General features: G+C 63.6%; 54 protein-coding genes (2 of these 54 running past the window's edge). 26 read left to right on the top strand and 28 right to left on the bottom strand.

The window, feature by feature from the left end; all coding sequences use genetic code 11:
* From purT to IFT80_RS14120, 4 genes are all read right to left on the bottom strand, one after another.
* On the bottom strand, positions 1-906 hold the 5' portion of the coding sequence (purT, locus tag IFT80_RS14135; protein ID WP_122475100.1) for a formate-dependent phosphoribosylglycinamide formyltransferase. The gene continues 276 nt to the left of window position 1, outside the view; the window shows 906 of its 1,182 coding nt (coding positions 1-906); its start codon is at positions 904-906; its stop codon lies off the left edge, out of view.
* A 124-nt stretch (positions 907-1,030) separates the two neighbouring features.
* On the bottom strand, positions 1,031-1,231 hold the full coding sequence (locus IFT80_RS14130; RefSeq protein ID WP_192058661.1) for a DUF1289 domain-containing protein: 201 nt from the start codon (positions 1,229-1,231) through the stop codon (positions 1,031-1,033).
* Complete coding sequence (locus IFT80_RS14125; RefSeq protein WP_122475104.1) at positions 1,228-1,752, bottom strand: gamma carbonic anhydrase family protein; 525 nt, start codon at positions 1,750-1,752, stop codon at positions 1,228-1,230. The genes IFT80_RS14130 and IFT80_RS14125 overlap by 4 nt, the downstream gene beginning before the upstream one ends.
* Positions 1,753-1,814: 62 nt before the next feature.
* Positions 1,815-2,414, bottom strand: a complete 600-nt coding sequence (locus IFT80_RS14120; RefSeq protein WP_122475105.1) for a CoA pyrophosphatase — start codon at positions 2,412-2,414, stop codon at positions 1,815-1,817.
* Positions 2,415-2,549: 135 nt separating this feature from the next.
* On the opposite strand from IFT80_RS14120, the gene IFT80_RS14115 reads away from it, so the two are divergent.
* The 5 genes from IFT80_RS14115 to IFT80_RS14095 all read left to right on the top strand — a co-directional run bounded on the left by IFT80_RS14115 (position 2,550) and on the right by IFT80_RS14095 (position 12,828).
* Positions 2,550-3,104 (top strand): NUDIX hydrolase, encoded by a 555-nt coding sequence (locus tag IFT80_RS14115; RefSeq protein WP_122475107.1) that lies wholly within the window; start codon positions 2,550-2,552, stop codon positions 3,102-3,104.
* 51 nt (positions 3,105-3,155) lie between these two features.
* Entirely contained in the window at positions 3,156-3,713 is a 558-nt protein-coding gene (locus IFT80_RS14110; protein WP_122475109.1) for a L,D-transpeptidase family protein, read from the top strand.
* Positions 3,714-3,923: 210 nt separating this feature from the next.
* A complete protein-coding gene (locus tag IFT80_RS14105) occupies positions 3,924-5,600 on the top strand; it encodes a ShlB/FhaC/HecB family hemolysin secretion/activation protein (RefSeq protein ID WP_192137760.1) in 1,677 nt (558 codons plus the stop codon).
* 19 nt (positions 5,601-5,619) lie between these two features.
* Complete coding sequence (locus tag IFT80_RS14100) at positions 5,620-10,206, top strand: hemagglutinin repeat-containing protein (RefSeq protein ID WP_192137759.1); 4,587 nt, start codon at positions 5,620-5,622, stop codon at positions 10,204-10,206.
* 159 nt (positions 10,207-10,365) lie between these two features.
* The gene (locus tag IFT80_RS14095) at positions 10,366-12,828 is read left to right on the top strand and encodes a two-partner secretion domain-containing protein (protein ID WP_192137758.1); all 2,463 of its coding nucleotides are present in this window, start codon (positions 10,366-10,368) and stop codon (positions 12,826-12,828) included.
* 15 nt (positions 12,829-12,843) lie between these two features.
* Here IFT80_RS14095 and IFT80_RS14090 read toward each other — a convergent pair whose 3' ends face one another.
* On the bottom strand, positions 12,844-13,155 hold the full coding sequence (locus IFT80_RS14090; protein ID WP_122475694.1) for a Nif3-like dinuclear metal center hexameric protein: 312 nt from the start codon (positions 13,153-13,155) through the stop codon (positions 12,844-12,846).
* Positions 13,156-13,174: 19 nt separating this feature from the next.
* Positions 13,175-17,074 (bottom strand): phosphoribosylformylglycinamidine synthase, encoded by a 3,900-nt coding sequence (gene purL / locus IFT80_RS14085; RefSeq protein WP_192137757.1) that lies wholly within the window; start codon positions 17,072-17,074, stop codon positions 13,175-13,177.
* 208 nt (positions 17,075-17,282) lie between these two features.
* On the opposite strand from purL, the gene mltF reads away from it, so the two are divergent.
* Positions 17,283-18,743, top strand: a complete 1,461-nt coding sequence (mltF, locus tag IFT80_RS14080; RefSeq protein ID WP_192058649.1) for a membrane-bound lytic murein transglycosylase MltF — start codon at positions 17,283-17,285, stop codon at positions 18,741-18,743.
* 73 nt (positions 18,744-18,816) lie between these two features.
* Here mltF and tadA read toward each other — a convergent pair whose 3' ends face one another.
* The 3 genes from tadA to IFT80_RS14065 form a co-directional block, all read right to left on the bottom strand.
* On the bottom strand, positions 18,817-19,299 hold the full coding sequence (gene tadA, locus IFT80_RS14075; RefSeq protein ID WP_206757920.1) for a tRNA adenosine(34) deaminase TadA: 483 nt from the start codon (positions 19,297-19,299) through the stop codon (positions 18,817-18,819).
* A gap of 3 nt (positions 19,300-19,302) precedes the next feature.
* Positions 19,303-20,676, bottom strand: a complete 1,374-nt coding sequence (locus IFT80_RS14070) for a multicopper oxidase family protein (RefSeq protein WP_192058648.1) — start codon at positions 20,674-20,676, stop codon at positions 19,303-19,305.
* Positions 20,677-20,843: 167 nt separating this feature from the next.
* Complete coding sequence (locus tag IFT80_RS14065; RefSeq protein WP_342214341.1) at positions 20,844-23,438, bottom strand: membrane-targeted effector domain-containing toxin; 2,595 nt, start codon at positions 23,436-23,438, stop codon at positions 20,844-20,846.
* 168 nt (positions 23,439-23,606) lie between these two features.
* Between IFT80_RS14065 and IFT80_RS14060 the strand changes: the two genes are divergently transcribed.
* Entirely contained in the window at positions 23,607-23,978 is a 372-nt protein-coding gene (locus IFT80_RS14060) for a PH domain-containing protein (RefSeq protein ID WP_122475122.1), read from the top strand.
* Between the two features lie 70 nt (positions 23,979-24,048).
* Here the strand turns inward: IFT80_RS14060 and IFT80_RS14055 are convergent, their stop codons facing one another.
* The 6 genes from IFT80_RS14055 to IFT80_RS14030 all read right to left on the bottom strand — a co-directional run bounded on the left by IFT80_RS14055 (position 24,049) and on the right by IFT80_RS14030 (position 29,574).
* Positions 24,049-24,468 carry a type II toxin-antitoxin system VapC family toxin gene (locus tag IFT80_RS14055; RefSeq protein WP_192137755.1) on the bottom strand — a complete coding sequence of 140 codons (420 nt, stop codon included), beginning with the start codon at positions 24,466-24,468 and terminating at the stop codon, positions 24,049-24,051.
* A complete protein-coding gene (locus IFT80_RS21725; RefSeq protein ID WP_185795045.1) occupies positions 24,465-24,719 on the bottom strand; it encodes a FitA-like ribbon-helix-helix domain-containing protein in 255 nt (84 codons plus the stop codon). The genes IFT80_RS14055 and IFT80_RS21725 overlap by 4 nt, the downstream gene beginning before the upstream one ends.
* A 253-nt stretch (positions 24,720-24,972) precedes the next feature.
* Positions 24,973-26,550: a glutamine-hydrolyzing GMP synthase gene (guaA, locus tag IFT80_RS14045; protein ID WP_185795040.1), complete on the bottom strand. Its 1,578-nt coding sequence runs from the start codon at positions 26,548-26,550 to the stop codon at positions 24,973-24,975.
* A gap of 116 nt (positions 26,551-26,666) precedes the next feature.
* On the bottom strand, positions 26,667-28,136 hold the full coding sequence (gene guaB / locus IFT80_RS14040) for an IMP dehydrogenase (protein WP_122475125.1): 1,470 nt from the start codon (positions 28,134-28,136) through the stop codon (positions 26,667-26,669).
* Positions 28,137-28,219: 83 nt separating this feature from the next.
* Positions 28,220-28,777 carry a sugar ABC transporter ATPase gene (locus tag IFT80_RS14035; RefSeq protein WP_122475127.1) on the bottom strand — a complete coding sequence of 186 codons (558 nt, stop codon included), beginning with the start codon at positions 28,775-28,777 and terminating at the stop codon, positions 28,220-28,222.
* Positions 28,778-28,830: 53 nt separating this feature from the next.
* Positions 28,831-29,574 carry a sulfite exporter TauE/SafE family protein gene (locus IFT80_RS14030; protein WP_192137754.1) on the bottom strand — a complete coding sequence of 248 codons (744 nt, stop codon included), beginning with the start codon at positions 29,572-29,574 and terminating at the stop codon, positions 28,831-28,833.
* Between the two features lie 280 nt (positions 29,575-29,854).
* Between IFT80_RS14030 and yaaA the strand changes: the two genes are divergently transcribed.
* Both yaaA and IFT80_RS14020 read left to right on the top strand, forming a co-directional pair.
* The gene (gene yaaA / locus IFT80_RS14025; protein WP_192102606.1) at positions 29,855-30,634 is read left to right on the top strand and encodes a peroxide stress protein YaaA; all 780 of its coding nucleotides are present in this window, start codon (positions 29,855-29,857) and stop codon (positions 30,632-30,634) included.
* Between the two features lie 78 nt (positions 30,635-30,712).
* Entirely contained in the window at positions 30,713-31,177 is a 465-nt protein-coding gene (locus tag IFT80_RS14020) for a multidrug transporter (RefSeq protein ID WP_122475130.1), read from the top strand.
* Positions 31,178-31,208: 31 nt separating this feature from the next.
* On the opposite strand, the gene IFT80_RS14015 is transcribed toward IFT80_RS14020, so the two are convergent.
* Genes IFT80_RS14015 through IFT80_RS14000 form a run of 4 tightly spaced genes read right to left on the bottom strand, consistent with a single transcriptional unit; the run spans position 31,209 to position 35,935 of the window.
* Positions 31,209-32,069, bottom strand: coding sequence for an efflux RND transporter periplasmic adaptor subunit (locus IFT80_RS14015; RefSeq protein ID WP_192137753.1), 861 nt, complete (start codon positions 32,067-32,069; stop codon positions 31,209-31,211).
* An 11-nt stretch (positions 32,070-32,080) separates the two neighbouring features.
* On the bottom strand, positions 32,081-32,281 hold the full coding sequence (locus IFT80_RS14010; RefSeq protein ID WP_122475134.1) for a DUF1656 domain-containing protein: 201 nt from the start codon (positions 32,279-32,281) through the stop codon (positions 32,081-32,083).
* A complete protein-coding gene (locus tag IFT80_RS14005; RefSeq protein ID WP_192137752.1) occupies positions 32,271-34,436 on the bottom strand; it encodes an FUSC family protein in 2,166 nt (721 codons plus the stop codon). Before IFT80_RS14005 ends, IFT80_RS14010 begins: the two co-directional genes overlap by 11 nt.
* Positions 34,433-35,935, bottom strand: a complete 1,503-nt coding sequence (locus IFT80_RS14000; protein ID WP_192137751.1) for an efflux transporter outer membrane subunit — start codon at positions 35,933-35,935, stop codon at positions 34,433-34,435. The genes IFT80_RS14005 and IFT80_RS14000 overlap by 4 nt, the downstream gene beginning before the upstream one ends.
* Positions 35,936-36,114: 179 nt before the next feature.
* Here IFT80_RS14000 and IFT80_RS13995 point away from each other — a divergent pair, with 179 nt between their 5' ends.
* Together IFT80_RS13995 and IFT80_RS13990 are read left to right on the top strand one after the other, a co-directional pair.
* Complete coding sequence (locus IFT80_RS13995) at positions 36,115-37,062, top strand: LysR family transcriptional regulator (protein WP_122475138.1); 948 nt, start codon at positions 36,115-36,117, stop codon at positions 37,060-37,062.
* Between the two features lie 69 nt (positions 37,063-37,131).
* Positions 37,132-38,106, top strand: coding sequence for a 2-hydroxyacid dehydrogenase (locus tag IFT80_RS13990; protein WP_122475140.1), 975 nt, complete (start codon positions 37,132-37,134; stop codon positions 38,104-38,106).
* On the opposite strand, the gene IFT80_RS13985 is transcribed toward IFT80_RS13990, so the two are convergent.
* Positions 38,096-39,046 carry a DMT family transporter gene (locus IFT80_RS13985; protein WP_192054661.1) on the bottom strand — a complete coding sequence of 317 codons (951 nt, stop codon included), beginning with the start codon at positions 39,044-39,046 and terminating at the stop codon, positions 38,096-38,098. The two genes, IFT80_RS13990 and IFT80_RS13985, sit on opposite strands and share 11 nt — an antisense overlap.
* A gap of 134 nt (positions 39,047-39,180) precedes the next feature.
* Here IFT80_RS13985 and IFT80_RS13980 point away from each other — a divergent pair, with 134 nt between their 5' ends.
* Complete coding sequence (locus IFT80_RS13980; protein WP_192137750.1) at positions 39,181-40,053, top strand: helix-turn-helix domain-containing protein; 873 nt, start codon at positions 39,181-39,183, stop codon at positions 40,051-40,053.
* A 24-nt stretch (positions 40,054-40,077) separates the two neighbouring features.
* Here IFT80_RS13980 and IFT80_RS13975 read toward each other — a convergent pair whose 3' ends face one another.
* Genes IFT80_RS13975 through IFT80_RS13965 form a run of 3 tightly spaced genes read right to left on the bottom strand, consistent with a single transcriptional unit; the run spans position 40,078 to position 42,286 of the window.
* Entirely contained in the window at positions 40,078-40,404 is a 327-nt protein-coding gene (locus tag IFT80_RS13975) for a DUF3325 domain-containing protein (protein WP_192137749.1), read from the bottom strand.
* Positions 40,404-41,984 (bottom strand): PepSY domain-containing protein, encoded by a 1,581-nt coding sequence (locus IFT80_RS13970; protein ID WP_192137748.1) that lies wholly within the window; start codon positions 41,982-41,984, stop codon positions 40,404-40,406. Before IFT80_RS13970 ends, IFT80_RS13975 begins: the two co-directional genes overlap by 1 nt.
* On the bottom strand, positions 41,981-42,286 hold the full coding sequence (locus tag IFT80_RS13965; RefSeq protein WP_122475147.1) for a DUF3649 domain-containing protein: 306 nt from the start codon (positions 42,284-42,286) through the stop codon (positions 41,981-41,983). Before IFT80_RS13965 ends, IFT80_RS13970 begins: the two co-directional genes overlap by 4 nt.
* A gap of 212 nt (positions 42,287-42,498) precedes the next feature.
* Between IFT80_RS13965 and IFT80_RS13960 the strand changes: the two genes are divergently transcribed.
* The 5 genes from IFT80_RS13960 to IFT80_RS13940 all read left to right on the top strand — a co-directional run bounded on the left by IFT80_RS13960 (position 42,499) and on the right by IFT80_RS13940 (position 47,630).
* A complete protein-coding gene (locus tag IFT80_RS13960) occupies positions 42,499-43,002 on the top strand; it encodes a sigma-70 family RNA polymerase sigma factor (protein WP_446730994.1) in 504 nt (167 codons plus the stop codon).
* The gene (locus IFT80_RS13955) at positions 42,999-43,952 is read left to right on the top strand and encodes a FecR domain-containing protein (protein ID WP_192137746.1); all 954 of its coding nucleotides are present in this window, start codon (positions 42,999-43,001) and stop codon (positions 43,950-43,952) included. Before IFT80_RS13960 ends, IFT80_RS13955 begins: the two co-directional genes overlap by 4 nt.
* Positions 43,953-44,061: 109 nt before the next feature.
* The gene (gene fecA / locus IFT80_RS13950; RefSeq protein WP_192137745.1) at positions 44,062-46,422 is read left to right on the top strand and encodes a TonB-dependent Fe(3+) dicitrate receptor FecA; all 2,361 of its coding nucleotides are present in this window, start codon (positions 44,062-44,064) and stop codon (positions 46,420-46,422) included.
* Positions 46,423-46,662: 240 nt separating this feature from the next.
* A complete protein-coding gene (locus tag IFT80_RS13945) occupies positions 46,663-47,073 on the top strand; it encodes an HPF/RaiA family ribosome-associated protein (protein ID WP_122475152.1) in 411 nt (136 codons plus the stop codon).
* A gap of 218 nt (positions 47,074-47,291) precedes the next feature.
* Positions 47,292-47,630 (top strand): DUF3509 domain-containing protein, encoded by a 339-nt coding sequence (locus tag IFT80_RS13940; RefSeq protein WP_122475154.1) that lies wholly within the window; start codon positions 47,292-47,294, stop codon positions 47,628-47,630.
* 13 nt (positions 47,631-47,643) lie between these two features.
* Here the strand turns inward: IFT80_RS13940 and IFT80_RS13935 are convergent, their stop codons facing one another.
* On the bottom strand, positions 47,644-48,084 hold the full coding sequence (locus tag IFT80_RS13935) for a phosphate-starvation-inducible protein PsiE (protein WP_043192974.1): 441 nt from the start codon (positions 48,082-48,084) through the stop codon (positions 47,644-47,646).
* 225 nt (positions 48,085-48,309) lie between these two features.
* On the opposite strand from IFT80_RS13935, the gene IFT80_RS13930 reads away from it, so the two are divergent.
* Complete coding sequence (locus tag IFT80_RS13930; RefSeq protein ID WP_192137744.1) at positions 48,310-48,585, top strand: YebG family protein; 276 nt, start codon at positions 48,310-48,312, stop codon at positions 48,583-48,585.
* 3 nt (positions 48,586-48,588) lie between these two features.
* On the opposite strand, the gene IFT80_RS13925 is transcribed toward IFT80_RS13930, so the two are convergent.
* Positions 48,589-49,041: a flavodoxin gene (locus tag IFT80_RS13925; RefSeq protein WP_185795029.1), complete on the bottom strand. Its 453-nt coding sequence runs from the start codon at positions 49,039-49,041 to the stop codon at positions 48,589-48,591.
* A 134-nt stretch (positions 49,042-49,175) separates the two neighbouring features.
* On the opposite strand from IFT80_RS13925, the gene IFT80_RS13920 reads away from it, so the two are divergent.
* Entirely contained in the window at positions 49,176-49,643 is a 468-nt protein-coding gene (locus IFT80_RS13920) for a PAS domain-containing protein (protein ID WP_122475159.1), read from the top strand.
* A gap of 57 nt (positions 49,644-49,700) precedes the next feature.
* A complete protein-coding gene (locus IFT80_RS13915; protein WP_185795028.1) occupies positions 49,701-50,306 on the top strand; it encodes a hypothetical protein in 606 nt (201 codons plus the stop codon).
* Positions 50,307-50,316: 10 nt separating this feature from the next.
* Here IFT80_RS13915 and IFT80_RS13910 read toward each other — a convergent pair whose 3' ends face one another.
* Complete coding sequence (locus IFT80_RS13910; RefSeq protein WP_185795027.1) at positions 50,317-51,264, bottom strand: MerR family transcriptional regulator; 948 nt, start codon at positions 51,262-51,264, stop codon at positions 50,317-50,319.
* Between the two features lie 206 nt (positions 51,265-51,470).
* Between IFT80_RS13910 and IFT80_RS13905 the strand changes: the two genes are divergently transcribed.
* The 5 genes from IFT80_RS13905 to IFT80_RS13885 all read left to right on the top strand — a co-directional run bounded on the left by IFT80_RS13905 (position 51,471) and on the right by IFT80_RS13885 (position 53,895).
* Complete coding sequence (locus tag IFT80_RS13905) at positions 51,471-52,037, top strand: antibiotic biosynthesis monooxygenase (RefSeq protein WP_122475163.1); 567 nt, start codon at positions 51,471-51,473, stop codon at positions 52,035-52,037.
* A gap of 67 nt (positions 52,038-52,104) precedes the next feature.
* Positions 52,105-52,806, top strand: coding sequence for a dihydromonapterin reductase (gene folM, locus IFT80_RS13900; protein ID WP_122475165.1), 702 nt, complete (start codon positions 52,105-52,107; stop codon positions 52,804-52,806).
* Between the two features lie 59 nt (positions 52,807-52,865).
* Positions 52,866-53,237 (top strand): dihydroneopterin triphosphate 2'-epimerase, encoded by a 372-nt coding sequence (gene folX, locus IFT80_RS13895; protein WP_049861227.1) that lies wholly within the window; start codon positions 52,866-52,868, stop codon positions 53,235-53,237.
* Between the two features lie 27 nt (positions 53,238-53,264).
* Positions 53,265-53,561, top strand: coding sequence for a DUF1244 domain-containing protein (locus IFT80_RS13890; RefSeq protein ID WP_049861226.1), 297 nt, complete (start codon positions 53,265-53,267; stop codon positions 53,559-53,561).
* The gene (locus tag IFT80_RS13885) at positions 53,554-53,895 is read left to right on the top strand and encodes a HopJ type III effector protein (protein ID WP_192137743.1); all 342 of its coding nucleotides are present in this window, start codon (positions 53,554-53,556) and stop codon (positions 53,893-53,895) included. Before IFT80_RS13890 ends, IFT80_RS13885 begins: the two co-directional genes overlap by 8 nt.
* Before the next feature lie 247 nt (positions 53,896-54,142).
* On the opposite strand, the gene trxB is transcribed toward IFT80_RS13885, so the two are convergent.
* Both trxB and IFT80_RS13875 read right to left on the bottom strand, forming a co-directional pair.
* Positions 54,143-55,105 (bottom strand): thioredoxin-disulfide reductase, encoded by a 963-nt coding sequence (gene trxB / locus IFT80_RS13880; RefSeq protein ID WP_192137742.1) that lies wholly within the window; start codon positions 55,103-55,105, stop codon positions 54,143-54,145.
* A 134-nt stretch (positions 55,106-55,239) separates the two neighbouring features.
* Positions 55,240-55,839, bottom strand: a complete 600-nt coding sequence (locus tag IFT80_RS13875; RefSeq protein WP_122475170.1) for a peroxiredoxin — start codon at positions 55,837-55,839, stop codon at positions 55,240-55,242.
* Positions 55,840-56,072: 233 nt separating this feature from the next.
* Here IFT80_RS13875 and cysZ point away from each other — a divergent pair, with 233 nt between their 5' ends.
* Positions 56,073-56,500 carry the 5' portion of a sulfate transporter CysZ gene (cysZ, locus tag IFT80_RS13870; protein WP_122795313.1) on the top strand. The gene runs 301 nt beyond the window's last position, so the window shows 428 of its 729 coding nt (coding positions 1-428); it begins with the start codon at positions 56,073-56,075; its stop codon lies beyond the right edge, outside the window.

The raw sequence follows: 56,500 nt of genomic DNA, 5'->3' as shown, positions 1-56,500 counted from the left end.
CAAGGCGAACTGGGACAGATCCTGGGAAATCAGGGTGACCAGGCCGGTATCGTGCGGACGCGGCGAGACCTCGCTGAACCACACCTGATCACCCTTGATGAACAGTTCGACGCCGAACAGGCCGCGCCCACCCAGGGCTTCAGTCACTGCACGCGCCACCCGCTCCGACTCGGCCAGGGCCACCGGGCTCATCGCCTGGGGCTGCCAGGACTCTTGATAGTCGCCCTTCTCCTGCCGGTGGCCAACCGGTGCGCAGAACGTCGTCCCGCCAACGTGGCGGACGGTCAGCAAGGTGATCTCGTAGTCGAAGTCGATGAAACCTTCGATGATGACACGGCCCTTGCCGGCGCGCCCGCCCTCCTGGGCATAGTCCCACGCTTCCTGCACATCGGCCGCCGAGCGCAGCAGGCTCTGGCCCTTGCCCGAAGAGCTCATGACCGGCTTGACCACGCACGGGAAACCCAGATCCTGCACGGCCCGTGCGTAGTCTTCGAAGGTGTCGGCAAAATGGTACGGCGAGGTCGGCAGGTCCAGCTCTTCGGCGGCCAGGCGGCGAATGCCCTCGCGGTTCATGGTCAGCTGGGCTGCGCGCGCAGTCGGCACCACGGTGAAGCCTTCGGACTCCAGCTCCACCAGCGTGGCGGTGGCGATGGCCTCGATCTCGGGCACGATGTAGTGCGGTTTTTCCGCTTCGATGACCGACCGCAAGGCAGCGCCATCGAGCATGTTGATGACGTGGCTGCGATGGGCCACTTGCATGGCCGGCGCATCGGCGTAACGGTCTACGGCGATGACTTCGACGCCCAGGCGTTGCAGCTCGATCACCACTTCCTTGCCCAGCTCGCCGCAGCCGCACAGCAGTACGCGGGTCGCGGTCGGCGACAGGGGGGTTCCGATACGGGTCATTTCAGGTCCTCAGGGAATCGTCTGGATCGAGGGGCAGCACGCAGGCCGACCCGACAGGGGCGGGCATTTTAACTCAACGCGGCTTTGCGTGCGCCAGTCTCGCCGCCCACAGGCAAGGGCTGGATCAGCCGCCCGCAAATACCAGGCCCTGGGCCACGGCTCGCTCATGGGCGAGGCGCAGCACGGCGCGGCGCTGGTCGTCGCTCATGCGCCCCCACTGGGTAATTTCCGCGGCGGTGCGCTGGCAGCCCGTGCACACATCCTGCTCATCCAGGGCGCAGACACTGATGCACGGAGACTTGACCGGCTTGGGCAGAGAATTCACGAGTCCTGCTCGATCAGTTCGCGAGCATAGCGCTGGGCATTGTGCACATAGTGCGCGGCGCTGGCTTCGAGCATGCGCTTCTGGGCTTCGCTCAGCTCGCGCACGACCTTGCCCGGCGAGCCCATGACCAGCGATCCATCGGGAATTTCCTTACCCTCGGCAATCAGCGAGTTGGCGCCGATGATGCAGTGCTTGCCGATCCTGGCGCCGTTGAGAATGACGGCGTTGATCCCGATCAGGCTGAAGTCGTCCACAGTGCAGCCATGCAGCATGGCATTGTGGCCAATGGTCACGCCGCGACCGATGGTCAGCGGCACGCCGGCATCGGTATGCATCACGGTGCCGTCCTGCACGTTGCTGTGCTCGCCGATGTCGATCAGCTCGTTGTCGCCGCGCAGCACGGCGCCGAACCACACGCTGGCCCCGGCCTGCAGGCGCACCTTGCCGATGAGGGTGGCATTGGGTGCGACCCAGCTGTCGGGATGGGTTTCGACGCGCGAGTCGCCCAGACGGTATTTCATGTGATCTCCTCGACGCGGCAATGGTCGGCACGGCACCCGGCCGCACTACGTTCAGATGGCGGTCAGATGGCGGTGTAATGCTCGGGAGGCCGATGCAGGCTGATCCGGGCGTCATACATCAGGTTGACGAGTTCGACGATCATGATCGCCGACAATCCCCATATCTTGTACTCGCCGAAGCGATAGCTGGGCACGTACCAGCTGCGGCCCTGGTAATCGATGCGGTGGGTGTGCTCGCGCGGGTCCTGCCGAAAGAACTCCAGCGGCACGGAAAACACCGCGGCGATTTCGGCATCGTTGGGTCGGTATTCGACATAGTCGGGAATGATGCCCACGAATGGCGTGACCTTGAGCCCGTGCTTGGACACCAGCGGGCTGAGCGGACCGATGATTTCCACCAGCCCGGGCGGCAGGCCGATTTCCTCTTCGGCTTCGCGCAGAGCGGTGAATATCAGGTCAGGGTCTTGCGGGTCGCGGCGTCCGCCGGGGAAAGCCACTTCGCCACCATGGGTCGAGAGCCCCGAGGCGCGCAGTGTCAGTACCAGCTCGGGCTCGTCGCTGCGGGTGATAGGCAGCAACACGGCCGCTTCGGGAAAACGGCTGTCGGTTTCCAGTGTGCGTGGCGTATGGTTGCTCACTCGGCGAAGTAGCTCGTCCAGCATGGCGTTTCTCGATCCGTGGCCTGCTGGCATGATGCACCAAAAGCCGCTGGCAGCCCAAGCTCGATTTGCCGTGCCGCAGGCTTGCGGCACCTCGGTACTACGGCCAAGATAGCGGCAGCCATCAAGGATCTGAGCATGAATTTCTGCAGCCATTGCGGCAACCCGGTAACCCTGCGCATCCCCACCGGCGATACTCGCCCCCGATTCGTCTGCGGGCATTGCCACCTCGTCCATTACCAGAACCCCAAAGTGGTCGCGGGCTGCATCGCCGTGTGGCAGGACCAGGTCTTGCTGTGCCGCCGGGCCATCGAGCCGCGCCGTGGTTTCTGGACCCTGCCGGCAGGCTTCATGGAAAACGGCGAAACGCTGCAACAGGCTGCCAGCCGGGAAACCGTCGAAGAAGCCTGCGCACAGGTGACCAACCTTGCGTTGTACACCGTGTTCGATCTGCCGCACATCAGCCAGGTGCAGGTGTTCTACCGAGCCGAAATGTCCGAGCCTTCGTTTGCCGTGGGCGAGGAAAGCCTGGAAGTGGGCTTGTTCGCGCAAAATCAGATCCCTTGGGCGGAGCTGGCTTTCCCCACCGTCGGCCGTACCTTAGAATACTTTTTCGCCGACCGGCTGGAGCACAGCTACCCGGTTCGCAACGAGTGCCTGGGGCCGCTGCTCGCGCGCTGGCCACAGACCTGACCCATCGCACCGGCGCCAGCGGCGCGTTTCCACTGCAGGAATATTCCATAGATGCGTTGCCTGACCGCCCTGTTCTGCCTGTGCTTCGCCGTGAGCGCCCAGGCTGCCTTCACCGTTACAGTTGAACGCAAGCCGGTCGACCAGATCGCCCCTGCGGTGCAATCGAGCAAGCGCCTGGGCGTGGACCCGATCGACAAGGTGCTGGTGCTCAAGACCAGTCGTCAATTGCAGTTGATCAGCGGCGGCGAGCCGCTCAAGAGTTACCGCATCTCGCTGGGCAAGCAACCCCAGGGCGCGAAGGCGCGCGAGGGCGACAAGCGCACGCCCGAGGGCTTCTACTGGCTCGACTGGCGCAAGGTCAGCGATCGCTTCAACCTGGCGATGCACGTTTCCTATCCCAACATCAGCGACTCGGCCCGCGCCCGCCGCGAGGGCGTTCCACCGGGCAGCATGATCATGATCCACGGCACGCCGATCGACGAGGAGTACCCGGAATGGTACTTCGCCACCCTGGACTGGACCGATGGCTGTATCGCCATGAAGAACGACGACATGCGGGAGGTGTGGAGCCTGGTCAAGGACGGCACGATGATCGAGATCCGGCCGTGAGCACGGCGTTCTCTTTACCGACCCAGCCTTGACCTTCCTTCAGCTGTCATAGGAACCATCCTACAACTGGTTCCTTTTTCGAATCCGCCCTTTCCTACTGTCTGTCAGATTCTTCCTACCAACAACCCCTCTCCCCTGCCCGTTCCCTGGGAAGTCCCCCCTCTTAAAGTGGCCGCCTATTGATTGGTCGACGATTGGGGCTGGGCTGCAATGACGATTTTCCGCAAGGACCGCCTGTTATCCGCACTGCTTTTCGCACCCGCCATGGCGCTGGGCGAAACCGGCGCGCAACCGCTGAATGACCAGATCCTGCGTCAGTTCGATACCCAGCGCCACGAGCGCGCCGCTGCCGAACAGGCGCAACGGCTGGAAACCCTTCGTGAAGACGCGGCGGAGCCAGCCAGCCGCGCACCGCAGCGGGTCGAGCAAGGTGATGGCGAGTGCTGGCCGGTGTCCGCGGTGCGCGTGCAGGACAACCAGCTGCTGGACACCGCTGCGCTGCAAGGTGTCCTGCAGCCATGGGTGGCGCCGTGCAGCGGCGTCGATGACATCAACCAGATGCTGCTGGCCTTGACCGGTGCCTACGTGAAGGCCGGCTATATCGCGGCCAGGCCCTATATCGCTCGCATGCCCGAAGCAGATGGCGAGCTGGTCATCGCCATGCTCGAAGGCTTCATCGAATCCATCGAAATCGCCGACGGCAGTGACGACCTGGCACTGGGCAGCGCTTTCCCTGGAATGATCGGTCGCCCGCTCAAGCTCACCGATGTGGAAAGTGGCCTGGACCAGCTCAACCGGTTGCGCTCCGTCGACCTGATCCTGGACATCGCTCCCGGCGAGCAGGTGGGAGGTACGCGAATCGTTCTGCGCCCACAGGGCACGCACAAATCCTGGACTCTGGGCACCGGCCTGAACAACCGTGGCAGCGATGCATCGGGGCGCCACCAGGCACAGCTGAGCCTGAGCCTGGACAACCCATTTCGTCTCAATGATTCGCTGGCTGCCAGCTATGCCCACAGCCTGGACGGTGGATCGGGCCGCAGCCGCCAAGGCGGGATGTTCTACGAAATACCCTACGGGCGCTGGACCCTGAACGCTTCGGCGAGTCGTTTCGAATCCCGCGCCCCGCTGCCCAACCGCCATGAGGTGGCGCAGAGCCTGGACAGCTATGGCCTGAAGCTGGATCGCAGCCTGTGGCGCAACCAGACGACCCTGCTCAATGGTCACCTGCGCCTGGACCAGACCCGTACCGACCTGCTGTTCGACGGCACTACCGTACGCAACGGTCGCACCACGCTGAGCGTCGCCAGCGTCGGGCTCAACCTGACTCACCTGGGTGATTCGGTGTGGAGTGGCGCCCTCGGCTACTCCCGCGGGCAGGGTTGGCTGGGGGGCGATCGCACACCCCTGCGGCATGACGCGCCGCAACCGCACTTCGAAAAATACCGAGGTACCGTCACTCGCCGATCGCTGTTCGATCTGCTCGATCGACGTTGGGCGTGGAGCAGCGAACTGGACATGCAGTACAGCCCAGACCCGCTACCGAGCCTGGAGCAGATGCGCCTGGCCGGCAGCGCCAGCGTGCGCGGCTATCGCCTGGACAGCCAGCCGGTCTCCAAGGGGGCCACGTTGCGCAACACCCTGAGCACTTCGCAGCTACTCGCCCAAGGCCTGTACCTGACCCCCCAAGCGGGGCTGGACTCTGGCTGGGGCCGGCACACGTACAACCAGGTCGAGACCCAGCACGCCATCGGCTTGAGCGCCGGGGCCACCCTGAGCTGGGCAGACGGCCAGATCACTCTGGATTATCAGCGCGGCCTGCATCGGCGTGCCAGCGCTTCGCCGGAACCAGGTTTCTGGACCTTCGGGCTTTCGCAAGTCTTCTGAAAAACAGGTAGATATCCCCATGACCAAACCATCACGTTGTGTTCAGCGCGACGCCTTGCGCCTGGCAATCGCCGGTGTCGTACTGGCGCCTTACATGGCCAGCGCCGACGTCATCCAGCCGGCCTTCGAGCCGGGTGCCAAACCGATCGTCATGACCAATGCCGGTGCCGCCTCGATCGTCGACATCGTGGCGCCCAATGCCGCCGGTCTTTCGCACAACCGCTACGAGCAATACAACGTCGGTGTCCCCGGCGTGGTACTGAACAACAGCCTGCAGGCCGGCCGTGCGCACGTCGCCGGCGAATTCTTGAATGTGCGGGCCAACGGCCAGTTCAAGGGCCAGGCGGCAAGCACCATTCTCAACGAAGTGATCGGCCGACGCCGCTCCGACATCAACGGTGAACAAGTGATCTTCGGCCAAGCGGCCGACTATGTACTGAGCAACCCCAACGGGATTTCGCTCAATGGCGCACGGATCAACCTGCAAATGGACAAACAGGCGACCTTTCTGGTCGGCCGGCCGCAGATCGAGAACGGCAGGATCACCGGGCTCAATACCGACGGTGGTATCGACCCACGCACCGCGCTGAAGGTAGACACCCGCGGGGTGACCGTGAACGGCGGTTCGCTGGCTTTGATCTCCCCCACGATCGACCAGCGCGGGCCGATCAGCGCAGCGCAGAAGCTCGACATTCTGTTGGGCACACACAAGGTCGATGCCAGCGATCTGAAGGTCAGCCACGTCCAGCAGAACGCGTTCAGTACCGACGCGCGCCTGATGGGCGCCATGCACGCCAATCGCATCAATATTCTGAGCACCCGCGAAGGTGCCGGCATCAACATGGGCATCAGTCGGACCGCAGCGCGTGAAGGCATCGAGATCGCTTCGCAGGGCGCACTGAACATGATCAGCACCGCCAAGCGCGATGGCTTGGCCACGCAGGGTGTACTCGACGCCGGCGCTGGCGATGTGCGGCTGAGCTCGGCAGCGAACCTGAACATCAAGTCGGTGGCGATCAGTGGCGCGTCGATCAGCGCCGACGCCGGTGCCGATCTGAACCTGGATACGTTGACCCGCACCGTCGAATCCAGCCGCAGGAGCGGTGTGGAGAACGACTGGTACATCCTGCCGGCAGGGGCGACCACTACCACCGTCGAGATGACGCATACCGAGCATCTGGCGAATGCCCTGAACGCCACGCAGTCCGTGACCCTGACTGCGGGCAACGATGCCAGGCTCGCCACCACCCACGTCAACAGCTTCGGCGACGTAGACATTGGCGCGGGCAATACGCTGGAGCTGACCGCCAATGTCGACCGCAGGCTTGACCGCGTCACCGTCAGCAACCAACGCCAGGGCCCTCAACGCTTGGACAGCACGGCCACCCAGACCACTCAGAGCGCAGCCTCGACGTTGATCGACGGCCAATCGATCAGCCTCACGGGACGGGCAATAACAGTCATGGGCAGCGACTTGAACAGTCGCAGCGACCTCAACCTCGCAGCAACCGAAGCGGTGGAGATCGGTACCGTCGTTCTGCATGGCTCGGTTGCGCAGGACAGTCGCGAGGGCCACGTGATCGTCCGCCGTTCGGCGACCGAACTGCACGACCGCGAGCAGACCCTGGACCACCGCGGCAGCCGGCTTGCCGCAGGCAATGGCAAGCTCGCCGCCCAGGCCGATCGCGTGGACCTGATAGCCGCGCAGCTGGAGGCCCGGGACATTGACCTGCGAAGCCTTGCGCAAGACCTCAGGGTACAAGGTGCCCAAGCCCACCAGCGTATCGAGAATGCGCGCCAGGACACCGCGCTGTTCAGCGCGTCCGACCGCCGTTACGACCGCAGGCAAAGTACCTATCAAGGCAGCTCCCTCAGCGCCAGTGGCGCCCTGCTTCTGGACGGCAAGCGCGACACCCTGATCGTGGGCTCGAGCCTTGCCACCGCTGGCGATCTGACGGTCAAGGCCGAGCGCAACCTGATGGTCGCTGCCGGCCAGCAGAGCAGCGAATCCACCCTCAAGGGCAAGGACTGGAAACTGACCGTTTTCGGCGAACAGACCACGCCAGGCTCCGGCCAGCCAGGCGACGCACAGGGATCTGCCGGGCAGTGGGACGCCGGTGCCGGGATGCGCCAACAGTGGACGCTGGACACCGCCCGGCTGAACACGCATCAAGCCAGCCAGCTCAAGGGCGGTAACGTCGCACTCGAGGCCGGGCAGGGCCTGGCCATCGTCGGCTCGTCGGTACAAGCCGAACAGAACGTGCTGCTCGATGCCGATGACATGCGCATTCTGGCCACCGAGGCGCAACGCAGTTTCCGCAACCAGGAAACCGGAAGAACGGTGGGTTACGAGATCACTGCGGGCGTTGACCGTTTCGGTACCGGCGCCGCTTTCGCCTTGCAGACCGACACCGACGGCCGCAGCGAGAACGTACACACGCGCAGCTCGATCAAGGCCGGCAACGACGTACGCCTGACCGCGAAGGCACTGACCACCCAGGCAGCGCAGGTGGAAGCAGGCCAGTTGTTGAAGGTGCGCGCCGACCGTGTCCACAATCAGGCCGTTACCGACAGCACCAAGACCGCCCTGGACTACAACAAGATCAAGCTCAGTGCGGGCAGCTCGCTGGACTACGGCGCCATTACCCGTCAGGTACAGAAGCTGTGGAGCGGGGTCGACCAGACCAGCCTGTATGCCAGTGGCCTGGAGGATGGCCTGCTGCCGTGGAGCGTGGGCATCAATCTCAAGGGTGACTACCTGGACCGCAATACCCAGTCGCTGACGCACATTGCCCGGGTGTCGCAGTTCAAGGGGGGTGAGCTCGATATCGCTGTGACCGGCAAGCTGCACGACATCGGTACCCAGTACGAAAGCACGATCGGCGCCATCGCGCTGAGCGCGGACAGGCATGTCATGGACGCTGCCAGAAACAGCGTGCGTAGCGCAATCGACGCGTTGGGGGTGGATGCCATTGCCAGGCTGGAAACCTCGACCGGCGCCGACTGGGCCATGGGCGCCGCAGCCCGCGGTCACAGCAGCGCACAGTACAAGACGGTGGATACGGCGGTAGTCGGCAGTCTGCTCGGCAACAACGGCATCCGTATCCAGCTGGGCACCGATGGCCTTTACGAAGGCACCCTCATGCGCAGCGCCGAGGGGCCACTCCATATTCAAAGCGGCGGTAACCTGCAGTTCCTCCAAGCCGGCAATAGTATCGTCAAGCATGACGATGGCACGCGCGGGCGGGGCGCAGCGCAGCTCAATGGGGTGGTCGCACCAGCCCCTGTGGTTCAGGGTGGCGCCATCGGCGGCAGCGGGCAATACACCGTACTCGACAGTACCCAGACCTTCGCCGTCGGCGCCAGGCTGGACACCCCCGGCGCCGTTACATTGAGCGCGCAAGGCAACGTGATGCTGCAGGGCACTGCCATCGGCTCGCAACAGACGCCGGTGGGCAGCCTGTCGATCGACGCTGGCCAGAGTGTCGTGGCACTGGCCGGCATCGACACTGCCAGGGCCCAAGGCAATGTCTATGGCGGCAGCGGTTCGCTCAAGGTCAGCGCCAGGCCATCGACAGGCGGCTTGCCGGTGGCAGGCAGCGCAGGCTTCGAATTCGGTCAGACTGCGGAGGATTCGGCACTGCGTCGCGGCGCACAGTGGCATGTGCTCAACGACATGGCGGTCACGGCAGGCAGTGACCATGCGGCAGCGATACTGCTCGAAGGCCTGCACGCCACGGCCGACCGGATCAAGCTGGACGCACGCAAGGGGGGTATCGCCGTGATCGCCGCGCGGTCGACCAGCGAGCGCGACAACAAGCTGATTTCCGCCACCTTCAGCCTCGGTGGCCATTCAGGCGGCGCGAGGCCGTCCTACGCACTCGATGAGTTCAACGTTCAGTTCAAGCTCGACTACGACAAGCTCAAGAGCGACACCTATGCCAACGCCAGGCTCACCGCGGGCACAGTGGAATACAACAGCCCGGGCGAGCTGTTGCTGGGCGGCGCGCAAGTGCATGCCGGCACAATAAGCGGTTCGGTGGGCAGCCTGCGGGCAGTCAGCGTCAGGGACAACGTTGACGCGACCAAGGTCAATGCCGAGGCCGAAGTCGGCAAGGGTGGCGATCCGTGGGGCGCGATCGGCAGCCTGGCAAAGCTGGCAGGCGAGTGGGGAAGCAAGGGCAAGCAGCGCCTGGACCAGTTGAATGCCGCCTACTCAACCGATGTCTCGGCCAAGCTGGGCTTCGAAATGCGTCGCGAACTGCGCGATACCGTGGCCCAGAGTACCGTACTCAATGGCCGCGACACACTGGGCCTGGAGGTCCTTGGGACAACCCAGTTGGTCGGCGCACAATTGCAGACCAGCGGCACTGCGCTGCACCCGCACCCGAACTCGATGCAGACCACTGACCTGACTGCTCGCGACCGGCTGGTAACGGTCTCCCTGCTGGCGCTGACGCCGTCACTGGGTGCGATCAAGGACCTGTACAGCCATCTGCAGAAGGACAAGCCCGAAGAGGTGATGATCGATACCGGGCTGTTCCGCGCCGGCGGGCACAACCGCACTCAGTATCTGACAGGGGGCGTGGAAAAACTCGCGCTCTGAGCATGACTCTCCGCCGGCCCGACATCCGTTTGGGCCGCATCCTACGATGGGCCGCGCGCGCTGCCGCTATCGCGTCCGCCCCACCCTTCCTAAGGTAGCTCTCGTGCATCGGCCCCCAGGTCGATGCACAGCCAATCCTGGACCTAAGGAAAGACCTCGATGCCTCATACCATGGAACAATTGCGCCACCTGACCCTGCGCTCGCTGCCGCTGGCCATCGCCAGCGCGCTGCTGGTGCCCTGCTCCCCTGCCTGGGCCGATGGCCTGACCGCGTTCGCGGGTGGCGAAACGGCGCCAATCATCAACGGCCAGTACAAAGTACCGGTCATCGACATCGTTGCGCCCAATGCCAACGGCCTTTCGCACAACGTCTACAGCGAATACAACGTCGGCACCCAGGGCCTGGTGCTCAACAACAGCCTGGTGGCAGGAAAGAGTGAAATGGCCGGCGAGCTGAAGGCCAATCCACAACTGGGCGGCACGGCCGCCAGCACCATCCTCAACGAGGTGGTCGGCCACAACCGTTCCAACATCAACGGCCCGCAAGTGGTTTTCGGCGCGGCGGCAGACTATGTCCTGGCCAACCCGAATGGCATCACGCTCAACGGCGCAAGCCTGGTCAACGCGCCACGAGCCACCTTCGTGGTCGGTGCGGCCACCGTCCAGGACGGTCGACTGACAACGTTCGATACGCAGGCCACCGACGAGTTGCTGCGTGTCGACAGCGGCGGTGTCAGCAACCCGGCCGGCAGCCTGGCGCTGATAGCACCCAGTATCGTCAGCAGCGGGCCAATGGCCGCGGGCGCCGATATCGACCTGGTGCTGGACAGCAATGTCGTCGACTACGCCAGCAATGGTGTGATCGGCAGCACGCGCACGACCAAACTCATCGATGCCAACCTGCTCGGCGCGATGGCCACGGACAAGCGCATCCGCATCGTCAGCAGTGAGGAAGGCGCGGGTATCAAGATGCCAGGCGCTCGACTCACGGCCGGTCAAGGCATCCGTATCGAATCGGCCGGCGACCTCACGCTGCATGCACCTGCGCGCGCCGGCAAGCCACAGACCCCCACCGAACTGCACGGCGGAGCGGGCGAGATCCACCTGGCAGCCGGCCGTCAGCTCAATCTGGGCGCGGCACGCCTGGCCAGCGAAGCCGATGTGCGCCTGCTCGCCGACGGTGTGCGCAGCCAGGGTGCGGAGATCAACAGCGGCGGCCTGTTGAAGGTCAACGCGGCATCCATGGTCAACACCGGCTCAAGTCGCCTGCAGGGTGGCACGGTATCGCTGGATGTCAGCGGCAAACTGGCTGATACCGGTACCGAGTACGCCAGCACCCTGGGCAAGATCGCCATCCATGCCGACAGCCATGAGATGAAGGCGGCCATGCACAAGGTCCAGGCGGGCGCGGCAACCACCAGCACAGCCAAGGCCGGCAGCCTGAGCGCGGCCGAAGGCATCGACATCCGCCTGACCGGCAGTGGTCGCTACGAAGGCACCCGCATCGGCACCTCGCAAGGCGCGGTGCAGATCGACGCCGGTGCCAACCTGGCGTTCAACCCCGCCCACGCCACCCTCGACCGCATGGGCAAGGACGGCGCTTACCAGCAACGCACGGCGAGCAAGGCGCGGATCGATGCGCCAGGCGACGTGATCCTGCGCGCCAGCGGCGATGTGCAGCTCAACGGTGTGGACATAGGCACGCCGGACAAGCCCGCTGGCAGTCTGAAGGTGACGGCGGGAGGCACCCTCACCAGCCTCGCGGCCGTGGACAAGACAACCCTCAAGGGTGGTGGTGAATCCAGGAGTGCCGAAGGTCTGCATACCTTCGGTCAACGAGACGAAAGCACGCAACATCAGCACGGCAATCAGTGGCAGGTAAAGGGCGACATGGCGCTGCAGGCCGGCGCTCGCAAGGCACGCGCCCTGCACCTGCAGGGTGTCCAGGCCGACGCAGCCAGCATGAAGCTGGCGGCCACCGCAGGCGGTGTCTATCTGGAAAGCGCCAGCGACCAGCGTCAATCGGACCGCAAGCAACTGAGCGCCGATGCCAGTGATCCGCTCAAACCGGCTCTTGGCCTCAGCTACCGCAACGAGCAGCAGCAGACACAGCACAATGCGCAACTGCGAGCTGCGACGCTCAGGCTCGATAGCCAGATGGATGCACGTCTGGATGGCGCACGTCTGCAGGCCGACAACCTGAGCGGCAACGTCAAGGGCAAGCTGGCGATCACTCATCGCGCCGACAGCACGCAAATCCTCGGTGTCGAGGGGCGTGTCGTGCTGGCCGAAGGCACGGCTCCAGGCACAATGCTCAATGAAGTGGCAGCGCTGGGCGGCAAGTGGAATTCGCCGGTCAAGGAAGCTCTGGCGCAGCAGCCAAACGCTGGCAAAGGCGAAGTCGAACAGGCCAATTTCGAGTTCACCCGCACCGACAAAACGGGCGTGAGCGAACAATCCGGAATGTTCAGCAGCGAGCCCATGAGCCTCAAAGTTGCCCGAGGCACGACTCACGCAATGGCAGCAGGCGCCCATGAACTGCAGACCAGCCACAAGCTAGCCACGGGCAACACAGGCCTGGAGGCGGTCAAGCGGTTGTATGAGCAGGTACGCATCCGCTGAGGGGAACGTGGCGACTCACAGATCGTGCAGTCGCCACACTTCGAAGGCAGGGGTTTCATACGGGTGGGCCAGGCGCAATGCCTGGACCACCGGTTCGATGAGTGAATCGGCCACTACCAGCTCGACCTTCCACTCTTCGACCTTTTCCAGTGTATCGGCCTGACCCAGAAATGGCTGGCTGCCATCACAGGGCCGAAACTGACCGTGCCCCAACACCTGCCATGCGCAGTTGTCGTAAGCACCGATGCGACCGCCACCGGCGGCGAATACGGCGCTCTTGACGGCTTCGACATGGCTGTCGGGAACGAAGAAGGCCAGTTTGAACATCTGCTGGTTCACCGACCTGTCAGTTCACCCACACGCGGGCATTGCGGAACATGCGCATCCAGGCGCCGTCCTCGTTCCACTCCTCAGGCTTCCAGGAGTTCTGCACAGCACGGAATACCCGCTCCGGGTGCGGCATCATGATGGTCACGCGGCCGTCGCGGCTGGTCAATCCGGTGATCCCGCGCGGCGAGCCGTTCGGGTTGGCCGGGTACTGCTCGGTGACCTTGCCGTGGTTGTCGACGAAGCGCAGCGCCACGCAGCCCGACACATCGGCTTGCACCAAGGCGTCCGCGGTGGCGAATTCGGCATGACCCTCACCGTGGGCGATGGCGATCGGCATGCGCGAACCGGCCATGCCCTGCAGGAAGATCGAGTTGGACTCCTGCACCTGGACCATGGCAACCCGCGCCTCGAACTGCTCGGACCGGTTGCGCACGAAGTGCGGCCAGAACTCGCTGCCTGGAATCAACTCGTGCAGATTGGACATCATCTGGCAGCCGTTGCACACGCCGAGGGTGAAGCTGTCGCTGCGCTCGAAGTACTGCTGGAAGGCATCACGGGCACGGGCGTTGAACAGTGCCGACTTGGCCCACCCTTCACCGGCACCCAGGACGTCGCCGTAGGAGAAACCGCCACAGGCGACCAGTCCCTTGAACTCGTTCAGGTCGACACGTCCGGCGAGGATGTCGCTCATGTGCACGTCGATGGCATTGAAGCCGGCGCGGTCGAAGGCCGCAGCCATTTCGACCTGGCCGTTGACGCCCTGCTCGCGCAGCACGGCCACCTGTGGGCGTACGTTTTTCTTGATGTACGGGGCGGCGATGTCTTCGTTGACGTCGAAGCTGAGGTTGAAGCTCAGCCCTGGATTGTCTTCTTCGAGCAGCGCGTCGAACTCCTGATCGGCACCGGCAGCGTTGTCACGCAGACGCTGGATCTGGTAGCTGGTCTCGGCCCACTGGCGTTGCAGCAGGCGGCGTTCGCCGCTGAACAACACGTCGTCGTGGTAGCGAATGTTCACCGCGCCGTTGTTGATCGGCTGGCCGACCACCGCCACGCAGTCGTTGCCCAGGCCAGCGGCGCTGAACTGCGCGAGGATCATCGGCGTAGCGTCCTGACGCACCTGGATGAGCGCGCCCAGTTCCTCGTTGAACAGCACAGCCGCGATTTCCTCGCGGCTGTGCGCCACGGTGGCCAGTTGCAGGTTGAGACCGCAGTGACCGGCGAAGGCCATTTCCACCGTGCTGGCCAGCAGGCCACCGTCGGAACGGTCATGGTAGGCCAGCAAGTGGCCGTCGGCGTTGAGGCCCTGGATCACGGCGAAGAACGCCTTGAGGTCCTCGGCATCGTCGACGTCCGGCGCGCGGCTGGCCAACTTGCCGTGTGCCTGGGCCAGGATCGAGGCGCCCATGCGGTTCTGGCCACGCCCCAGGTCGATGAGGATCAGGTCGGTTTCACCCTTGTCCATGCGCAGTTGCGGAGTCAGGGTCTTGCGAATGTCGACCACGGGCGCGAAGCCGGTGATGATCAGCGACATCGGCGAGGTCACGCTCTTGTCGGTGCCCTCTTCGCTCCACTGGGTCTTCATGGACATGGAGTCCTTGCCGACCGGAATGGTGATGCCCAGCTCGGGGCACAGCTGCATGCCAACCGCTTGCACGGCATCGTACAGACGCGCGTCTTCGCCCGGATGGCCAGCAGCGGACATCCAGTTGGCGGACAGCTTGATGTCGGAGATTTTCGCGATGCTGGACGCGGCGATGTTGGTCAGGGTTTCACCGACCGCCATGCGTGCCGAAGCCGGGGCGTCGAGCAGCGCCAGCGGCGTGCGTTCGCCCATGGCCATGGCCTCGCCGCTGTAGACGTCGAAGCTGGTGGCGGTGACGGCGACATCGGCCACCGGTACCTGCCACGGGCCGACCATCTGGTCGCGTGCCACCAGGCCGGTGATGGTGCGGTCGCCAATGGTGATCAGAAAGCTCTTGCTGGCCACCGCAGGGTGATGCAGGACGCGTTCGATGCAGTCGGCCAGGTCCAGCTGGGCCGGATCGAAGTCATCGCCCAGCTCCTGCTCGCGCACGGCACTGCGGTGCATGCGCGGCGCCTTGCCCAGCAGCACTTCGAGCGGCATGTCGACCGGGTTGTTGCCGAAGTGGCTGTCGGTGACGGTCAATTGCGGCTCGGCAGTGGCCTCGCCGACGACGGCGAACGGGCAGCGCTCGCGCTCGCAGATGGCCTGGAAACGCTCGAAGTCGGCGGCGTCCACGGCCAGCACGTAGCGTTCCTGGGATTCGTTGCTCCAGATTTCCAGCGGGGCCATGCCCGGCTCGTCGTTGGGCACGTTGCGCAGCTCGAAGCGGCCGCCACGGCCACCGTCGTTGACCAGTTCGGGGAATGCGTTGGACAGGCCGCCCGCACCTACGTCGTGGATGAAGCTGATGGGATTCCTGTCGCCCAGCTGCCAGCAACGGTCGATGACTTCCTGGCAGCGACGCTCCATCTCCGGGTTTTCGCGCTGTACCGAAGCGAAGTCCAGGTCCGCCGAGCTGGTGCCGGTGGCCATGGAGGAAGCAGCGCCGCCGCCCAGGCCGATGAGCATGGCAGGACCACCGAGCACGATCAGTTTGGAACCGACGGTGATCTCGCCTTTCTGCACGTGTTCGGCGCGGATGTTGCCCATCCCGCCGGCGAGCATGATCGGCTTGTGGTAGCCGCGCACTTCTTCACCGTGGGGGGTGTCGATGCGCTGCTCGAACGTGCGGAAATAGCCAGTCAGGGCCGGGCGACCGAATTCGTTGTTGAACGCCGCGCCGCCCAGCGGGCCGTCGATCATGATGTCCAGCGCGGTGACGATGCGCTCGGGCTTGCCGTAGGGTTTTTCCCACGGCTGTTCGAAACCGGGAATGTTCAGGTTGGACACGGTGAAACCGGTCAGGCCAGCCTTGGGCTTGGCGCCGCGGCCGGTCGCGCCTTCATCGCGGATCTCGCCGCCGGAGCCGGTGGAGGCGCCCGGAAAGGGCGCGATCGCCGTCGGGTGGTTATGGGTTTCCACCTTCATCAGGATGTGCACCGGCTCCTGCACCGCGCCGTACTGGCGGGTTTCAGGGTTCGGGAAGAAACGCCCGGCGACGCTGCCGACGATGACCGAAGCGTTGTCCTTGTAGGCTGACAGCACGCCTTCGCTGTGCATCTGATAGGTGTTCTTGATCATGCCGAACAGGCTTTTTTCCTGGCTCTGACCGTCGATGTCCCAACTGGCGTTGAATATCTTGTGGCGGCAGTGCTCGGAGTTGGCCTGGGCGAACATCATCAGCTCGATGTCGTGCGGATTGCGCGCCAGCCCCTGGAAGCTGCTGACCAGGTAGTCGATTTCGTCTTCGGCCAGGGCCAGGCCCAGCTCGACGTTGGCCCGTTCCAGCGCGGCACGACCGCCACCCAGGATATCCACGGCGGTGAGTGGCTTGGGTTCGGCGTGACGGAACAAGCCGGCGGCGTCTTCCAGACGGGCCAGCACCACCTGGGTCATGCGATCGTGCAGGACGGCACCGATCAGCTCGGCTTCGGCTTCGCTGAAATCACCAGACACATAAAAGGCAATGCCGCGCTCCAGACGCTGAATCTGGGTCAGGCCGCAGTTGTGCGCGATATCGCTGGCCTTGCTCGACCACGGCGAAATCGTACCGAAGCGCGGCAGCACCAGGAACAGCCGCCCGGTGGGCTCCTGAACGGGAACGCTGGGACCGTACTTGAGCAGACGGGCAAGGACTTGCCGGTCGTCGCTGGCCAGCTCGCCTTCGACTTCGGCGAAGTGGGCGAATTCAGCATACAGGCCAGTAACAGCGGGGACCTTCTGGCTCAGTTGCTCGAGTAATTTACCGTGGCGAAAGGCAGAAAGGGCAGGAGCGCCGCGCAGGATCAACATCGTCGGGACAGCCTCGAAAGGGGGTGTGCTTGGAGGCCGTGCATTCTAGCCTAAACCATTCACCTAGGCACCCGACGGATGGAAAAACAGCGCGATCGTTCGTCAGATCCCTTGCCGGGGGCCGGCAAGAGGTTGCGCTGCGCTCTACCAGACTCCTTCGCCTGCTGTCGAGATATGGCTCGAGCGACCGTTTGCGTATACTGCACCCATGCTCACCCAGACCGTCTTACGCTCGCGCTGCGCCAAATGGCTCTTCGCAACCGGACTTCTCCTGCTGCTCAGTGGCTGCGTTGATAAACCCAGCACACTCGAACGGATCAAGGAGGACGGCGTGCTGCGCGTCATAACCCGCAACAGCCCGGCCACCTACTTCCAGGATCGCAACGGCGAAACCGGCTTCGAGTACGAGCTGGTCAAGCGTTTCGCCGATGACCTGGGCGTGAAACTCCAGATCGAAACCGCCGACAACCTCGACGACATCTTCGCCGGCCTGAGCCAGCCCCAGGGCCCGGTGCTGGCGGCTGCGGGGCTGGTCACCAGCGAGGCGCGGGAACAACAGGCGCGCTTCTCGCACCCCTATCTGGAGGTCACGCCGCAGGTCATCTATCGCAACGGCCAGAACCGCCCCACCGATGCCGCCGAGCTGGTGGGCAAGAAGATCATGGTGCTCAAGGGCAGCAGCCACGCCGAGCAACTGGCCAAATTGAAGCTGCAGTACCCGGCGCTCGAGTACGAAGAGTCCGACGCGGTGGAGGTGGTGGATCTGCTGCGCATGGTCGACGAGGGGCAGATCGACCTGACTCTGGTCGATTCCAACGAAGTGGCCATGAACCAGGTGTACTTCCCCAACGTGCGGGTCGCCTTCGACCTGGGCGATGGCCGCGACCAGCGCTGGGCCGTTGCCGGGGGCGAAGACAACAGCCTGCTGAACGAGGTCAACGGCTTCATCGACAAGGTCAAGGGCAACGGCACCCTGCAGCGCCTCAAAGACCGCTACTACGGCCATGTCGATGTGCTCGGCTACGTCGGCGCCTACACCTTCGCCCAGCACCTGCAACAGCGCCTGCCCAAGTTCGAGAAAACCTTCCAGGCCTCGGCCAAGCAGGAGAAGGTCGACTGGCGGCTGCTGGCCGCCATCGGTTATCAAGAGTCCATGTGGCAGGCCAGCGTGACCTCCAAGACCGGGGTGCGGGGCCTGATGATGCTGACCCAGAACACTGCCCAGGCCATGGGCGTGAGCAACCGCCTGGACCCCAAGCAGAGCATCAATGGCGGCGCCAAGTACTTCGCCTATGTCAAGGATCAGCTCGACGCCGGCATTCAGGAACCCGACCGGACCTGGTTCGCCCTGGCGGCCTACAACGTGGGCAGTGGCCACCTCGACGACGCGCGCAAGCTGGCAGAAGGTGAAGGGCTGAACCCGAACAAGTGGCTGGATGTGAAGAAGATGCTGCCGCGCCTGGCGCAGAAGAAGTGGTACAGCAAGACCCGCTACGGCTATGCCCGCGGCGGCGAGCCAGTGCACTTCGTGGCCAACATCCGCCGCTACTACGACATCCTCACCTGGGTGACCCAGCCACAGCTCGAAGGCAGCCAGGTCGCCGATGGCAATCTGCACGTGCCTGGTGTGGACCAAACTAAGCCCTCACAGCAGACGCCGCCGCTCTAAGAGCACCCGAGTGATCCTGTGGGAGCGGGCTCTGCCCGCGAAAAGGCCCTCGGCAGCACTCCCTCCTTCAATCTCAGCCCTTCGCCCGACGCGCCCTGAAAAATTCGCTCAATATCGCCCCGCACTCTTCAGCCAACACGCCACCCTCCACCACCAACCGATGGTTCAGGAAGCCTTGGCTGAAAAACTGCCCCTGACTCTGCACCACGCCCGCCTTGGGTTCGAGCGCGCCGAACACCACCCGGGCGATGCGCGCATGGACGATCAGCCCGGCGCACATGCTGCAAGGCTCCAGGGTGACGTACAGGGTGCTGCCCGGCAGGCGATAGTTGTGCACGGACTGCGCGGCGTTGCGGATGGCCACCATCTCGGCATGGGCACTGGGGTCGCTGCCACTGATGGGGCAGTTGAAGCCGCGGCCGACGATTTCGCCGTCCTGCACCACGACTGCGCCCACAGGCACTTCGCCCAGCGCCGCACCCTGAGCGGCCAGCTCTAGCGCCTGGGCCATGAAAAACCGATCGCGGCTGCGATCAATGATCTTGGGTTGTTTCAACGTTCAGGAAACCTCTATTGCCGCCATGAGTCCGGTTTCCATGTGATCGATCACATGGCAATGGAACATCCAGATACCAGGATTATCCGCCACCAGCGCCACCTGGGCACGCTCGTTCTTTCCCAGCAAGAACGTATCGGTGAAATAAGGAATGATCTTGCGCCTGTTGGAGGCAATCACCTTGAAACTCATGCCGTGCAGGTGGATAGGATGCTGGTACTGAGTCATGTTCTTCAACTCCAGCACGTAGCTCTTGCCCAACTGCAGCTTGGCAATGGGGCGGTCGGCGCAGGTCTTGTCGGTGATGTCCCAGGCGATGCCGTTGATCTGCCACAGGCTGGGCGGCTTGCCCTCGGTCGTATCCGACACCTCGCCGACCCATTCGAAGTTGAAATTGAGCTTCTCGGCATTGGCCAGGTCCGGCTCGGCGATCGGATTGGGCGGTAACGCCGGCGGCCAATCGGTCGGCGCCGCCTCGGTTGGCACCGAGCGCAGCGTGCCCAGGCGAACCGAACCGTCACGTACGGCGATCTCTTCACCGGCAGGTGGCATCTTGACTGCAAGGCAAACCCGCATGCCGGGGCCCATCCAGTAATCCTTGCCGAACGCGCGCGGTTCGATGGGGTTGCCGTCCAGTGCATACAGGCGCATATCGGCATTGCCACGGAAGTTCAGGCGATAGGTGGCTGTGTTGTCCAGGTTGAGAATGCGCACCCTGACGACTTGACCCGCCGGCAGATCGACCGTCGCCCGATGTACCCCGTTGATCGTCGACAGCCGGCCCAGGGTGCCGTTGCGCGCCGCTTCGCGGGGGATGCTGAACGGCAGGAACGCGCCCTCCTCGTCCACGTGCCAGTTCTTCAGGTTGAGCACCGCTTCATGCGCGAAGCCGGTGGGGTCGCGCTCCTCGACGATCAACGGCCCGACCAGGCCGCGGCCCAGTTCCTCGCTGCTGGCCACGTGCGGGTGATACCAGTAGCTGCCGGCGTCCGGCACACGAAACCGGTAGTCGAAGTATTCACCGGGCTTGACCGGCAACTGCGACACGTAGGGCACGCCGTCCATGTCCAGCGGCAGGCGAATGCCATGCCAGTGGATGGTGGTTTCCACCGGCAGCTGGTTGATGAAGCGCACCCGCAGCCATTCGCCCTGGCGCACCCGCAGCTCACGCCCGGGTGCCGAACCACCGAAGGCCCAGGCCGGGGTCTGATGACCTGCCACCAACTCGACATCCAGCGGCGCGGCAATCAGCTGATAGTCCACGCCGGCCTGGTCCACAGGCGTACCCAACCAATAACGGGCAGCGCCCCCGGCACCCACGCCGACCGCGACAACGCCCGCCAGGCCACCGAGGAATCGTCGACGAGTGAAAGACATGGCTATGGGCACCTGCGTGATGAACGTGAAAGGCCGACACCATACACCTGCAATTGAGAAAGATTAAGACTTGCGCCGCCGCGCGGTTGGGTGTCGGACAAATCGCATGCACCGCCGACGCGGCTTGCGCCGCTGCTACAGGGGCACATGATGTCTGGCCCTGTACGTCATGGCCTGATCACGCCGGGTGGGGCCAGGGACGGATCCAGGTAGGTGAACGGCGCTTCGCGTACGGTCAGCGCCAAGCGCCAGTCCGCTTTGACCACCCCGTCGCCGCGGCCCATCGACGGCAGGTAGTACTCGCCGGGGTCCAGGGTGATGTTGGTCTGCTGGCCGGCACCGGCATCGACGATGCGCAGTGCTGTCACGTCGTGCAGTTGCGCCAGACCTGGAACACCCTTGTAGGTGGACGCGTGAGTGTCACCGACCAAGGCGATCCATTTGCCCCGGCCGGGCAATGCGGTGCGTGCTGCAATGACGCGACTGGCGTGGTAGCTGAACACCCGCTGGCGCAGCGTCTGGCCGGCGCCGTAGAGGTCGTCCATGCCATCGAGTCGATAGCTGGCCGCGCAATCCAGGGCGCGCACCTGGATACCCTCGCGCCGCGCAGCCTGCACCAGCGTGGTGAAGTTGTACTGTCGAGCCGGATCGGTACGATGGCCAAGATCCTGATCGCGCAGATAGTCCTGCAGCCCACTGGGCAGCCGGCCATCACTGGCCACCTGGTTCAGATCGGCCTGATGCAGATCGGTCATCAAGTGCTCCATGTACAGCGTGTCGACACCGTCGCCGGCCAGCGCCCGCATGTTCTCGATCAGGAAACGCTTGCTGGCGATAGCCTGATGAGACTCACCGATGACCAGTGCCCCGGATTCGTCCAACAGTCGGCGCACGGCGGTATAGGGCGGCAGCGAAGCATCGGGCACAGGCAACGGCGATCTGCCGGGCGAGCGCCACTCGGCGATGAATGCGTTGGCGTCCTCGATCAGTTGAACACGCAGCTTGTTGAGGCTGTCGAGCACCGGATTGAGCGGCGTGTAGGGGTCGAAGTATTCACCGGAGAGCATCTTGCGAAACTGGTCGCCCAACAGCTCGCCGGTGGCAGCGCGAGCCACCAGCGGTACTTCGTAGCGAGTCGCCGAAACCTCGAACTGCACGTAGCTCACCGGTGGCGGTTCAAGTTCCATTTGCCGTGACACGCTCAGGCAGCCGCCACCGCCCCGCAGGCAACCGGTCGGCATCAGTTCCCATTGCAATTGGTCGTTGAAACGCACCGGGTAATTACCGGTGAAGGCATAGGGGCGCTGCGGATCGACGATCAACCAGTAACGCAGGCTGGGGTCGTAGCGCACGCGATACAGATCGCCGTGCAAGCGGATCATCTGCTCCCCCTCGACTGCCAGCAGCCCTTCGGCACTGGGCAGCAAAGGCGTCAGCGCGGACACCTGAGGTCGCGACTGCAGTGGCTGCAGTTCGGCGCTCTGCGGGGCTCGCTGGGGAATTAGCAGGGTCATGTTCAGCAGCAACTCGATACCGCTGAATATCGATGCATACAAGGCGGCGCGACGGTCCGTGGCGTCACCCGCATTCACCGCACGTTCCACATTGAGGGCGAATTTACCGGCACTCGCCACTACCACGATCAATGCGATCGGCCAGCTGACCATGGCTGCCGCGCCGAACAAGTGCACGCCTGCACCCAGATAACCGATCCACAACTGCTGGCGCAACTCGCTGTTGCTGTGCAACTGCAGGTTGGCCTCGGCCAGCATCTGCTCGCGGGTTTGCCCTTGCAGCCAGTGCGCCGCATCGGCTGCGATGGATGGCCAGGACACCTTTGCTGCGAACAGCGCCAGCGGCTTCTTCGCCAGCAGCGCCAGGCTGCGCGTACGCGCCAATGCAGCCGCCGGCTCCAGCAGCCTGCCGTGGTCGAGCAAGCGCTCCCGGCGCTGCACGTCCTGCAGCTGCTGGTGCAACCATGCCTGCGCCGCTTTCACATCGGCGAACACTTCAAACGCCTTGTCGCGACCGGCCAGGTACAACAGACGCTCGCCCCCGCTGGCCTTGAAACACAACACACTGGCGAACCCGTGGCCGGCAATCTGCAGCGTGCTGACCGTAACGCCGTGGCTCGGCGGATGGCTACCGGTCAAGTCGGCCAAGGTCGGTGCCATGGCGTACTCGCAACCCAGACCGTCGAACACACATTGCACCTGTTGGCGCATCATGGCCCCGGCCTGAGCTGCATCCACGGCGGCGCGCAGGCAGTTGATGCGGATCAGCGTCTGCACCCCTGGCCCATTGTCGGTCCAGAACGTCGCCAGCGCTTGGCGATAGGCCGCCGCGAAATCGATGTGCCATAACGCGTTGAGTACCTTGTCGGGCGCCAGTCTTACCTCGTTGCGCTCATCGAACCAGCCTGCCCGCGCATCGCCCGTGTAGAACCCGCCCATGACATGCAGCAAGTCGGCATTATCCTGGTCGCTCGCTCGGAACCGCCGCATCACCAGTTCGGTAAACGTCATCGTTTCACTGGGCGGGCCCATGTGCGCGTAGCCACTGAAGGAGCGATGGCTGGACTGCGCATTGTCGAAGCGATGCCAGTAAAAGGCGTCGGGGTGGGTGTCGATGGCCATGGAGGCGAGCAGTTGGGTGGCGGTGGCGACAGCCATTTGGTGCAGATCCGGCACTTGTTGTGTGACCTGCCGTGCGATGCCTGCGAGCACATCGCCTAATTGCGTATTGGGAAGTACATCAGTCATATCAAAGGGATCGGTTTCTGAAGGAGCTGCGAGTGTGGCAAGTGCCCTGGACCCTCCTGGCCTACATATTTGGCCTCACCATTCAGGCACCTCACTACGACCCGACACACTTGCTGCCACCGTCATCAAGGTAAACTCTGGCCACCCCTATATAAAGGACTCCAGGCCATGATCGACTTCAACAACAAAGGCTTCTTCAAACTCAAGCAAAACGCCGAATACGCCGAACGCGTCACCGCCCTGCTGCTGGATGACGAGCAGGTGGTCGACGCCTACAAGTCGATGCGCGACGGCGTGGTGTTCACCAACAAACGGATCATCGCGGTGAACGTGCAGGGCTTGACCGGCAGCAAGAAGGACTTCACCTCCCTGCCCTACAAGAACATCGTGGCGTACTCGATCGAAACGTCGGGCACGTTCGATCTGGATTCGGAGCTGGAGGTGTATTTTTCGGCGCTGGGGAAGGTGCGCTTCGAGTTCTCGGGGAAGACGTCGATGGTGGAGATTTCGCGGCTGATTGCGGGGCATGTGTTGAAGTGAGCTGATTGGTCATCGACCACGGCGCCCTACGTTTTTCCTGTCATTTCGTGGCTTCGCAGCAAGGCTTGCTCTATAGCTCCCAAGGATTGATGACCGCCAGAACTGCAGCCCGGAACGGGTGAGTATCGCGAGTGGCGACAATGAATCCATTGGCAAGAGCGACCGCAGCGATGCAGGCATCGGCAGCCTCGATCCCACTACCGGCCTTGCGCGCCTTGGCCAGCACCTCGGCGTAAGCCTGCGTGCAGGCCAGATCAAAAGGCAAAACGCGCCCAACGAACATGGGCAGCACCTGCTTTTCCAGACTTTCGTGCAGCGTCGAACGGCGTCGCCCAACCGGCATCAACGCTATACCTGCACGTAGCTCAGCCACGGTCATGGCGGACAGGTAAAGCGTTTCCAATGCCTGCTCGTCGATCCATTGAATAACGCACGCCGCAGGCGAATGGCGTAGAGGCTCGGAAATCACATTGGTATCGAGCAGGATCATTCAAAGCTCGCTGCGCGGGCGGGGGCTTTATCGCGCGCGCTTTCGAAGGCAGCGAACTCCTCATCCGTCAGCTTGACCTTGCGGCCGGTCTGGGCCAGCAGCGAGCCCAGCTTGACCCGACCTTCCGGCCTCACCGCAGACTCGAGAATGTCGCGCATCTCGGCTTCGATGCTGCGGCCATGTTGAGCAGCCCGCACACGGATAGCACGGTGCACCTCATCGGAAACATTTCGAACGGTAACAGATGGCATCTTTCATACCCCTTAGCTGCTGCGATTGCTTGCACTTTAGCAATCTGCAAGCAATGGGACAACTGATGGCATTTCGTTCTTCTGATGATCCCGCTGGAATCGACGCCTGCGGTGGTATCTCCCGAACAGCCCACTCTCAGCTGCAGCATAGAAAGAGCTGAAAAAATCTGAACCCAAAAACCAAAAAGCCCGCAATTACGCGGGCTCCAGGGCATTTCTTACCAACGAGTGCCGGAAGATACCGGACGCCCCATCACTCCCACTCAATCGTAGCCGGCGGCTTGCTCGACACGTCGTAGGTCACCCGCGAAATGCCTTCGATCTCGTTGATGATGCGGCCGCTCACCGTTTCCAGCAGCTCGTACGGCAGGTGCGCCCAACGAGCGGTCATGAAGTCGATGGTTTCCACGGCGCGCAGGGCGACGACCCAGGCGTAGCGACGGCCGTCGCCGACGACGCCGACCGATTTGACCGGCTGGAACACCACGAACGCCTGGCTGACCTTGTGGTACCAGTCGGCCTTGCGCAGTTCTTCGATGAAGATGTGGTCGGCGCGACGCAGCAGGTCGGCGTATTCCTTCTTCACTTCACCCAGGATGCGCACGCCCAGGCCTGGGCCGGGGAATGGATGGCGGTAGACCATGTCGTACGGCAGGCCCAGTTCCAGGCCCAGACGGCGGACTTCGTCCTTGAACAGCTCACGCAGTGGCTCGACCAGCTTGAGGTTCATCTCCTCGGGCAGGCCGCCGACGTTGTGGTGGGACTTGATCACGTGGGCCTTGCCGCTCTTGGCACCGGCCGACTCGATCACGTCAGGGTAGATGGTGCCTTGGGCCAGGTACTTGATGTTGTCCAGCTTGCACGATTCGGCGTCGAACACGTCGATGAAGGTGCGGCCGATGATCTTGCGCTTCTTCTCCGGGTCGGCTTCGCCGGCCAGGTTGTCGAGGAACTGGTCTTCGGCGTTGGCACGGATCACCTTGACGCCCATGTTCTCGGCGAACATGGCCATGACCTGCTCGCCTTCGTGCAGGCGCAGCAGGCCGTTGTCGACGAACACGCAGGTCAGCTGATCGCCGATGGCCTTGTGCAGCAGGGCCGCGACCACCGAGGAGTCGACGCCGCCGGACAGGCCCAGCAGGACGTTGTCGGTACCCACCTGGGCGCGGACCTGGGCGATGGCGTCTTCGGCGATCTTCGACGGGGTCCACAGTGCTTCGCAGCCGCAGATGTCGATGATGAAGCGCGACAGAATGCGCTCGCCCTGCTTGGTGTGGGTCACTTCCGGGTGGAACTGCACGCCGTAGTAGTGGCGGTCGTCGTCGAACATGCCGGCGATCGGGCAGCTCGGGGTGCTGGCCAGCACATTGAAGCCCTGGGGAATCTCGGTGACCTTGTCGCCGTGGCTCATCCACACGTCCAGGCCGAACACGCCATCGGCGTCGATGTGGTCTTCGATGCCTTCCAGGATGCGGCTCTTGCCGACCACGTCGACCCGGGCGTAGCCGAACTCGCGCATATCGGAGCCAGCCACCTTGCCACCCAATTGCTCGGCCATGGTCTGCATGCCGTAGCAGATGCCGAAGACCGGCACGCCCAGGTCGAACACCGCCTGCGGGCAGCGCGGGCTGTCGGCTTCGTGGACCGACTCGGGCCCGCCGGCGAGGATGACGCCGCGCGGGGCGAATTGGCGAATCGCTTCATCGTCCATGTCGAACGGGTGCAGCTCGCAGTACACGCCGATTTCGCGCACGCGGCGGGCGATCAGCTGGGTGTACTGGGAACCGAAATCGAGGATCAGGATACGGTGGGCGTGAATGTCGAGGGCCATGACTCATTCTCGTCAGATGTATTCGGAAACAACACGGGGCTGTAGTGAACAGCCCCGCTGGATTGAATTTCCGTCTGCCGCCGGGTGTGCACCGGGCGGCAGGCGGACTACCGGGGTCAGCCCACGCGGTAGTTGGGCGCTTCCTTGGTGATCTGCACGTCGTGGACGTGGGATTCAGCCATGCCGGCGCCGGTGATGCGGACGAACTCGGGCTTGGTGCGCATTTCCTGGATGTCGGCGCTGCCGGTGTAACCCATGGAAGAACGCAGGCCACCCATCAACTGATGGATGATCGCCGACAGGCCGCCCTTGTAGGCAACGCGGCCTTCGATACCCTCGGGCACGAGCTTCTCGGCACCGGCCGAGGAGTCCTGGAAGTAGCGGTCCGATGAGCCCTGGGCCTGGGACATGGCGCCCAGCGAGCCCATGCCGCGGTAGGCCTTGTAGGAGCGACCCTGGAACAGTTCGATTTCGCCTGGCGCCTCTTCGGTACCGGCGAACATCGAGCCCATCATCACGCAGTAGGCGCCAGCGACGATGGCCTTGGACAGGTCACCGGAGAAGCGGATGCCGCCGTCGGCGATCAACGGCACGCCGGTGCCTTCCAGGGCTGCGGCGACGTTGGCGATGGCGCTGATCTGCGGCACGCCGACCCCGGCAACGATACGGGTGGTGCAGATGGAGCCTGGGCCGATACCGACCTTGACGGCATCAGCGCCCGCTTCGGCCAGGGCCTTGGCGGCTTCGCCAGTGGCGATGTTGCCGCCGATGACCTGCACGTCGGGGAAGTTCTGCTTGACCCAGCGCACACGGTCGATCACGCCTTTGGAGTGACCGTGGGCAGTATCGACCACGACCACGTCGACGCCGGCTGCAACCAGGGCGCTGACGCGCTCACCGGTGTCCTTGCCGGTGCCCACGGCCGCGCCGACGCGCAGACGACCCTGGTCATCCTTGCTCGCCAGCGGGTAGGCCTTGGCCTTCTCGATGTCCTTGACGGTCATCATGCCTTTGAGATGGAACTCGGCGTCGACGATCAGGACCTTTTCGATGCGGTGCTTGTGCAGCAGGTCGCGGACCAGGTCCTTGTCGGCCCCTTCGCGGACGGTGACCAGACGCTCTTTGGGCGTCATCACTTCGCGGACGGGGATTTCCAGGCGGTTTTCGAAGCGCACGTCGCGCGAGGTGACGATGCCCACCAGGTTGCCGTCGTGCAGCACCGGCACGCCGGAGATGTTGTGCAGCGAGGTCAGTTCGAACAGGTCGCGAACGGTGGCATCAGCCTCGATGGTGATCGGGTCCTTGACCACGCCGGCCTCGAACTTCTTGACCTTGCGCACTTCGGCAGCCTGCTGCTCGATGGTCATGTTCTTGTGGATGATCCCGATGCCGCCTTCCTGAGCCATGGCAATGGCGAGGCGGGCTTCGGTCACGGTGTCCATCGCCGCGGAGATCAGCGGGATGTTCAACTCGATGCCGCGGGTCAAACGGGTCTTGAGGCTGACTTCATTGGGCAGTACTTCGGAATAACCGGGCACTAGAAGAATGTCGTCGAAGGTCAGGGCTTCTTGGCTGATACGCAGCATGCGGGGGCTCCCGAGCGGGAAAATGGAAGCGCGCCATTATACCCACACATGCCCCTACAAGAAAGGCAAAGATGGCCTGGCGGTCAATTGTCCTGGAACTTTACCAGCACCTGCGCAATCGGCTGGTCGAGCCAATCGGCGAATTCGGCGATGAACTCCGCCTTGAAGGGGGTCTGGCCCCAATTATTGAAGATGAAACCCAGATTGGAGAAGGCGCAGGGCTGCAGGAACAGAAAACCATTGATGTCATCTTCATGGCCGCACAGCGGGCAAGTGAAGTTGTCGGTCAGGCCGGGCATCCATTCCTCGAGGCTGTCGAACAGCGCTTCACCCACTTCCTGACGGCATTCGGGGCAGCCGGCCTCGTGCAGAAAACCGTCCACGGGCGTGAAAATGCAGCGATCGGTGACCACTTCCAGCCCGTTGACCGTTTGTCCGTAGGGCAGCACCTCAGGGTTTTCGACGACCTGGCGCGCGCCCGGGCCGATGGCGTAGGCCATGCGGTTGCCGCTGCGGCCACAGGTGCTCAGCTGTTCTTCGACGATGTTCTTGCGTACCAGCCAGCGCAGGATTGCCCGCGCACGCGGCTCGTGCACCGGCAGGGTGGAGAGGCGCGGAACGAGAATGTTCTGAGTGTTCATGCAAGGGCCCGACAGTACGCAAAAGCGGCAGGATAGTCCCCTGCGCGTGCAGGTCAAGGGTTGAAATAGCGGTACAGCAACGCCAGGCCGCTGGCCAGCACCAGCCAGGTCACCAGCCGCACGAACGCTTCGCGGGACATGCGCAGGGTCAATCGTCGTCCGATCAACAGGCCTGCTGCCATGGCTGGGAGCAGGCAGGCGGCAGTCAGCAGCAGCTGGGTGTCGGCGTAGACCCCGGCGATGATGAACAGGGTCAGGCGCACGATCGTGCTGCAACTGATCAGCGCGCTTTGCGTGGCCCGCACCTGCTGTTTGTCGTCCAGCCGCGCGCCCAGATAGATCGCATACAGAAACCCGCCGCTGCCGAACAAGGCCCCGAACAGCCCGCCGATGGTGCCCATCGGTACGGACCACCAGGGCGACAACCGTGCGGGTCGCGCCGTGGTCAGCAGCATGTACAGGGCGTAGCCGGTGATGAACATACCCATCAGCAGCAACAGCAGGTCGGATTTCAGGTTGAGCAGAAAGACCACGCCCAGGGTGCAGCCCAGCGCCATGAACGGCAGCAGGCGTCTGAGCTCCACGCCCACCACCGACTGCCGGGCAGGAAGCAGATTGCCGAAGGCAGCGATGAAATCGAGTACGACCAACAGCGGGATGAGCGTGGCCAGCGGCATGAAGTGGATGAGTACCGGGCCTGCAACCAGCGCCGTGCCGAAGCCGGCAATGCCGAAGACGATGTAGGCGGCGGCGATTGCCAGAAGCATGATGCTCCAGTCGATGAGTGCGTAGTCCATGCGCGGATTTCCTTTTTCCGGGCACTGTGGGGGAGTGGGATCGATGGCGTCAATACGGTTGGGGGTGGGTGGTGTGCCAGAGGGTTCGCGGTGTTGCCGGACGCGGCGTGCGCCGCTGCTACAGAGGAGCGCCGTACCAACGGCACAAGCGATCTCCTGTAGCAGCGGCGCGAGCCGCGTCCGGGGTCGCTGCGGTCCATCTGGATGCACCCACGCTTAATGGTGGACGCGCTCCGGGCACTGCTCCAGAATTTGCCCACGCTCACAGGAGAACCTCTGCATGCTGATGGTGATATCCCCCGCCAAGACCCTCGACTTCGATACCCCGCCGGTCATCCAGCGCCACACCCAGCCTGAATTTCTCGACCACTCCCAGGTGCTGATCGAACAACTGCGCGAGCTCAGCCCCGCGCAGATCGCCGAGCTCATGCATCTTTCCGACAAGCTGGCCGGCCTCAACGCTGCACGCTTCGGCAGCTGGACACCCGACTTCACGCCAGCCAACGCCAAGCAGGCGTTGCTCGCCTTCAAGGGCGACGTCTACACCGGACTGGACGCGACCACCTTGGACAAAGCGGGTTTCGACTACGCGCAGAAACATCTGCGCATGCTGTCGGGCCTCTATGGCCTGCTGCGGCCACTGGACCTGATGCAACCGTACCGACTGGAGATGGGCACAAAGCTGGTCAACGCGCGCGGCAAGGACCTCTATGCGTTCTGGGGCGAGCGCATCAGCCAATGGCTCAACCAGGCCCTGGCCGAACAAGGCGACGACGTGCTGTTCAACCTGGCGTCGAACGAGTATTTCTCGGCGGTCAAGCGCAAGGCTTTGCAGGCGCGCCTGATCACTGCCGACTTCAAGGACCTGAAGAATGGCCAGTACAAGATCATCAGCTTCTATGCCAAGAAAGCCCGCGGCATGATGGCGCGTTTCGTGATCGACGAAAAACTCCACGACCCCCTGCAGCTCAAGGGTTTCGACCGCCAGGGCTATCGCTACAGCGCCGAGCAGTCACGGCCCGACCACCTGGTGTTCCTGCGCGATCACCCGGATGATTGACCTGGCGTGGGTGCGCCTGCCACTGACACGCCAACGTTCTGTACGATACCTCTCTCTTCCCAACCAAGGCTGGCAGTCATGTTAATCGGCATCTTTCTGGTCATCACCTGGATCGTCTTGCTGGTCCGCTACCCGTCCAAGGCGCTGCCGATCTCCGGTGCTGCCCTGTTCAGCCTGGCGTTGCTCTCGCTGTGGGTCATCTGGAGCGACACCCGCGAAGCCCACCGCCTGGCACGCCTGGAAATGCGCATCACCTACGATCCGCAGGGCTGTCCGGGCGACCGTCCGCTGCGCCTGAACCTGAACAACGGCAACAACGTACCGATGCAGGAACTGCAGTGGCAGATAGCTGCCTACGCGCCCGGCCAGACCGCCAACCTGGCCGAAAACCTCTACACCGCACCTCGCTACCGCGGCCCTGGTGAACTGCAGGCCGGTGCCGACTGGCAGGACTGCCTGCCGCTGCCGCCACTGCGCCCCGGCTATCGCCCGCAGACCCTGGAATTTCGCGCCGAACGCTTGCAGGGCAGTTTTTCCCAATAAGCACCGGTAATGGCGAACGCTTGCGCAGTGGTCACGGCAGTGCGGGCGTGACGATCACCGTGCAGGTCGTGCCAGCTGCCAGCAGCATGCCTTCGGGCACCTTGTCCAGCTGGATGCGCACCGGCACTCGCTGCGCCAGGCGAACCCAGTTGAAGGTCGGATTGACGTCGGCGGTCAGCTCGCGGCTCTGCGGGTTGTCGCGGTCATAGATGCCGCGCGAGATGCTGTCCACATGACCCTTGAGGGTCTCGCCGCTCATCATCTGCAACTGCGCCGCGTCGCCGACATGCACATGGGGCAGCTTGGTTTCTTCGAAATAGCCGTAGACCCAGAACGAATGTTCATCGACCACGGCCAGCTTGGCCTCGCCCACCCGCGCGTAGTCACCGACATGCACGTTGAGGTTGGTGACGTAGCCATCCACCGTGGCCAGCACACGGGTGCGGTCCAGGTCCAGCTGCGCGGCCTCGAGGCGCGCCTCGGCCTGTTGATAGTCGGCCAGCGCCGAGGCGGCGACGTTGCTGGCGTCCTCGCGACTTTCCCTGGAGATCACCAGTTCATCGAGGTCAGCACGACGGCTGGCATTGACCTTGCGCATGTCCCAGGCGGCCTTGCGCGACGCCACCAGCGCCTGCGCCTGCTTGACCGCCAAGCGGTAGTGCGCCGGATCGATCTGCAGCAGCACGTCGCCCTTGCGCACACGCTGGTTGTCGCGCACCGGCACCGCCGTGACGTAGCCCGACACATCGGCGGCGACATTGACGATGTCCGCGCGCACGCGTCCGTCGCGGGTCCAGGGTGTTTGCATGTAGTGCACCCACAACTGGCGACCGATGAAGATCGCCAGTGCCAGCACCAGCAGGGTCGCCAACAGGCTGAAAAACTTTTTCATTGCGCAGGTTCTCACCGGTAGACAGTCAGCGCCATGGCGCCGAACAGACAGACGAACAGGCTCAGGCGCAACAGCGCCGGGTGCCAGAAGAATCGGTACACATCGAGGCTGGCGAACAGCCGGTCGAAGGCCCAGGCCAACCCGGCGGCGAGCACGAACAACAGGGTCATGGTCGGCATGTACAGACCATGGAAGGCGATCTCACGGGGCATGCTCGGCTCCAGGCGCGGCCAGTTCGGCAAGGGGTGATTGCGGGTCCAGCAACGAACTGCGGATGAAGTGCAGGTAACTCTGCACCCGGCGCAGCGCCGAGGTATCGAAATGTCGGGCGAAGGGCTCGTCGGTGTTCCTGACCAGGTGAATGGCCTGCTCCACGGCCGCCAACGCGCGCTGGAGGTTGCCCGCCTGGGGCTGGATGAACAGGCGAATCAGCGCACGCCCCAGCACCCGGATCGACTGGCGCCACGGCTGCCACGGGGCATAGGCCAGGTGCACCGGCAAGCGCTCCTGCTCGCGGCGCAGCTCGATGATGGCGTGCCCCACCTCCATCACCACGAACATCCAGCGCAGCAGGTTGCGCTGTACCTGTGGCTGCCCGGTCGCCAGGCCATAGGCCTGATGCAGCAGGTCGCGGGTGCGGCTCTCGAAGGCCGAGCCCAGGCCGCGTGGCCTGCCGCTGATGGCGAACACCACCAGAGCGCGCAGGTCCTGCTCCAGGCGCTGCCACATCCAGCGACTGTTGGGCGGCAGGATGACCGCGCCAGCGGCAGCGCAGAACAGCATTCCCAGGACCATGCCAATGTAGTCGTTGATGAACGCATACGGATCGTACTGGGTGAGGTTGCCGGGCACCGAGCCCATGGAAAAGAAGATCAGCAGGCCCAGGCCGTAGCCAACGAAGCGAGGTCGAGAGGCAAGGAAGGCGCCCAGCGTCAGCACCGGCGCGAGGGTCAGGCACAGCAGCGCGAAGCCGTCGATCCACGGCAGCACGAAAAAGGTCGTGTAGAAGCCGACCAGCGCCCCCAGCAAGGTGCCGCAGGCCATCTGGAACGACATCCGCCGCGGGTTCGGTGACGCCGCCGACAGGCCTACGGTGGCTGCAGCTACCAGGGTCATGGTCGCGCCGCTGGGCCAGGCCGTCGCTATCCAATAGCCGCCCAGCAGCAGCAACACCAGCGCGCCGCGAATACCGGCGGCGGCGCTGGCCAGCCAGTTGGTCTGCGCACGGTACGGCTCGTCCCAGCGCTCGCGGGCATGCCGATGCTCGGCCAGCGAGGCATGCGTCTGGGCATAGCCGTGCAGTTCTTCGACGAAGCGATAGAGCAACTCGAATGCGGTGTGAAAGTCCAGCAGGTCGTCATCTTCCGGACCACTCTGCTCGAAGCTGTCGCGCAAGCTGCGCACCTGCGCCGGCAGCGCGTCCTTGTGCTGCACCATGCGCCGGGCCAAACGTGCAGCATCGGCATCGGTCAAGGCCTGCCCGGCGAAGTCGTCCAGCACGTGCGTCAATGCCTGCAAGGCCGGTTCGATGGCGGTTACCACTTGGCGATGACCGCGCGCGCGGATACGCTCGAGTGATTGGTGCAGCGCATTGAAGCGGGTCGTCACCGCCATGAATTCACTGTTTAGTCGGCTGACCCGACCATTGCGCCGGCGCATGTGCGGGTCTTCGAAGGCCGTCACACTGCGCAGGCTCTCCAGGCCCACCGCTTCGGCGATGAAGCGCACGTTGTCGGCTTCGAACTGTTCCCGTGCGCTGTCACCGCGCAGGCCATCGGCGGCGAACCGGGCGAACACGCCAAAGCGCTGATACAAGGCGTTGCGCATCGAAGCGGAGGCCGACTGCGGAAGAATGGCCGCGCTGACCGCCGTCGCGACGAGAATGCCCAGGGCAATCTCCAGCACGCGCCAGACCGCCGCCATGAAGGCACCGTCCGGATGGGCCAGGGCCGGTAGACCGACCATGGCGGCGGTGTAGCCAGCCAAGACAAAGCCGTAGGCGCGGAAGTTGCGGCAGCGCATGGCACCGGTCGAGCAGAGGCCGACCCACAGCGCCAGGCCGCACAGGAACAGCTCGGTGTTCTGCGCGAACAGGGCGATCAACACCACCGTCACCGCCGATCCCGCCAGCGTGCCCAGCAGACGATAGAAACTTTTCGCGAAGACGTGGCCGCTTTGCAACTGCATGACGATGAACACGGTGATCATCGCCGTACGCGGTTGCGGCAGCTCCAGGCGCATGGCCAGCCACAGCGTGGTGAATGCGGCCAGCAGCACCTTGAAGATGTAGATCCAGGTGACGCCATCGCTGCGTGCCCAGTCGAAGAAACCCCGGCGCCAGGGCAGGCTGCCCAGCCAAGTGGTCATCTACCGATCACCACCAGTGGCTTGGGAACCTGCAGACGCTGCGCGGCAGGGGTATCGCTGCCCGCCCCCAGACCACCGCCCAGCGCCGTGACCAACTGCGCATGCACCGCCAGCCGCGCAGCCTGCACCTGTTGCTCGACCTGCTGCTGGCGCAACAGCAAAGTCTGCGCATCGAGCACTTCCAGGTAGCCGGTCAGACCGCGCTGGTAGGCGATCAGGGCAATGTCGTAGCTCTTGCGCGCCGACGCCACCGATTGCTCGGCGAAGGCCTGTTGCTTGGCCATGGAGGCGCGGCGAATCAGCTGGTCGGAGATCTGCTTGAGCGCCTCCACCAACGTCTGGTTGTAGCGTGCCACGGCCAGGTCGTAGCCGGCCGATGCATCGGCCAACTGCGCACGCAGCCGACCGCCATCGAAGATCGGCAGGCTCAACGCGGGGCCGGCGTTGTAGCTCAGCTTGCGGCCGGCGAGGAACTCCAGCATGCCGCCGCCGGTGGCCAGGTAGCTCAGGCTGCCGACCAGATCGACGTTGGGATAGAAACCAGCCTGCACTACGTCGATGCCGCGCGCGTTCGCCGCCACGGCCCAGCGGCTGGCGACCACATCCGGGCGCTGCCCCAGCAGCTGCGCGGGCAGCACCGAAGGCAACCCAAGCGGCGCTTGCAGAGACAAGCTTGGACGTGTGAGTTGGCTGCCCTGCCCCGGCCCTTTGCCCGCCAGTGCAGCCAGTTGGTTCTGTGCCAGAGCGATCTGTTCATCCAGGGCGTCGATCTGCCGATGGGTTTCCGGCAACAGGGTCTCGGCCTGGCTGACTTCCAGATGGGTGCCGATGCCGCCGCGCAGACGCCGCTGCGCCAGCGCCAGGATCTGCTCTTGCTGGGTCAGGGTGCTGTGCGCGATGTCGCGCTGGGCATAGTGCAATGAGAGCTGGATGTACGCCTGCACCACGTTGCTCGCAAGCTCCAGCCGAGCCTGCCGCGCCTGAGCGACGCTCATGTGTGCAAGGTCGACGGCGCGCTCGCTGGCATTGCGCTCACGGCCCCACAGGTCCAGCGCATAGGTGAAGCCCAGACCGGCGTCATTGTCCCACGTGGTCTGGCGCGACAGGTCGCCGGGACCATAGAAGGGGTCGTCAGGCCAGGCGTGGCGATGCAAATGAGCGCTGGCGTCGATGTGCAGGGATTCGGCGGACTCCGCCAGCCCCGCCATGGCCTTGGCCTGGCGCACGCGGGCGGCCGCCATGGCCATGCTCGGGCTGCCGAGCAAGGCCAGGCTCACCCAGGCATCGAGCTGCTTGTCGCCATACGCTTGCCACCATTGGCCCTCAGGCCAGCGAGCATCCTGGACGGCGGTTTGAATGGCAGCGTCGGTGGCCAGCGCATCGGCCGACAAGACTTCGCCCTCAGGAGCGATGCCGGCAGTGCCGATACAGCCGGTCAAGGCCAGGGTCAAGATCCAGATACTGAGGGTTTTCAACTCGTCGATGAGGCGGCGCGGCACTGCGGCGATTTCCGGAAAGGGGGTAGGCGTGCGGAGGGGTCTGGGCCGGCATTCTAGAGCGGGTGCATAGCGGCGATAAGCTGGAATTCCTGCGAATCTTTGTTACCGAACCGGTGATAATCCTTCTGTATAATTGTTGCTTCATGCGACAATTTGTCCGTCGAACCAGAGACCGAATCATGGACACCTTGCAAAACATGCGTGCGTTCACCTGTGTGGCCGAAGCCGGCAGTTTCACCGCCGCCGCCGCGCAACTGGACACTACCACCGCCAACGTCTCGCGCGCGGTGTCCAACCTCGAAGCACACCTGCAGACGCGGCTGCTCAACCGCACGACCCGACGCATTGCCCTGACCGAGGCCGGCAAACGCTACCTGGTGCGCTGCGAGCAGATCCTCACCTATGTGGCGGAAGCCGAGGCCGAGGCCAGCGACGCCCACGCGCGGCCTTCGGGGCAGTTGAAGGTGCACACCATGACCGGCATCGGCCAGCACTTCGTGATCGACGCCATCGCGCGCTACCGGCGTACCCATCCGGACGTGACCTTCGACCTGACCCTGGCCAACCGGGTCCCGGACCTGCTCGACGAAGGCTATGACGTGTCCATCGTCCTGGCCAGCGAGCTGCCCGATTCGGGCTTCGTCTCGCAACGCCTGGGCATCACCTACAGCATCGTCTGCGCCTCCCCCGAATACGTGAAGGCTCATGGCTCGGCGCGCACGCCCGGCGATCTGCGCGACCATGCCTGCCTGCGCCTGGTCAGCCCGGTGGTGCAACTGGAAAAATGGCTGTTTCAGGGCCCCGATGGTCAGGAAATGGTCAACATCAGCAACGCACCGTTCCAGGTCAATTCCGCCGATGCGATGAAGACCGCCATCAGCAGTGGCATGGGCGTGGGCGTGCTGCCTATCTACGCGGCCATCGATGGCCTGCGCAACGGCACGCTGGTACGCATGCTGCCCGAATACCGCCTGCAGGAGTTGAACCTGTACGCCATCTATCCGTCCCGTCAGTACCTGGATGCGAAGATCAAGACCTGGGTGGAATACCTGCGCGGTTCGCTGCCCGACATTCTGGCGGCGCACGACGCCGATCTGCAGACCTTCGACCTGCAGATCGCCAACTGAGCCGGGATTGTTTCTGCTCGAGCGGGAATGTTAGCGTGCTCTCATTACCTCCCGACGAGCACACGCCCAATGAAAAAAACCGTCCTCGCGTTCAGCCGTATCACCCCTGCCATGGTCGAGCGGCTGGAAGCGCATTTCGACGTCATCGTGCCCAACCCGAAGGCGGGTGACATCGCCGCGCAGTTCAACGAGGCGCTGCCCAAGGCCCACGGCCTGATCGGCGCCGGCCGGCCATTGGGCCGCAAGCAACTGGCCGACGCCGCCAACCTGGAGGTGGTTTCCAGCGTGTCGGTGGGCTACGACAACTACGACGTCAGCTATTTCGACGAGCGCGGCATCATGCTCACCAACACCCCTGACGTACTGACCCAAAGCACCGCCGACCTGGCCTTCGCCCTGATCATGAGCAGCGCCCGGCGCGTGGCCGAACTGGACGCCTGGACCAAGGCCGGCAACTGGAAAGCCAGCGTCGGCCCCGACCAGTTCGGCACCGATGTGTACGGCAAGACGCTGGGCATAGTCGGCCTGGGCAATATCGGCGCGGCAGTGGCACGCCGCGGACGGCTGGGCTTCGACATGCCCATCCTGTACAGCGGCAACAGCCGCAAGCCTGAACTGGAGCAGGAACTGGGTGCGCAGTTTCGCAGCCTCGAGCAACTGCTGGCGGAGGCGGATTTCGTCTGCCTGGTGGTGCCGCTCAGCGACAAGACGCGGCACATGATCGGCACCGCCGAGCTGGCGCAAATGAAGAAGAGCGCCATTCTGGTGAATATCTCGCGCGGGCCGGTGGTCGATGAAGCGGCGCTGGTGCAGGCTCTGCGCGACGGCACCTTGCGCGGCGCCGGCCTGGATGTCTACGAGAAGGAACCGCTGGCCGAATCGCCATTGTTCCAGCTGGGCAACGTCGTGACGCTGCCGCACATCGGCTCGGCCACGGCGCAGACCCGTGATGCCATGGCTTATCGCGCCATCGACAACCTGACGGCGGCGCTGCTCGGCAAACGCCCTCAGGATCTGGTCAACCCGCAGGCGTTCAAGGGCTAGGGCGAACCAGCGCCGCGCCGCCCGGCACCGGCTGCGCCCCCAGCGACCCAGTCGACGGGGGCGTCGCCGGCCTGGCGCCCTTGCGAAACACCAGCACGTTGCCAAGCATCACCAGTACCAGCCCGCCCAGGGCCGGTGCGGTCCATTGGTACCCTTCGGCATAGGCCGAGACGTTCAACGCCACCACCGGGAACAGCACCGTGCAGTAAGCGGCGCGCTCGGGACCCATGCGACCCACCAGGGTCAGGTAGGCGGTAAAGCCGATCACCGAGCCGGGTATCACCAGGTACAGCAGCGAGCCGACGTAGCGCATGCTCCAGTCGATGGTGAACGGCGTGCCGCGCAGCAGGCAATAGCCGCCCAGCAGCAGCGCTCCGTACAACATGCCCCAGGCATTGGTGGTCAGCGGCCTCAACCCGGCTTTCTGCTGCACGCTGGAGAGCATATTGCCCGCCGAGAAACACAAGGTGCCCAGCAGCGCCAGGCCCAGGCCGAGCAGGGTCTGCGGGCTGGCATCATGGCCGGCCAGCTCCGGCCAGAACAGCAGGCCCAGGCCAAGCAGGCCAAGACCACCTGCACCGATCACGCTGGCGGTGATCCGTTGCCCCAGAAAGATCCGCGCGTTGAGTGCATTCCACAAGGTCGCCGTGGAGAACACCACCGCGATCAGCCCGGTCGGCAGCCACTGGCTGGCGGTGAGAAAACACATGAAATTCACGCAGAACAGGCACAGCCCCTGGGCCAGGCAGATGAAGTGACCACGCCGACCCATGGCCTGCAGTCGCCGGGTGGCCAGCAGGATCACGAACAGCACCAGCGCGGCGAGGCCGAACCGGTAGACGATGGACACGGGAATCTCGACCACGCCCAGTTGCAGCTTGAGGGCGATCCAGGTCGTTCCCCAGATCAGTACGGTCAGCAGATACAACGATAGGTTCATGACAAGGCCCTCCGGGGTCAGGGGCCCATTGTCCGAGCAGCGGCCGATCCCGGCTTGCACAAACTTGCGCTTTTTCTGCCGCTGCACTGGCAGCTTTCCCGCGACGCAGTACCATGGCCACGGAGGTATCGACCATGACTGCTTTGCTGGACCTGCAAGTGTTTCAGGCGCTGCACAACTCGCGCCACGCGCGCCTCGAGCACAGCGCCGAACTGGGCGACTCGATGGTGGCGGCGTTGTGGAGCAATCACCACGATGCCCAGGAGTATCAGGCGCCGACCCATCACACTCTGTCGTGCTACATCGGCGGCGGCACGGGCACCTTTCGCCGCGATCGACCGTGGGAAAAAGGCGCGCCCGGCAAACAGTGCATCCTGCCGGCCGGGCATGAGTCGGCGTGGGTGATCAACGGTGATATCCGTCTGGCCCACCTCTATTTCAGCGCAGAGCAGTTTGCGCTGGGCTGCGTGACGCTGCTGGACCGTGAGCCCCGCGAAATGCAGTTGCGCGAGAATACCTTCCTCGAAGACCCGGCACAGGCACGACGCTTCGCTCGTCTGATCACGTTGAATTGGAACGAACCGGGGGAGCGCGTACTGACCAGCAGCCTGGCCCACGAGATGCTCGCCCACGCTCTGCTCAGCCAAGCAGTCGCGCGTCCGCAGCTTCGGCTCAAAGGCGGGCTTGCACCTCATCAGCGGCGCCTGCTTCGCGACTTCATCGAGTCGCAGTTGGCCGAACCTCTGAGCCTCGGCCAGCTGGCAGCCTTGTGCAGCTTGTCGGAGTACCACTTCGCACGGATGTTTCGCGCAAGCTTTGGCTTGCCGCCGCATCAATACGTGCTGGCTCGACGGATCGCCCGCGCCCGCTCGCTGTTGCGCCAGACGCACTTGCCCTTGGGCGAGGTGGGGCTGGCATGCGGCTTCGCCAGCGCCAGTCACTTCAGCAATCGGTTTCGCCAGGCAAGTGCGGTATCCCCAGGGGAATATCGCCTGGCTTGCACCTGACGGCAGACTGGCGAGCAGCTCGCGCTACCAGTGTGCCACTGCCGCCAATGGCCCCAGCAGCAGGCCGGCTGCGGCCAATGCCAGGGCCCAGCGTGGTCGGTACGGCAACAGCCACACCAGGAATACCGCGCTGCCCATCAACACTGCGGTCCAGCGCACCAGCCCCATGGCCCAGCCAGCGCTGAGCACCGAGACCCACAGCGACAAGGCCAGCAAAGCCCAGCCTGCCATGCGCAATTGCACCTTGCGCGAAGGACTGGGTCGATGCCCGAGCATTTCCTGATGATGACGTTCCATGGCCAGGCACAGGGCACTGAAGCCGGCATAACTGAGCAAACCTGCAGCCAACATCAGTGCACCTCGCCAGGCATGGTAGGACGCGCACGCACCGTCCGCGCCACCGGCAATGCCGCCAGCACAGCGCGGCGACGTATCTTCATGACCACCCACGCCAGCACCAGGCCGCAGCCCAGGGCGCTGAGATCGACGCCTGCCAATACCCAGTCGCCGGCGGCGATGGACGCCGGCAGGCCATGGTTGGTGGTGAGCAGGCTCAGTAACGGCACACTCGCCAGGGCAATCGCCGCCAGACCCAATTGCTCGATCCAGGCCTTGCTGCCACTGCGCACAGCGGCATGCACGATGCTCAATAGCCAAACCACGAAGAAGCTGTCGACCTCGATGCCGGCACGCTCCGGATAGGTCGCCGGCAGCAGCCGGTTGGCCCACATGAAGCCTGCCACCGCCAGCACCAGCCCGGCCATGCCGGCCACGTTCAACACTTCCACCAGACGCAGCTCGAAGGGCCGCACACCGCTGCGGGCATGCTTGAGCTGACGTTTGCCCAGCCACATGACCAGGCCCGTACCTATCAGCAAGGTGCTGCCCAGGCCGCAGAAGAAATACAGCCAGCGCAGCACGGGCCCGGCGAACAGCCCCATGTGCAACCCATAGAACGTGCCCGCGATGGCTATTGGCGTGGAGCTTTCGCGCGGCTGCTCGAGCACCGCGCCCGTGGTACCGGCGAAGGTGATGGCTGCGCCCAGGTCGCGGCTCACGCTATCGCCGTCATGGCGGCTGAACTGCACCTGGGCGTTGGCATCGCCCGGCATCTGCACCGACACCCGGCCGATGCTGCCTCCGGGCCATTGCTGCAGCGCACGGTCGTACAGCCCTCCCAGATTCACCAGCGGCACAGGCTGCCCGGCGGCGACCAAACGCTGGTTGCCCGGATAGATCTCGTTGAAGAACGCCTGGGTATCGCCATCGTAGCGGCTGCTGATGCTCGCCGGCATGAGCATGGTCATGAAGATCACCAGGCTGCTGTAGGTGATCATCAGGTGAAAAGGCAACACCAGCACGCCGATCGCGTTGTGCCCATCGAGCCAGGAACGCGCGCCCTTGCCGGGGCGGAAGGTGAAGAACTCCTTGAAGATCTTCTTGTGGGTGATGATGCCGGTGACCAGCGTCACCAGCATGACCATCGCCGCCAGGCTGCTCAGCCAGCGGCCCCAGGGGTAGCCCATTTGCAGCTGGTAGTGGAAGCGGTAGAAGAAGTCGCCGCCGCGGCTGTCGCGCGCCTCGATTCGCTGCCCGGTCTGCGGGTCCAGGGTCTGCCGGGTGAAGCTGCCGCGCCCGCTTTTGTTCGGGTCCTGCCACATGACCGAAAGCGCTGGCTCGCGCGCGTCCGGCAGGCTGATGAACCAGCGTGACGATTGCCCGGCATTGGCCTGCAGGTAGGCCTGCGCCTGCGTCAGGCTGGCCCGAGCGTCGAGCACGCGCACCGGCACTTCGGGCTGCGCCCAATGGCTGATCTCGTCCTTGAAATAGGACAGTGTTCCGGTGAGGAAGATGGCGAACAGCAACCAGCCGAACACCAGCCCCGCCCAGGTATGCAACCACGCCATCGCCTGGCGGAAGCCTTCTCTCACGGCAGGTGCTGCCAGTGCAGAAGACCCGCCATCGCGGCCAGTATCAGGCCCGGAATGGCCAGGCCCAACCAGGCTCGACCGGCGCTGTGCGAGGCGAAACACCAGAGCACGGCCACCAGATACACGAGGAACGACAGCATCATGGCGCTGACCACGGCCTCGCCGCGTGCCATGGGCAGCAGCCAGGCGATGCATACGCTTGCAAGTGCCGCCAGCACGTAGCCGCCAAATACAGCCGCGACGATGCGAGAGGCCACCGCCCAACGATACGAGGCAGGTACCCCGCCGATTCTGCTTCTCATGAAAGACCTTCAAACCTACGAACGCGGCACTGAATCGTGCTGATAATAATGATAAATATTCTCATGCGCAAAGACCGTTGACGTTTATCTTGTGCTGCAACACTTTTTGCCGACGCTGGGACGGCTGTCGACCTTGCTCAAACGGCGGCTCATCCGTAAGATACGAACAATTCTTATTCTGCTGCGCACCCCATGGCGCCGGAGTGTTCGCGGTGAGCTCTGTGACTTCCCCTGCCTCGCATTCGGTCGAGGGCCTCTACCTCGGCCATCGCCGCTGGCTGACCGAGTGGCTGCGCAGCCGTCTGGGCTGCCCGGACAACGCTGCCGACCTCGCCCAGGACACCTTCATGCGCCTGTTGACCGCGCGCGAGGTCACGCCCATCCGTGAACCGCGGGCGTTTCTCACCACAGTGGCCAAGCGCGTGCTGTTCAATCACTACCGTCGCCAGGATCTGGAGCGCGCGTATCTGGAGGCCTTGAGCCAGATGCCCGAGCCCCTTGCACCCTGCGAAGAACACCGGGCGATCATCCTGCAGACCCTGCTCGAGCTGGACGCGCTACTCGAAGGTCTGCCGGTCACGGTCAAGCGTGCGTTCCTGATGGCACAGGTCGATGGCCTGGGCTACCGCGAAATCGCCAGTGAACTCGGTATATCCCTGGCTACGGTAAAGCGCCATCTGCACAAGGCAGCCCTGCGCTGCTACTTCGCGCTGTGAACGAAGCCCGCAGTTTTTCTCCGCACGTGGCCGAACAGGCCGTGCAGTGGCTGCTTGAACTGCAACAAGGCCCGCTCGATCCGCGCCAGCAGCAGGCATGGCAGCGCTGGCTGCACGCCGACGGCGAGCACCGTCGCGCCTGGGATCACATCCAGAAGGTCAATCAGCAGTTCGCCGGCCTGCCCGCTTCCCTGGCGCAGGCTACCGTGGGCGCACCCCACTCGCCCGGCCGCCGACGCGCCCTCAAGGCGCTGTTGCTGTTGGGAATGGCCGGTGCAACCACCCTGGCCCTGCGACAACAGCACTGGCTGCCGCCGCTGGTGGCCGACTACCGCAGCCCGCTGGGCCAGCGCCGCCAATTGCAACTGGACGACGGCAGCCGGATCCACCTCAACACCACCAGCGCCGTGGACGTGCGCTTCGATGCGGGTCGGCGCCTGATCCACTTGCTCGAAGGCGAGATCATGCTCACGGCGGGTGCCGATGCGCGGCCCCTGCTCATCGGCACCGACCAAGGGCTGATCACCGCTGGCCGGGGGCAGGTCAATGTTCGCCAACTGCCGGGCAGCACCCAGGTGCAGGCACTGCAAGGCGCCGTCACCCTCGAGGCCGCCGGGCTGCACGATGAGCCACGGCGCCTGGCCGAAGGCCAGCAGCTCGAGTTCGAACGCCAGCGCTTCAATCCGGCGCGACCACTGGACGCCAACAGTGGCGCCTGGGTCGACGGCATGCTGATCGCCGCGCGCATGCGCCTGGGCGACTTCCTGGCCGAGGTAGGCCGTTATCGCCGCGGCCAGCTGGACTGCGACGCCCGCGCTGCCAATCTGTTGCTCTCCGGCAGTTTCCCCCTGGGCGATACCGAGAAAATTCTCGATTCACTGGAGGCGGCGCTGCCAGTGAAAGTCCGGCGCTTCACCCGCTATTGGGTCATGGTGCAATCCCGGGTCTAGCCATGCCAGGTTTGGCGGCGAGCATTTATTTACACCCTCGGTGAGCCGTTTTGCCTTGCTCGCGTGACAGACAGGGTAACTCCCTCTACATCCTGCCTGGAAACGCCGAATGTCCAACCTGCCCACCCCACTCGCCCGCGCCCTGCGCTGTCTGTTGCTCGGCACTGCCGTGAGCGTGGCTCAACTGCCGCACGCCATGGCCGCCGAGGGCTCTACCCGCGAGTACCACATCGCGCCCGCGTCGGTCGAAAGCGCGGTCAATCAGTTCGGCCGCGAGGCAGGTGTACTGATTTCATTCGGCTCGACGACCCTGGCAGACCAGCCCAGCCGTGGCCTGCAAGGCAGCTACAGCGTCGAACAGGCACTGGCGGTACTGCTTGAAGGTACCGGCTTGCACGCGCAGCCGTTGGGCGATGGCGCCTACAGCCTGGAAGCCACACCTGTGGCCCAGCCTGGCAGCGCCGGTGCTACGGTCGAACTGGGTGCGTCCAGTGTCGTGGGCGACTGGCTCGGCGCCGCCGAACAGACCAACGTGTTCGAGCACGCCGGTGCCCGGGACGTGGTGCGCCGCGAAGACTTCGAACGCACTGGCGCCACCAGCGCGCGCGATGTCCTCAACCGCATTCCGGGTGTCAATGCACCACAGAACAACGGCACGGGCAGCCATGACATGGCGATGAACTTCGGCATCCGTGGGCTCAACCCACGGCTGGCGACCCGTTCCACGGTGCTGATGGACGGCATCCCGGTGCCGTTCGCGCCCTATGGCCAGCCGCAGTTGTCGTTCGCCCCGGTCAGCATGGGCAACATGGACGCCGTGGACGTGGTGCGCGGCGGCGGCGCGGTGCGCTACGGCCCGCAGAACGTCGGCGGCATCGTCAACTTCGTGACCCGCGCGATTCCCGATGCCCCTACCGTCAAGGGCGGCTTGCAGACCCAGGCCAGCCCTTCGTCGAGCCAGGACGGCTTCAAGACCACCGGCAACCTGCTGGCGGGCGGTACTGCCGACAACGGCCTGGGCGGCGCCCTGCTCTACTCCGGCGTGCGCGGCGGCGACTGGCGCGAGCACAGCGATACCCAGATCGACGACCTGATTCTCAAGGGCAAATACCAGATCGACGAGGCCAACAGCCTCAATGCCCAGGCGCAGTACTACGAAGGCGAGGCCGACATGCCCGGTGGCCTCAGCGCAGCCGACTACAAGGCCGACCCCTATCAGTCGACCCGCCGCTACGACAAGTTCTGGGGGCGCCGCACCATGGTCAACTTCGGCTACCGCTACCAGGAAGATCGCCGCGAATTCACCGCCAACACCTTCTTCACCAAGACCCTGCGCAGCGGCTACCTGGACCAGGGCAACTTTCTCTCACTGTCGCCCCGCGAGTACTGGGTACGCGGTGTAGAGACGCGCTTCTCCCAAGGCTTCGATCTGGGCCAGACACAGCACGAAATGAGCGTGGGCTACCGCTACATCAGCGAGGCGGGCCATGAGCTGCGCTACCGCACGCCGATCAGCGCCAACCAGCAGTTGCCCAGCACCGACAGCCGCAACGACCGGGATACCCGCGGCGGCACCCAGGCCCACGCCTTCTATGTCGACGACCGCATCGATATCGGCCGCTGGACGTTCACGCCCGGCATCCGCTACGAGATGATCGACTCGCAGCAGACCAACAACCTCACCAACGTCAAATACCAGGGCGACTACACCACCGCCTTGCCGGCCCTGAACGTGCTCTATCACGTCAACGAGAACTGGAACCTGTACGCCAACACCGAAGGCTCGTTCGGCAGTGTGCAGTACAGCCAGATGCCCAACCGTGTGACCGGCGGCGAAGTGAAGCCGGAAAAGGCCCGGACCTGGGAGCTGGGGACGCGTTACGACAACGGCAATCTGCGCGCGGAGATCGGTGCGTTCCTGATCAACTTCGACAACCAGTACGACAGCAACCAGACCAACGACACGGTGATCGCTCGCGGCGAGACTCGCCATCAGGGTATCGAGACCAGCATCAACTACGCACTGGACGGTTTGAGCCCGGCCCTGGCCGGTTTCGACGTTCACGCCAGCTACGCGTTCGTCGATGCCACCATCCGCGAAGACGGCCCGAACAAGGGCAACCGCGTGCCGTTCTCCTCGCGCCACAAGGGCACCCTGGGCGTCGGGTACACCCAGGGCCCGTGGAAGCTCGACCTGGACAGCAGCTACCAGAGCAGCCAGTTCGCCGACAACGCCAACACCCAGGCCGAAAGCGCCGACGGCAGCACCGGGCGCATCCCAGGCTACATGCTCTTCAGCAGCCGCGCCGGCTACGACTTCGGCCCGCAATTATCCGACTTGAACGTCGCGGTGGGCGTGAAGAACATTTTCAATCACCAGTATTACACCCGCTCCTTCGACGACAACAACAAGGGCAAGTACGTGGGCGAGCCGCGCACCGTCTACGTGCAAACCTCCGTCGCCTTCTGACGCTGGCAGCGTGCGCCTGCTGCCGCTGAACGCCTGTGGCAGCGGGTCGGAGGCCGCAATTGCGCCCCGCAGAGTTTCGGGTTTCGCACTTATTTCAGAAAAAGTTCGAAAAAGTTACTGAATATTTATCTTCTTCAGGGGGTTGAATTGTTTCTTCAACTCCCTGACCTTGTACTTCAAGAGGCGATGAATATCAGTGTCATCGAATCTCTAGCTAGCAAGCCGAATAAGGGATGAACTATGCAGATCCAGGTCAATAGCGATAACCATATTCAAGGCGATGCCCGCCTGCAGGAGTGGGTACGCACCGTAGTGGAAAACGCAGTCGAGCATTATCAGGAGGATCTCACCCGTATCGAGGTTCATCTCGCCGACGAAAACGGCCAGAAATCCGGGCCCGACGACATGCGCTGCCAGATGGAAGCGCGTCCAAAAGGTCACCAGCCCATTTCCGTGACGCACAAGGCAGAAACCTTGGACCTGGCGGTCGATGGCGCCGCCGAGAAGCTCAGCCACGCTTTGGAGCACATGTTCGGCAGGCTGCGCAACAAGCGTGCAGCCAACCAGCAAACCATTCCCGATGGTCCGAACGAAGCCTTGCTCGAGGAAGAGTTTCTGGAAAACGAGCAGGTGCTCAACAGCAAGTCCTGAGCCCTGCAACGTAGGAAAAGGCGAGCCCTGGGCTCGCCTTTTTTATTGCCTGCGAACAAGTCTTTCCGTCTGGGCACGGCGATTGCTACATCGATTGTGGGGAAGTAAGGCGCAGTTACATATAGCAAAAGATGAAACGCGGTGCCGACCAGCGGTCTTGAACCAGTAACTAATCGCCTAGTCCATTAACGAAGTTCGACTATTGCAGGTAGTACATCATGGATAATCCATTCCAAGCCCTGAGCGATGCGTTCCAACCCGAGTACCGCGTCAACCTGAGCATTCAGCGCCTGGATGGCAGCATCATGCTGACCTTGTCCAACGAGCGCGGCGTTGCCGCCAAGCGCGTGATCACCGCCGAACAGCGCAACGACCCCAAGCGCATGCGCCGGCTGATCGAAAGCATCCAGTTCGGCATGGCCATCGAGCAGGGGGGCAGCGCCATGCAGATCCTGGCGGCGATGACCGATGCCGGCAACATCGAGAAGCTGGGCAGCAAGCCAGTCCTTCGCGCCAACGCCGCGCACACCTCGCCGGTCGCCGCCAGCCTGCAATGAGCCGCCGTGCGGCTCAGCTGTCGGACTTCTCCTTTACCGATGGATAGCGCGAAGACCCATAGCGCACCACCAGGATGGCGAAAGCCAGGAGCAGGATGCCACCGCACAGGTAGATGATGCCCAGATCCGGTGCATTGTGGTGCGAGACGTCACCGATCAGCAGGCGAGTCAGGGCGGTGATTGCCACGTACAGCAGGAAGCGGATGGGCATGTGGTTGGTCTTGAAGTAGATCCCCACCATCGCCCCCAGCTCCAGATAGATGAACAGCAGCAGAATGTCGTCCACGCTCACGCTGCCCTTCTCTACCATTCCCAGAAAAGCGCTGACCGCCGCCCAGGCGGTGATGGCGCCAATGCCGAACAGCGCCAGATAGTGGAACGCCTCGACGCACAGATTGCCCAGCGAATCGGCCTGGGCGTGCAGACTCCCGCGAAGTTTTTCGGCCCATTTCATTGCCTGTATTCCTTTTGCCAACCGATGGTGAGATGCGCCTGAACGCCTATGCTCGTTCAGGGCATGCAGCATAAGGGCCAGGCATGGCGGGTGAGAAGCAGCCAGACTGTCGCAGGGCCCCTCGTCGGCACCTCTGTTCAAGCCTGCCGATTTGCCTTATGCTTGGCACTGTATAAACGAACAGTAGTTGTACTGAAACCATTCCCTAGGCAAATGAGGTGGTCAATGGCCGTCGAAGTGGTATACCGCAGCAGCCGAGATCTGGAGCGCCTGTTTATGGACAAAGCTGAAGCCGATCGTCACGACAGAATGCTCGAGCTGGCTGAGTTGCTGGCAGACGTACTGAAAAAAGCCGTGCCGTCACTCGATGACAAACAGGTCGAAGACGCCGGTATCTACATGGCGAAAAACCGCGACATCTTCGCCAAGGCATTCAAGAGTCAGCCCGATGCCCTGAACGAGTTGCTCACGGCTACGGCCGACCCCGCCGAGCAGGCCTGATCGTCAGGCCTGCAGCGCTTGCACGAACTCGGCCAGCCAGGGCTCTGCGTCGGTTTCCGGGGTGACGCTTTCGCTGGCGTCCAGGCGCAGCATGTCCTGAACCTCGTGCACGCCCAGCTCTGCAAACAACTCGCGCAACTGTTCGCCGCCGCCGCAATAGGTGTCGTAGCTGGAGTCGCCCAGCGCGATCACACCACCGGGCAGGCCACGCAGCGCCGCCGGCAGTTCATCGCGAAGCTGAGCGTACAGCGCCATGATGTTGTCCGGCAGTTCGCCCATGCCGGTGGTCGAGGTCACCGCCAAAACAGCCTCGGGCGCGAATGCCAGCACGTCCTGCAGAGTGGCTCGCGGGTTGTGCCAGGCCTGGATATCCTGTCGCTTTAGCAGCTGCTCGGCATGCCGGGCGACTTCCTCGGCCGCGCCGTAGACCGAACCGCTGAGGATGGCAACTTTCATGATGACTGTCTCGGACCGTTGAAAGCGCTGATCTTACCAGCCCGACCGCGCATTGAAAGACAGGATCTGACGTACTGGGATCCCTCCCGCAGCCCGTATGAATTAGACTACGCTGCACGCTAGGGAACCCTGACATGATCAATGCGAAGCTGCTGCAACTGGTGATCGATGCGTCCAACGACGGCATCGTCGTCGCCGAACAGGAAGGCGAGGACAACATCCTCATCTACGTCAATCCGGCATTCGAGCGCATGACCGGCTATACGTCGCTGGAAATGCTCTACCAGGACTGCCGCCTGCTGCAGGGTGACGACCGCGACCAGCCTGCGCGCCAGCGCGTGCGCGAGGCGATCGACCAGGGGTTGGCATGCCGCGAGGTGCTGCGCAACCACCGCAAGGACGGCAGTTTCTTCTGGAATGAGCTGTCGATCACCCCGGTACACAACGACAGCGATCAACTGATGTACTACATCGGCATCCAGAAGGATGTCAGCAGCGAGGTCGAAGCGCAGCAGCGCATCGTCGCGCTCGAGCAGCAGGTGGCGGCGCTGCAACAGCGCATCGTCGAACTCGAAACCCCTGCCCCGCCCGGTGCGGTATGACCGCCATGGACGTTTTCCAATGTTGCTTCGAGTCACCCTTTGCCGCGAGTGCACGCCATGCCGCCTGATGTGTTGCTGACCCAGGACGAACTGGAGTTTCTGCGGGCGATGCAGGCCAACCCGCAGCTCAATGTTCGCGATACCCTGCTCAACCTTTCCATCAAGGGTGGACCGCAGGTTCGCGATCTGCTGATGCGCCTGGCATCCCACGAACAGGTCACCATCGAAGCACACCTGGAAAACCAGCAGATCAGCTTTCCGCTGCAGGTCGTGGAAGACGAGTTCCAGGCGGCGCACCTGGAGCTGGGGGCACCCAGCATCTATGAGGACGGACCGATGTTGCGCCCGTGGCGGCTGAGCCTCGCGCAGCCGATCGTGCTGCGCGACGGCGAAGGGCGTGACAGCGACTTCTGGGTCCGTGACATTTCCTTCAAGGGCGCCTTGCTCGAGGTCCGCAATGGGGCACAGGCCCCCTCGCAATTCCAGCTGTGGTTCACCCCCGAAGGGTGCGCACCGATCCCGTTGCGCGGTTCGATGATTCGCGAGGCCGAGCACGGCTTGTTTGCCTACCGGCTCAGCCAAAACAACGCCAAGGCGATAGAGTCCTTGCGCCAGTTCATTCTGATGCACCACCAACTGGTGCATCCGCAACTGCACACCTGAATGCGCCGAATCAGCTGTCCAGATGCCCGGCCAGGTACTGCTGCAAACGCCGTTGCATCAAACGTCCATCACTGCCCAGGCAGGCGATCTCAGTGGATCGCAGGCTGTCCTGCATGATTTCGGACAGCTCTCCGGCCAACAGCAACGGGCAGCTCAGGGCGTTGTTCAGTCTGGCCAGCTGCCGTGGCAGTGCCGGTGGCGCTGGCCGATTGGAGAACAGCACCACTGCCTGGGGCGCGAGCTTTTCACAGACCAGGCTCAGCTCTTCGAGCGGCTGGCCCAGACCGAGCAGTTGCACTTCGACTTGCGGTCCGCCCAGCAGCAGGCCTGTGACCTGAAGCTCGAGTTCCCGGCACTGCTCTGGTATGGCCACCAGCAATACCCGGCTGTCCTGGCCCTGATCGGAAGCCAGGCGCAGCCGTTGCAGCGTGCGGGCACGCAGGAAGGTGTCGAGGAACAACCATTCGCTGGCCTGGCCGAAGTGGCCCTGATGCACCAGCAGCTCCTGCCAGACCGGCATCAGTACCTGTTCGAATACCACGGCCAGCGGATAGCTGGAAAACACCTGGCCGTAGACCTGATCGAGCCGAGCTTCGGCAAACTCACGTACGCACTGGCGAATCCGCTCCTGCCACTGCTGCCATTCACCGTGCTCGTCGCAGGGCCCGGGCAGCGCGGTTCTGGCCTGCTGGGTGCGCGCCAGGATCTTGCCCACCTTGCTCACCGCCACGCCCCGCTCTATCCAGCCCAGGATACTGCGCACCTCTTCGATATCGGCCAGGGAGTACAGGCGGTGCCCACTTTCGGTGCGGGTAGGCTGCACCAGACCATAGCGGCGCTCCCACGCACGCAGCGTGACCGGGTTGATACCGGTCAACCGGGCCACCTCGCGAATGGGGTACAGCTCGTCCAGCGCGTGGTCTTGCACGCCGGGCAATCGGGTGCCGGATTCGCTCATTGCTAGTCAACCGCCGCCAGGAACAGGAACGCACAGTGTAACCGCTGGCAGAGGCTTGGGGTTTGTGGATGATCCAACCGACGGTAGATGTGCACGCAGCGGTTTTCGGGAATAATACTTGCTTGATTTCAGATGCACGCCACCACCCCGGCGCTGCATTCGATGGAGGCTCCTACCCGGAGCGCCAGACTGCCTGGAGATACACGATGTCTACCTCCCCCGTTACCCTGATGGTTGCGCGCCGCGTGGCCGATGGCAAATATCAGGACCTGATCGCCTGGCTGCATGAGGGCGAACAACTGGCCACTGATTTTCCAGGTTACCTGGGTTCAGGCGTTCTGGCGCCCGCGCCGGGCGATGACGAATTCCAGATCATCTTCCGTTTTGCCGATGAAACCACGCTGCATGCATGGGAGCATTCTGCCTCCCGCCGCTCCTGGCTTGGCCGTGGCAGTGAACTGTTCGCCCAGCCACACGTGCACCGGGTCAGCGGCACCGAAGGCTGGTTCGGTGACAGTGGCCTGCAGCGCCCGCCGCGCTGGAAACAGGCGGTGGCCATCTGGCTGGCGTTCTTCCCGGTGTCGTTGATCTTCAACTTCCTGTTCGGTCACGTGCTGAACGAGATCAGCCTGGTGCCCAGAGTCATGCTCAGTACCCTGGCCCTGACCCCGCTCATGGTGTTCTTTTTCATTCCGCTGTCGACGCGCCTGTTGCGCGGCTGGTTGCACGCCACGCCGAGTCGGGCGCCGCTGCCCAAGGCCAAGGTGGCGTGAACGGCCGGACCTGCTGCGCTTTGTGATATAAATCGGCGCAGCAACCTGCCGACGAAGAGCTCGCCCCATGCCTCACCCGATCCTCATTACCGGCGCCAGCCAGCGCATCGGCCTGCATTGTGCCGAACGCCTGCTGGGCGAAGGCCAACCGGTCATCATCAGCTATCGCCAGGAGCGCGAAACCGTTGCGCACCTGCGCGAGATGGGCGCGGTGACCATCCATGCTGACTTCGCCAGCGAAGCCGGCATCCTGGCCTTCATCGACGCACTCAAGGCGCAGACCACCCAGCTGCGTGCCATCGTGCACAATGCCTCGGCCTGGATCGCGGACAGCGCCGCAGACGAAGCCGCCGCGTTCCAGCAGATGGTCAATGTGCACATGCTGGCGCCCTATCTGATCAACTTGCACTGCGCCGACCTGCTGCGCGCGTCGAAACCTGCCGACATCGTGCACATCAGCGATGACGTGACGCGCAAGGGCAGCGCCAAGCACATGGCCTATTGCGCGAGCAAGGCGGGACTGGACAACCTCACGCTGTCGTTCGCGGCACGGTTCGCGCCCGCGATCAAAGTGAACGGGATTGCCCCGGCGCTGATCCTGTTCAACCCGGATGACGATGCCGACTATCGCTACAAATCGCTGGCCAAGTCGGCGCTGGGCATCGAGCCGGGTGCCGAGGTCATCTACCAGAGCCTGCGCTACCTGTTGGAAAACCCCTACGTGACGGGCACGACCTTGACCGTCAACGGCGGCAGACACGTAAAATAGGCATGCCTGCGTCGGTTCGGCACGACGCTGGCCCCGAACATTCTGCGGAGCACACAACGATGGCACCACTGCAGCCAGGAATGGCACGCATCCGGGTCAAGGACCTGCGCTTGCGCACCTTCATCGGTATCAACGAAGACGAAATCGTCAACAAGCAGGATGTGTTGATCAACCTCACCGTCCTGTATCCGGCGCTCGAAGCGGTGCGCGACAACGATATCGAGCATGCCCTGAACTACCGCACCATCACCAAGGCGGTGATCCAGCATGTGGAGGGCAACCGATTTGCCCTGCTCGAACGCCTGACCCAGGAGATTCTCGATCTGGTCATGCAGAATACCGCCGTGCGCTATGCCGAAGTGGAAGTCGACAAGCCCCATGCGCTGCGCTTCGCCGAATCGGTTTCGATCACCCTCGCCGGCAGCCGCTGACCGGTTGCCGCCCAGCAGGAGAGCGACATGAACGAACAACAACGCCTGGAATTGGAAGCAGCGGCTTTCCGCCGCCTGGTCAAGCACCTGGACGAACGCAAGGACGTGCAGAACATCGACTTGATGAACCTGGCAGGCTTCTGCCGCAATTGCCTGTCCAAGTGGTACAAGGCGGCCGCCGACGAGCAGCAGGTCGAGGTCAGCCTCGATGAGGCCCGCGAAGTCGTTTACGGCATGCCCTATGCGCAGTGGAAGGCGCAATACCAGCAGGAAGCCAGCGCCGAACAGCAGGCGGCCTTCGCCAAGGGGACGCCCAATGCGTGATGTGAATTCGCTGCGCGCCAGCTTGGCCAGCGGTGAACATCAGTTCGCCGCGACGCTGGCCTTCGTCGCCGAGCACTATGCCTATGAGCCACAGGCATTCAGCAACGGCGCTCTGGACAATGCTGCCGGGCAGAACGAAGGGTCCTGCAAGACCCTGGGCCTGGCACTGCTGGAAGGCTTGAGCGATGAAGAGGCACTGCTGGCGTTTGGCGAACACTACCGTTCGGTGGTGGCGACGCCCGAGGGCAGTGACCACGGTAATATCCGCAACCTGATGGCGCATGGGTTGGCGGGGGTGAAGTTTTCCGAACTGCCGCTGACCCGGCGGGGCTAACGGGCAGGCATGAAAAAACCGACCTGCAAGGGTCGGTTTTTTTGTGCCCGGCTTTGGGGCCTCTTCGCGGGTAGAACCCGCTCCCACAAGGAACTGCATGACCCGTGAAGGGCACTGCCCCTGGCCCACCAAGTTTTGCATGGCAGTGAGGGCACTGCCCCTGGGCCACTAGGTCTTGCATGGCCAGTGATGGCACTGCCCCTGTGGGAGCGGGTTCTACCCGCGAAAGCCGCGCTGCGGTTCTGGATCAGAACGAAGCGTTGGCCAGCCCATCCAGATAACGCTCTACATCCAGCGCTGCCATGCAGCCGGCACCGGCCGAGGTAATTGCCTGGCGGTACACGTGGTCAGCCACGTCGCCGGCAGCGAATACGCCCTCGACGCTGGTCGCGGTGGCGTTGCCTTCACGCCCGCCCTGAACCACCATGTAGCCGTCCTTCAGAGCCAATTGCCCGTCGAACAACGAAGTGTTCGGCGTGTGACCGATCGCGATGAACACGCCATCGACCTTCAGCTCTTCGGCAATGCCATCGTTGTTGCGCAAGCGCGCACCGGTCACGCCCATGTTGTCGCCCAGCACCTCTTCCAGCGTGGCATTGAGCTTGAGTTCGATCTTGCCTTCGGCCACGCGAGCATGCAGCTTGTCGATCAGGATCTTCTCGGCGCGAAAGGTATCGCGACGATGGATCAGGGTCACCTTGCTGGCGATGTTGGCCAGGTACAGCGCCTCTTCGACCGCCGTGTTGCCACCGCCCACTACCGCGACTTCACGGTTGCGATAGAAGAAGCCATCGCACGTCGCACAGGCCGAAACGCCCTTGCCCATGAACGCCTCTTCCGACGGCAAGCCCAGGTAGCGAGCACTGGCGCCGGTAGCGATGATCAGCGCGTCACAGGTGTAGGTTGCGCTGTCACCCGTCAAGGTGAACGGCTGGGCAGCAAGGTCAACGGCATTGATGTGGTCGAAGACGATTTCGGTTTCAAAGCGCTCGGCGTGCTCGCGCATGCGCTCCATCAGGGCCGGGCCGGTCAGGCCATGGGGGTCGCCCGGCCAGTTGTCGACTTCGGTAGTGGTGGTCAACTGACCGCCTGCCTGCATGCCGGTAATCAGCAGCGGCTTGAGGTTGGCGCGCGCAGCGTACACGGCAGCGCTGTAACCGGCAGGGCCGGAGCCCAGGATGATCACGCGGGAATGACGGGTTTGAGACATGACTAACTCCTGACTGCCGGACGTTGGCGCCGATCCGGTGCGGCTGGAATAAAAAGGACTGGCAAGGCACCTTGGGGAAGGTTCAACGCCGCCAGCCCAGAAACTTGCCCGTGAAATCCAGGCAGGGTCAGCGCTTACAGGCTCTTGGCATTTCCAGCCAGGTAGTCGGCGACGCCCTGGGCATCGGCCTTCATGCCTTTCTGGCCCGGACGCCAGCCGGCCGGGCAGACTTCACCATGCTGTTCGGTGAACTGCAGCGCTTCGACCAGTCGTACCATGTCGTCGACATCGCGACCCAGCGGCAGGTTATTCACCACCTGGTGCTGCACGACACCTTGCTGGTCGATCAGGAACGAGGCACGCAGGGCCACGCCATCTTCGTGCTCGACGCCGTAGGCGCGGACGATCTCGTGCTTGACGTCGGCGACCATGGTGAATTCGACCTCACCGATACCGCCCTTCTCCACCGGCGTGCTGCGCCAGGCGTGGTGAGTGAACTGCGAATCGATGGACACCCCGACCACTTCGACACCCAGCTCGCGGAACTTGGCGATGCGGTTGTTGTGGGCGATGATTTCCGATGGGCACACGAAAGTGAAATCCAACGGCCAGAAGAACAGCACCACATACTTGCCACGCAGGGACGACAACTTGAAGCTGTCGACGATCGAGCCGTCGCCCAGTACGGCAGCGGCGTCGAAGTCAGGGGCTTGGCGGTTGACCAGAATGCTCATGAAGAACTCCTTGGAAGCGAAGATGGGAAAGGGTTGAAATTCGATGTGTCCAAGCTTAACGAGGTGGGCCCGATTAGGGAAATACCCTTTGGCAATCCAACCCATAGCCCTCGTCTATACGCGAACGGGCCATTCGTGCAGAGCACGCAAGGTTGTTACCGGCCATTGCCGTGGTTTCCGAGCGTCGGCAAAGCCGGTACTGTCAGCACGTTTCCCCTGTCTCGGAGTTGTCCATGCCTGTCCCTGCACTGTCCGGCCCGCAATACCTGCGCGAGGGCCTGAAAATGGTCTTGTCTCCCGGGCTGCGGCTGTTTGTACTGCTGCCATTGAGCATCAACCTGGTGCTGTTCGTTGGCCTGATCTACTTCGCCGGCCACCTGTTCAGCGGGTGGGTCGACCACTTGATCCAGAGCCTGCCCAACTGGCTGGGTTTCCTCAGCTTCATACTCTGGCCGCTGTTTGCAGTGCTCGTAGCCTTCATGGTGTTCTTCAGCTTCACCATGCTGGCCAACATCATCGCCGCCCCTTTCAACGGTTTTCTCTCCGAGAAGGTCGAGGTGGTCGCGCGGGGCAAGGACGACTTCCCTGCCTTCCGCTGGACCGAACTGTTTGAAATGATCCCGCGTACGCTGGCTCGCGAAGCGCGCAAGCTCGGCTATTT

It is taken from the genome of Pseudomonas sp. CFBP 8771, assembly GCF_014841695.1.
Lineage (GTDB): Bacteria > Pseudomonadota > Gammaproteobacteria > Pseudomonadales > Pseudomonadaceae > Aquipseudomonas > Aquipseudomonas baltica.
This window is presented reverse-complemented; position numbering and strand designations above follow the sequence as displayed.

Bases quoted from the DNA above. Each gene is read 5' to 3' on its own strand.
- IFT80_RS13930 (WP_192137744.1), top strand. From the start codon at position 48,310: ATGGCCGTCGAAGTGGTATACCGCAGCAGCCGAGATCTGGAGCGCCTG.
- fecA (WP_192137745.1), top strand. From the start codon at position 44,062: ATGTCCAACCTGCCCACCCCACTCGCCCGCGCCCTGCGCTGTCTGTTG.
- IFT80_RS13995 (WP_122475138.1), top strand. From the start codon at position 36,115: ATGGACACCTTGCAAAACATGCGTGCGTTCACCTGTGTGGCCGAAGCC.
- folM (WP_122475165.1), top strand. From the start codon at position 52,105: ATGCCTCACCCGATCCTCATTACCGGCGCCAGCCAGCGCATCGGCCTG.
- mltF (WP_192058649.1), top strand. From the start codon at position 17,283: ATGCTCACCCAGACCGTCTTACGCTCGCGCTGCGCCAAATGGCTCTTC.
- IFT80_RS14125 (WP_122475104.1), bottom strand. From the start codon at position 1,752: ATGAAATACCGTCTGGGCGACTCGCGCGTCGAAACCCATCCCGACAGC.
- IFT80_RS13965 (WP_122475147.1), bottom strand. From the start codon at position 42,286: ATGAGAAGCAGAATCGGCGGGGTACCTGCCTCGTATCGTTGGGCGGTG.
- IFT80_RS13980 (WP_192137750.1), top strand. From the start codon at position 39,181: ATGACTGCTTTGCTGGACCTGCAAGTGTTTCAGGCGCTGCACAACTCG.
- IFT80_RS14030 (WP_192137754.1), bottom strand. From the start codon at position 29,574: ATGGACTACGCACTCATCGACTGGAGCATCATGCTTCTGGCAATCGCC.
- guaB (WP_122475125.1), bottom strand. From the start codon at position 28,136: ATGCTGCGTATCAGCCAAGAAGCCCTGACCTTCGACGACATTCTTCTA.
- IFT80_RS21725 (WP_185795045.1), bottom strand. From the start codon at position 24,719: ATGCCATCTGTTACCGTTCGAAATGTTTCCGATGAGGTGCACCGTGCT.
- IFT80_RS13990 (WP_122475140.1), top strand. From the start codon at position 37,132: ATGAAAAAAACCGTCCTCGCGTTCAGCCGTATCACCCCTGCCATGGTC.
- IFT80_RS13885 (WP_192137743.1), top strand. From the start codon at position 53,554: ATGCGTGATGTGAATTCGCTGCGCGCCAGCTTGGCCAGCGGTGAACAT.
- IFT80_RS13985 (WP_192054661.1), bottom strand. From the start codon at position 39,046: ATGAACCTATCGTTGTATCTGCTGACCGTACTGATCTGGGGAACGACC.
- guaA (WP_185795040.1), bottom strand. From the start codon at position 26,550: ATGGCCCTCGACATTCACGCCCACCGTATCCTGATCCTCGATTTCGGT.
- IFT80_RS14110 (WP_122475109.1), top strand. From the start codon at position 3,156: ATGCGTTGCCTGACCGCCCTGTTCTGCCTGTGCTTCGCCGTGAGCGCC.
- IFT80_RS14120 (WP_122475105.1), bottom strand. From the start codon at position 2,414: ATGCTGGACGAGCTACTTCGCCGAGTGAGCAACCATACGCCACGCACA.
- IFT80_RS13890 (WP_049861226.1), top strand. From the start codon at position 53,265: ATGAACGAACAACAACGCCTGGAATTGGAAGCAGCGGCTTTCCGCCGC.
- IFT80_RS14005 (WP_192137752.1), bottom strand. From the start codon at position 34,436: ATGACCACTTGGCTGGGCAGCCTGCCCTGGCGCCGGGGTTTCTTCGAC.
- IFT80_RS14035 (WP_122475127.1), bottom strand. From the start codon at position 28,777: ATGAACACTCAGAACATTCTCGTTCCGCGCCTCTCCACCCTGCCGGTG.
- IFT80_RS13915 (WP_185795028.1), top strand. From the start codon at position 49,701: ATGCCGCCTGATGTGTTGCTGACCCAGGACGAACTGGAGTTTCTGCGG.
- IFT80_RS14020 (WP_122475130.1), top strand. From the start codon at position 30,713: ATGTTAATCGGCATCTTTCTGGTCATCACCTGGATCGTCTTGCTGGTC.
- IFT80_RS14090 (WP_122475694.1), bottom strand. From the start codon at position 13,155: ATGTTCAAACTGGCCTTCTTCGTTCCCGACAGCCATGTCGAAGCCGTC.
- IFT80_RS14060 (WP_122475122.1), top strand. From the start codon at position 23,607: ATGATCGACTTCAACAACAAAGGCTTCTTCAAACTCAAGCAAAACGCC.
- IFT80_RS14105 (WP_192137760.1), top strand. From the start codon at position 3,924: ATGACGATTTTCCGCAAGGACCGCCTGTTATCCGCACTGCTTTTCGCA.
- IFT80_RS13905 (WP_122475163.1), top strand. From the start codon at position 51,471: ATGTCTACCTCCCCCGTTACCCTGATGGTTGCGCGCCGCGTGGCCGAT.
- yaaA (WP_192102606.1), top strand. From the start codon at position 29,855: ATGCTGATGGTGATATCCCCCGCCAAGACCCTCGACTTCGATACCCCG.
- IFT80_RS14100 (WP_192137759.1), top strand. From the start codon at position 5,620: ATGACCAAACCATCACGTTGTGTTCAGCGCGACGCCTTGCGCCTGGCA.
- IFT80_RS14055 (WP_192137755.1), bottom strand. From the start codon at position 24,468: ATGATCCTGCTCGATACCAATGTGATTTCCGAGCCTCTACGCCATTCG.
- IFT80_RS14015 (WP_192137753.1), bottom strand. From the start codon at position 32,069: ATGAAAAAGTTTTTCAGCCTGTTGGCGACCCTGCTGGTGCTGGCACTG.
- IFT80_RS13945 (WP_122475152.1), top strand. From the start codon at position 46,663: ATGCAGATCCAGGTCAATAGCGATAACCATATTCAAGGCGATGCCCGC.
- IFT80_RS13875 (WP_122475170.1), bottom strand. From the start codon at position 55,839: ATGAGCATTCTGGTCAACCGCCAAGCCCCTGACTTCGACGCCGCTGCC.
- IFT80_RS14065 (WP_342214341.1), bottom strand. From the start codon at position 23,438: ATGACTGATGTACTTCCCAATACGCAATTAGGCGATGTGCTCGCAGGC.
- IFT80_RS14095 (WP_192137758.1), top strand. From the start codon at position 10,366: ATGCCTCATACCATGGAACAATTGCGCCACCTGACCCTGCGCTCGCTG.
- IFT80_RS13940 (WP_122475154.1), top strand. From the start codon at position 47,292: ATGGATAATCCATTCCAAGCCCTGAGCGATGCGTTCCAACCCGAGTAC.
- IFT80_RS13975 (WP_192137749.1), bottom strand. From the start codon at position 40,404: ATGTTGGCTGCAGGTTTGCTCAGTTATGCCGGCTTCAGTGCCCTGTGC.
- IFT80_RS13920 (WP_122475159.1), top strand. From the start codon at position 49,176: ATGATCAATGCGAAGCTGCTGCAACTGGTGATCGATGCGTCCAACGAC.
- IFT80_RS13910 (WP_185795027.1), bottom strand. From the start codon at position 51,264: ATGAGCGAATCCGGCACCCGATTGCCCGGCGTGCAAGACCACGCGCTG.
- folX (WP_049861227.1), top strand. From the start codon at position 52,866: ATGGCACCACTGCAGCCAGGAATGGCACGCATCCGGGTCAAGGACCTG.
- IFT80_RS14010 (WP_122475134.1), bottom strand. From the start codon at position 32,281: ATGCCCCGTGAGATCGCCTTCCATGGTCTGTACATGCCGACCATGACC.
- trxB (WP_192137742.1), bottom strand. From the start codon at position 55,105: ATGTCTCAAACCCGTCATTCCCGCGTGATCATCCTGGGCTCCGGCCCT.
- IFT80_RS14115 (WP_122475107.1), top strand. From the start codon at position 2,550: ATGAATTTCTGCAGCCATTGCGGCAACCCGGTAACCCTGCGCATCCCC.
- IFT80_RS13935 (WP_043192974.1), bottom strand. From the start codon at position 48,084: ATGAAATGGGCCGAAAAACTTCGCGGGAGTCTGCACGCCCAGGCCGAT.
- purL (WP_192137757.1), bottom strand. From the start codon at position 17,074: ATGTTGATCCTGCGCGGCGCTCCTGCCCTTTCTGCCTTTCGCCACGGT.
- IFT80_RS13925 (WP_185795029.1), bottom strand. From the start codon at position 49,041: ATGAAAGTTGCCATCCTCAGCGGTTCGGTCTACGGCGCGGCCGAGGAA.
- IFT80_RS14070 (WP_192058648.1), bottom strand. From the start codon at position 20,676: ATGTCTTTCACTCGTCGACGATTCCTCGGTGGCCTGGCGGGCGTTGTC.